The 57,671-nt window shown below is 54.4% G+C and carries 53 protein-coding genes (1 of these 53 running past the window's edge); 32 read left to right on the top strand and 21 right to left on the bottom strand.

Features of this window, described 5'->3' with window-relative positions; genetic code table 11:
- The 3 genes from rbsA to kup all read right to left on the bottom strand — a co-directional run.
- Positions 1-933 carry the 5' portion of a ribose ABC transporter ATP-binding protein RbsA gene (rbsA, locus tag BWI76_RS00275; protein WP_024360528.1) on the bottom strand. The gene continues 573 nt to the left of window position 1, outside the view, so only the first 933 of its 1,506 coding nucleotides appear in the window; its start codon is at positions 931-933; the stop codon falls past the left edge of the window.
- 10 nt (positions 934-943) lie between these two features.
- Positions 944-1,363 (bottom strand): D-ribose pyranase, encoded by a 420-nt coding sequence (rbsD, locus tag BWI76_RS00270; protein WP_004871932.1) that lies wholly within the window; start codon positions 1,361-1,363, stop codon positions 944-946.
- Between the two features lie 182 nt (positions 1,364-1,545).
- The gene (gene kup, locus BWI76_RS00265; protein WP_004871930.1) at positions 1,546-3,414 is read right to left on the bottom strand and encodes a low affinity potassium transporter Kup; all 1,869 of its coding nucleotides are present in this window, start codon (positions 3,412-3,414) and stop codon (positions 1,546-1,548) included.
- A 218-nt stretch (positions 3,415-3,632) separates the two neighbouring features.
- Between kup and ravA the strand changes: the two genes are divergently transcribed.
- Positions 3,633-5,132 (top strand): ATPase RavA, encoded by a 1,500-nt coding sequence (gene ravA, locus BWI76_RS00260; RefSeq protein WP_004871927.1) that lies wholly within the window; start codon positions 3,633-3,635, stop codon positions 5,130-5,132.
- Complete coding sequence (gene viaA / locus BWI76_RS00255; RefSeq protein ID WP_004871924.1) at positions 5,129-6,577, top strand: ATPase RavA stimulator ViaA; 1,449 nt, start codon at positions 5,129-5,131, stop codon at positions 6,575-6,577. Before ravA ends, viaA begins: the two co-directional genes overlap by 4 nt.
- A 7-nt stretch (positions 6,578-6,584) precedes the next feature.
- Here viaA and asnA read toward each other — a convergent pair whose 3' ends face one another.
- On the bottom strand, positions 6,585-7,577 hold the full coding sequence (gene asnA / locus BWI76_RS00250; RefSeq protein ID WP_024360530.1) for an aspartate--ammonia ligase: 993 nt from the start codon (positions 7,575-7,577) through the stop codon (positions 6,585-6,587).
- Positions 7,578-7,729: 152 nt separating this feature from the next.
- On the opposite strand from asnA, the gene asnC reads away from it, so the two are divergent.
- The 13 genes from asnC to BWI76_RS00180 all read left to right on the top strand — a co-directional run bounded on the left by asnC (position 7,730) and on the right by BWI76_RS00180 (position 19,227).
- Complete coding sequence (asnC, locus tag BWI76_RS00245; RefSeq protein WP_004107306.1) at positions 7,730-8,188, top strand: transcriptional regulator AsnC; 459 nt, start codon at positions 7,730-7,732, stop codon at positions 8,186-8,188.
- A 91-nt stretch (positions 8,189-8,279) separates the two neighbouring features.
- Positions 8,280-8,720 carry an FMN-binding protein MioC gene (gene mioC / locus BWI76_RS00240; RefSeq protein WP_024360531.1) on the top strand — a complete coding sequence of 147 codons (441 nt, stop codon included), beginning with the start codon at positions 8,280-8,282 and terminating at the stop codon, positions 8,718-8,720.
- Between the two features lie 381 nt (positions 8,721-9,101).
- Positions 9,102-10,991, top strand: a complete 1,890-nt coding sequence (gene mnmG / locus BWI76_RS00230; protein WP_024360532.1) for a tRNA uridine-5-carboxymethylaminomethyl(34) synthesis enzyme MnmG — start codon at positions 9,102-9,104, stop codon at positions 10,989-10,991.
- 112 nt (positions 10,992-11,103) lie between these two features.
- On the top strand, positions 11,104-11,727 hold the full coding sequence (gene rsmG / locus BWI76_RS00225) for a 16S rRNA (guanine(527)-N(7))-methyltransferase RsmG (protein ID WP_024360533.1): 624 nt from the start codon (positions 11,104-11,106) through the stop codon (positions 11,725-11,727).
- A gap of 616 nt (positions 11,728-12,343) precedes the next feature.
- A complete protein-coding gene (atpI, locus tag BWI76_RS00220) occupies positions 12,344-12,724 on the top strand; it encodes a F0F1 ATP synthase subunit I (RefSeq protein ID WP_004871906.1) in 381 nt (126 codons plus the stop codon).
- Between the two features lie 8 nt (positions 12,725-12,732).
- Complete coding sequence (atpB, locus tag BWI76_RS00215) at positions 12,733-13,548, top strand: F0F1 ATP synthase subunit A (RefSeq protein WP_004127037.1); 816 nt, start codon at positions 12,733-12,735, stop codon at positions 13,546-13,548.
- A 47-nt stretch (positions 13,549-13,595) separates the two neighbouring features.
- Positions 13,596-13,835, top strand: coding sequence for a F0F1 ATP synthase subunit C (gene atpE, locus BWI76_RS00210; RefSeq protein WP_000429386.1), 240 nt, complete (start codon positions 13,596-13,598; stop codon positions 13,833-13,835).
- 56 nt (positions 13,836-13,891) lie between these two features.
- A complete protein-coding gene (gene atpF, locus BWI76_RS00205; RefSeq protein WP_004107293.1) occupies positions 13,892-14,362 on the top strand; it encodes a F0F1 ATP synthase subunit B in 471 nt (156 codons plus the stop codon).
- 14 nt (positions 14,363-14,376) lie between these two features.
- On the top strand, positions 14,377-14,910 hold the full coding sequence (gene atpH, locus BWI76_RS00200) for a F0F1 ATP synthase subunit delta (RefSeq protein ID WP_024360534.1): 534 nt from the start codon (positions 14,377-14,379) through the stop codon (positions 14,908-14,910).
- Between the two features lie 12 nt (positions 14,911-14,922).
- Entirely contained in the window at positions 14,923-16,464 is a 1,542-nt protein-coding gene (gene atpA / locus BWI76_RS00195) for a F0F1 ATP synthase subunit alpha (protein WP_004127029.1), read from the top strand.
- A gap of 50 nt (positions 16,465-16,514) precedes the next feature.
- Positions 16,515-17,378 (top strand): F0F1 ATP synthase subunit gamma, encoded by an 864-nt coding sequence (gene atpG / locus BWI76_RS00190; protein WP_004871892.1) that lies wholly within the window; start codon positions 16,515-16,517, stop codon positions 17,376-17,378.
- A 26-nt stretch (positions 17,379-17,404) separates the two neighbouring features.
- Complete coding sequence (gene atpD / locus BWI76_RS00185; protein WP_004127025.1) at positions 17,405-18,787, top strand: F0F1 ATP synthase subunit beta; 1,383 nt, start codon at positions 17,405-17,407, stop codon at positions 18,785-18,787.
- Between the two features lie 20 nt (positions 18,788-18,807).
- The gene (locus tag BWI76_RS00180) at positions 18,808-19,227 is read left to right on the top strand and encodes a F0F1 ATP synthase subunit epsilon (protein WP_004107274.1); all 420 of its coding nucleotides are present in this window, start codon (positions 18,808-18,810) and stop codon (positions 19,225-19,227) included.
- A 417-nt stretch (positions 19,228-19,644) separates the two neighbouring features.
- On the opposite strand, the gene BWI76_RS00175 is transcribed toward BWI76_RS00180, so the two are convergent.
- Complete coding sequence (locus BWI76_RS00175; protein WP_004871883.1) at positions 19,645-21,816, bottom strand: right-handed parallel beta-helix repeat-containing protein; 2,172 nt, start codon at positions 21,814-21,816, stop codon at positions 19,645-19,647.
- A gap of 345 nt (positions 21,817-22,161) precedes the next feature.
- On the opposite strand from BWI76_RS00175, the gene glmU reads away from it, so the two are divergent.
- The 7 genes from glmU (at position 22,162) to phoU (ending at position 30,482) form a co-directional block, all read left to right on the top strand.
- Positions 22,162-23,532, top strand: coding sequence for a bifunctional UDP-N-acetylglucosamine diphosphorylase/glucosamine-1-phosphate N-acetyltransferase GlmU (glmU, locus tag BWI76_RS00170; RefSeq protein WP_004871875.1), 1,371 nt, complete (start codon positions 22,162-22,164; stop codon positions 23,530-23,532).
- A 182-nt stretch (positions 23,533-23,714) separates the two neighbouring features.
- Positions 23,715-25,544 carry a glutamine--fructose-6-phosphate transaminase (isomerizing) gene (gene glmS / locus BWI76_RS00165; protein ID WP_004871870.1) on the top strand — a complete coding sequence of 610 codons (1,830 nt, stop codon included), beginning with the start codon at positions 23,715-23,717 and terminating at the stop codon, positions 25,542-25,544.
- Positions 25,545-25,860: 316 nt separating this feature from the next.
- Positions 25,861-26,901, top strand: coding sequence for a phosphate ABC transporter substrate-binding protein PstS (gene pstS / locus BWI76_RS00160; RefSeq protein WP_004127017.1), 1,041 nt, complete (start codon positions 25,861-25,863; stop codon positions 26,899-26,901).
- A gap of 135 nt (positions 26,902-27,036) precedes the next feature.
- Positions 27,037-27,996 (top strand): phosphate ABC transporter permease PstC, encoded by a 960-nt coding sequence (gene pstC / locus BWI76_RS00155; protein ID WP_004871867.1) that lies wholly within the window; start codon positions 27,037-27,039, stop codon positions 27,994-27,996.
- Positions 27,996-28,886: a phosphate ABC transporter permease PstA gene (pstA, locus tag BWI76_RS00150; protein WP_004107257.1), complete on the top strand. Its 891-nt coding sequence runs from the start codon at positions 27,996-27,998 to the stop codon at positions 28,884-28,886. Before pstC ends, pstA begins: the two co-directional genes overlap by 1 nt.
- Positions 28,887-28,933: 47 nt before the next feature.
- Positions 28,934-29,707 (top strand): phosphate ABC transporter ATP-binding protein PstB, encoded by a 774-nt coding sequence (pstB, locus tag BWI76_RS00145; protein WP_004107254.1) that lies wholly within the window; start codon positions 28,934-28,936, stop codon positions 29,705-29,707.
- Positions 29,708-29,756: 49 nt separating this feature from the next.
- On the top strand, positions 29,757-30,482 hold the full coding sequence (phoU, locus tag BWI76_RS00140) for a phosphate signaling complex protein PhoU (RefSeq protein ID WP_004107251.1): 726 nt from the start codon (positions 29,757-29,759) through the stop codon (positions 30,480-30,482).
- Between the two features lie 240 nt (positions 30,483-30,722).
- On the opposite strand, the gene BWI76_RS27970 is transcribed toward phoU, so the two are convergent.
- Positions 30,723-30,917, bottom strand: coding sequence for a hypothetical protein (locus tag BWI76_RS27970; protein ID WP_128804966.1), 195 nt, complete (start codon positions 30,915-30,917; stop codon positions 30,723-30,725).
- A gap of 37 nt (positions 30,918-30,954) precedes the next feature.
- On the opposite strand from BWI76_RS27970, the gene BWI76_RS00130 reads away from it, so the two are divergent.
- Genes BWI76_RS00130 through BWI76_RS00120 form a run of 3 tightly spaced genes read left to right on the top strand, consistent with a single transcriptional unit; the run spans position 30,955 to position 34,601 of the window.
- On the top strand, positions 30,955-32,601 hold the full coding sequence (locus tag BWI76_RS00130; RefSeq protein WP_004871858.1) for a carbohydrate porin: 1,647 nt from the start codon (positions 30,955-30,957) through the stop codon (positions 32,599-32,601).
- A 41-nt stretch (positions 32,602-32,642) separates the two neighbouring features.
- Entirely contained in the window at positions 32,643-33,809 is a 1,167-nt protein-coding gene (locus BWI76_RS00125) for an esterase (RefSeq protein ID WP_004871855.1), read from the top strand.
- Between the two features lie 54 nt (positions 33,810-33,863).
- On the top strand, positions 33,864-34,601 hold the full coding sequence (locus tag BWI76_RS00120) for a glucosamine-6-phosphate deaminase (protein WP_004871852.1): 738 nt from the start codon (positions 33,864-33,866) through the stop codon (positions 34,599-34,601).
- A 41-nt stretch (positions 34,602-34,642) separates the two neighbouring features.
- Here the strand turns inward: BWI76_RS00120 and yieH are convergent, their stop codons facing one another.
- Positions 34,643-35,308, bottom strand: a complete 666-nt coding sequence (gene yieH / locus BWI76_RS00115; RefSeq protein WP_004871850.1) for a 6-phosphogluconate phosphatase — start codon at positions 35,306-35,308, stop codon at positions 34,643-34,645.
- Positions 35,309-35,475: 167 nt separating this feature from the next.
- Between yieH and adeP the strand changes: the two genes are divergently transcribed.
- The gene (adeP, locus tag BWI76_RS00110; RefSeq protein ID WP_004127003.1) at positions 35,476-36,813 is read left to right on the top strand and encodes an adenine permease AdeP; all 1,338 of its coding nucleotides are present in this window, start codon (positions 35,476-35,478) and stop codon (positions 36,811-36,813) included.
- A gap of 48 nt (positions 36,814-36,861) precedes the next feature.
- Here the strand turns inward: adeP and BWI76_RS00105 are convergent, their stop codons facing one another.
- The 8 genes from BWI76_RS00105 to BWI76_RS00070 all read right to left on the bottom strand — a co-directional run bounded on the left by BWI76_RS00105 (position 36,862) and on the right by BWI76_RS00070 (position 44,193).
- Positions 36,862-37,428: an NADPH-dependent FMN reductase gene (locus tag BWI76_RS00105; protein WP_004855733.1), complete on the bottom strand. Its 567-nt coding sequence runs from the start codon at positions 37,426-37,428 to the stop codon at positions 36,862-36,864.
- Between the two features lie 37 nt (positions 37,429-37,465).
- Positions 37,466-38,050, bottom strand: a complete 585-nt coding sequence (locus BWI76_RS00100; protein ID WP_406565773.1) for a 4'-phosphopantetheinyl transferase family protein — start codon at positions 38,048-38,050, stop codon at positions 37,466-37,468.
- A 300-nt stretch (positions 38,051-38,350) separates the two neighbouring features.
- Positions 38,351-39,310, bottom strand: coding sequence for an HTH-type transcriptional regulator YidZ (gene yidZ, locus BWI76_RS00095; RefSeq protein ID WP_004871844.1), 960 nt, complete (start codon positions 39,308-39,310; stop codon positions 38,351-38,353).
- Complete coding sequence (locus BWI76_RS00090) at positions 39,279-40,460, bottom strand: MFS transporter (RefSeq protein WP_004871843.1); 1,182 nt, start codon at positions 40,458-40,460, stop codon at positions 39,279-39,281. Before BWI76_RS00090 ends, yidZ begins: the two co-directional genes overlap by 32 nt.
- Before the next feature lie 169 nt (positions 40,461-40,629).
- A complete protein-coding gene (gene nanQ / locus BWI76_RS00085; RefSeq protein ID WP_004871842.1) occupies positions 40,630-41,094 on the bottom strand; it encodes an N-acetylneuraminate anomerase in 465 nt (154 codons plus the stop codon).
- Complete coding sequence (nanK, locus tag BWI76_RS00080) at positions 41,091-41,966, bottom strand: N-acetylmannosamine kinase (RefSeq protein WP_004871841.1); 876 nt, start codon at positions 41,964-41,966, stop codon at positions 41,091-41,093. The genes nanQ and nanK overlap by 4 nt, the downstream gene beginning before the upstream one ends.
- Positions 41,963-42,652: an N-acetylmannosamine-6-phosphate 2-epimerase gene (locus tag BWI76_RS00075; protein ID WP_004871839.1), complete on the bottom strand. Its 690-nt coding sequence runs from the start codon at positions 42,650-42,652 to the stop codon at positions 41,963-41,965. The genes nanK and BWI76_RS00075 overlap by 4 nt, the downstream gene beginning before the upstream one ends.
- Positions 42,653-42,702: 50 nt before the next feature.
- A complete protein-coding gene (locus BWI76_RS00070) occupies positions 42,703-44,193 on the bottom strand; it encodes an MFS transporter (protein WP_004871838.1) in 1,491 nt (496 codons plus the stop codon).
- A gap of 326 nt (positions 44,194-44,519) precedes the next feature.
- On the opposite strand from BWI76_RS00070, the gene BWI76_RS00065 reads away from it, so the two are divergent.
- Positions 44,520-45,401, top strand: coding sequence for a MurR/RpiR family transcriptional regulator (locus tag BWI76_RS00065; RefSeq protein ID WP_004871837.1), 882 nt, complete (start codon positions 44,520-44,522; stop codon positions 45,399-45,401).
- 147 nt (positions 45,402-45,548) lie between these two features.
- Positions 45,549-46,445 (top strand): dihydrodipicolinate synthase family protein, encoded by an 897-nt coding sequence (locus BWI76_RS00060; RefSeq protein WP_004871836.1) that lies wholly within the window; start codon positions 45,549-45,551, stop codon positions 46,443-46,445.
- A gap of 57 nt (positions 46,446-46,502) precedes the next feature.
- On the opposite strand, the gene BWI76_RS00055 is transcribed toward BWI76_RS00060, so the two are convergent.
- The 6 genes from BWI76_RS00055 to rpmH form a co-directional block, all read right to left on the bottom strand.
- A complete protein-coding gene (locus BWI76_RS00055) occupies positions 46,503-46,910 on the bottom strand; it encodes a GNAT family N-acetyltransferase (RefSeq protein ID WP_049087038.1) in 408 nt (135 codons plus the stop codon).
- A 133-nt stretch (positions 46,911-47,043) separates the two neighbouring features.
- Positions 47,044-48,408: a tRNA uridine-5-carboxymethylaminomethyl(34) synthesis GTPase MnmE gene (mnmE, locus tag BWI76_RS00050; RefSeq protein WP_024360546.1), complete on the bottom strand. Its 1,365-nt coding sequence runs from the start codon at positions 48,406-48,408 to the stop codon at positions 47,044-47,046.
- 93 nt (positions 48,409-48,501) lie between these two features.
- Complete coding sequence (yidC, locus tag BWI76_RS00045) at positions 48,502-50,148, bottom strand: membrane protein insertase YidC (protein ID WP_004871833.1); 1,647 nt, start codon at positions 50,146-50,148, stop codon at positions 48,502-48,504.
- Between the two features lie 2 nt (positions 50,149-50,150).
- Complete coding sequence (gene yidD, locus BWI76_RS00040) at positions 50,151-50,408, bottom strand: membrane protein insertion efficiency factor YidD (RefSeq protein WP_004871831.1); 258 nt, start codon at positions 50,406-50,408, stop codon at positions 50,151-50,153.
- Positions 50,372-50,731 (bottom strand): ribonuclease P protein component, encoded by a 360-nt coding sequence (gene rnpA, locus BWI76_RS00035; RefSeq protein WP_004871829.1) that lies wholly within the window; start codon positions 50,729-50,731, stop codon positions 50,372-50,374. Before rnpA ends, yidD begins: the two co-directional genes overlap by 37 nt.
- Positions 50,732-50,746: 15 nt before the next feature.
- Entirely contained in the window at positions 50,747-50,887 is a 141-nt protein-coding gene (gene rpmH, locus BWI76_RS00030) for a 50S ribosomal protein L34 (RefSeq protein WP_004871828.1), read from the bottom strand.
- Positions 50,888-51,510: 623 nt separating this feature from the next.
- Here rpmH and dnaA point away from each other — a divergent pair.
- The 4 genes from dnaA (at position 51,511) to gyrB (ending at position 57,671) form a co-directional block, all read left to right on the top strand.
- A complete protein-coding gene (gene dnaA / locus BWI76_RS00020; protein ID WP_004871826.1) occupies positions 51,511-52,911 on the top strand; it encodes a chromosomal replication initiator protein DnaA in 1,401 nt (466 codons plus the stop codon).
- Between the two features lie 4 nt (positions 52,912-52,915).
- Positions 52,916-54,016 (top strand): DNA polymerase III subunit beta, encoded by a 1,101-nt coding sequence (dnaN, locus tag BWI76_RS00015; RefSeq protein WP_004107206.1) that lies wholly within the window; start codon positions 52,916-52,918, stop codon positions 54,014-54,016.
- 138 nt (positions 54,017-54,154) lie between these two features.
- A complete protein-coding gene (gene recF / locus BWI76_RS00010) occupies positions 54,155-55,228 on the top strand; it encodes a DNA replication/repair protein RecF (protein WP_004871824.1) in 1,074 nt (357 codons plus the stop codon).
- A gap of 28 nt (positions 55,229-55,256) precedes the next feature.
- Positions 55,257-57,671 (top strand): DNA topoisomerase (ATP-hydrolyzing) subunit B, encoded by a 2,415-nt coding sequence (gyrB, locus tag BWI76_RS00005; protein WP_024360548.1) that lies wholly within the window; start codon positions 55,257-55,259, stop codon positions 57,669-57,671.

Below are 57,671 nucleotides of genomic sequence, written 5' to 3'. Positions count from 1 at the left end.
AAGGGTAACCGAGCCGCTGCTGCGCGGCAGCGCACCGTACAGCACCTTCATCAGTTCGGTACGCCCGGCGCCCATCAGCCCGGCGACGCCGAGAATTTCCCCCTGGCGCAGAATAAAGGAGATATTCTCCACGCCTGAGCCGCACAGGTTGTCGACCTTAAGGCGAACCGCGCCCGGCGCTTTGTCCAGACGCGGATACTGATCCTCCAGCTTGCGGCCTACCATCATCTCAATCAGCAGATCTTCATCCAGGCTGGCCACTTCGCGCTCGGCGATAAACTGCCCATCGCGAAAGACCGTGACGTCATCGCAAATCTCGAAGATCTCTTTCATACGGTGAGAGATATAGACAATACCGCGCCCCTGCGATTTCAGTTCGCGGATCACGCGGAACAGGGATTCGGTCTCGGTATCGGTTAGCGCGTCGGTGGGTTCATCCATAATGATGACCTTCGACTCAAAGCTCAGCACTTTAGCGATCTCGACCATCTGCTGATCGCCGATCGATAAATCGCCCACCAGCTTCTGGCTGTTAAAACGTAGATTCAGCTTTGCCAGCAGCTTGTCGGCTTCGGCGTACATCGTCTTCCAGTCAATTTTGCCAAAGCGATTCACAAACTCACGACCGAGGAAAATGTTCTCGGCAATCGTCAGCTGTGGGATCAGGTTGAGCTCCTGGTGGATGATGCCAATTCCGGCTTCCTGAGAAGATTTAGGACCGTTGAAGGTGGTTTCTTTCCCCAGCCACAGCAGCGAACCGGCATCGCGGGCGTAAATACCGGTCAGCACCTTCATCATGGTGGACTTACCGGCGCCGTTCTCGCCGACCAGCGCCATCACGCGGCCCGGATAGACATTTAGCGAGGCGCCGGAGAGCGCCTTGACGCCAGGGAACGCTTTATCGATCCCTTTTAATTGCAATAAGGCTTCCATATCGGCGACCTCAGAACGTCACGCCGGCACAGAGAATAACGTTCGCATACGGGGAACACTCCCCGCTGCGAATCACCGCCTGACTGTCTGCGGTTTCTTTTTTAAACTGCTCATGACTGGTGTAACGAATTTCAATGGTGTTTCCCTGGTGCTGCTGCAGCTGCTCAAGGTGATTGAGCAACGTCGCGTGGAGCTGCGGATTAAGGGTTTTAATCTCTTCCGCGAGGATAGCCACTTCAACCTGCATTTCGCTCGTCACCACCTCCAGAACCTGCATAAAGGAGGGCACCCCGTGGGTTAACGCCATATCAATACGCGTGCTGCTGCGGGGAACCGGTAAACCAGCGTCGCAAACCACCAGCGTATCGGTATGACCCAGACGGGAGATAACCGACGAAATATCAGCATTGAGGACGGTACCTTTTTTCATTTTCTCTTTTGCTCCATTAGCGAAACGTTTCGCTGGTATTAGTATTAGCAATAAGAGAACAGAAAACCATCACCAGATGTGAGAATTGTGATCGTCATCGAAACGTTTCGCAACGCAGGTGAAAGAAAGGAAGAAGCGCTGAGAAAAACAAAAAGCCCTTCATCAAGAAGGGCCTTAGATAATCAGATCTCAACCTGAGTGCCGAGCTCAATAACCCGGTTAGGCGGGATTTCGAACTGGTCCGGCGCTCGCAGGGCGTTGCGCTGCAGCAGCAGATACAGCTTGCCGCGCAGGCGCAGATACCACGGCCGCTTGCCGATGATCAACGACTCATGCGACATAAAGAAGGAGGTCTCCATCATCCGGCAGCTCAGGCCTTCCAGCCCGCAGCGGTGGAAAACCTCTTCGACGTTCGGCGTTTCGCGCCAGCCGTAGCTGGCAACGACGCGCCAGAACGACGGCGAAATCTGCTCAATCTGCACGCGCCGCACGTTATGTACGTACGGCGCATCTTCAGTACGCAGCGTCAGCAAAATCACCCGCTCGTGCAGCACCTTGTTATGCTTCAGGTTGTGTAGCAGAGCAAAAGGAATCACGTTCAGCGCCCGGGACATATAAACAGCGGTACCCGGCACGCGAACCGGCGGCGATTTTTCTAGCGAAGAGATCATCGCTTCCAGAGAGTTACCATGCTCATGCATCCGACGCAGCAGGCGGAAACGCTCGCTCTTCCAGGTCGTCATAATGGTAAACATCACCAGACCGAGGGTCAGAGGCAGCCAGCCGCCGGAGACGATTTTATCGAGGTTCGCGGAGAAGAGCGGAACATCAATGCACATAAAAGCCACCAGCAGCAGCGCCACAACAAACTTATTCCAGTGCCAGTTTTGGCGCGCCACCGTCGTGAACAGAATGGTGGTCAGCACCATCGTTCCCGTCACCGCAATACCGTACGCCGCCGCCAGATTAGAGGAGTGCTCAAAGCTAACAATTACGATGACCACCGAGATATACAGCAGCCAGTTGATAAACGGGATGTAAATCTGCCCGGACTCCATTTCCGAGGTATGAATAATACGCATCGGCGACAGGTATCCCAGACGCACCGCCTGACGAGTCAGGGAGAAGACGCCGGAGATAACCGCCTGGGAAGCGATAACCGTCGCCAGGGCGGCAATAATCAGCATCGGAATCAGCGCCCACTCCGGCGCCAGCAGAAAGAACGGGTTTTTAATTGCTTCCGGGTGTTTGAGCAGCAGCGCCCCCTGGCCAAAGTAGTTCAGCACCAGCGAAGGCAATACCACCGAAAACCAGGCCAGGCGAATCGGTAATTTACCGAAATGCCCCATATCGGCATACAGCGCTTCCACGCCGGTGATTGACAGCACCACCGCCCCCAGCGCCACAAACGAAACGGTTTTATATTCAAGGAAGAAATGAACCGCCCAATACGGGTTCAGCGCCTGCAGCACCTCCGGGTTAGCGAAGATACTGCGCGCCCCCAGCACCGCCAGCAGCAGGAACCAGATCAGCATAATCGGCGCGAACAGCTTGCCCACCATGCTGGTACCGTGCTTTTGAATGGCGAATAATAGTGTCAGAACAATAATGGAGATGGGCACAACCCAGGTATCCAGGTCAGGAGCGATAATTTCCAGCCCTTCTATCGCCGACATCACCGAGATGGCAGGCGTAATCACTACCTCGCCATAAAAGAAGCTGCCGCCGATAAGCCCAAGGATCACCAGTACCGATGTCGCACGTGCGGAGGTATTACGCCCCGCCAGCGACATTAACGTCAGGATCCCACCTTCACCGGCGTTATCTGCCCGCATCACGAAGGTGATGTACTTGAGCGATACGGTAAAAATTAACAGCCAGAAAATGAGCGACAGGAAGCCAAAAACAGCATCACGCTCAACGCCAAAGCCAAACTGGCCTGACAGACATTCACGAAGTGTATACAGTGGGCTGGTGCCGATATCGCCGTATACCACGCCGATTGCCGCCAGCGTTATTGCCGGCAGCGATTGTTTATTATCAGTGCTCATAGACTAGTCTTTTCGTTTATAAAACAAATGTGTGCCTAGTCCCTTGGCCCACAAAAAGGCGCACAGTATGCACGATTATTTGCTGAATCGTACCCCTAACTGACATCATCTTAACCTGACTCAAAGAAAATAAATCGATTCTTCAGGCTATTACCACCCCTAATCAAACATCTATACTCGACCTAACAACGACATTCTAAAAAGCACGCAACTCTATTATGGCTCAATCACATTTACTGGCAGAAAGAATTTCCCGGCTCAGCGCCGCGCTGGAAAAAGGACTCTTCGAACGCAGCCACGCAATACGCCTTTGCCTGCTTGCCGCCCTCAGCGGCGAGAGCGTTTTTCTGCTGGGGCCGCCGGGGATCGCCAAAAGCCTGATTGCCCGTCGCCTCAAGTTCGCCTTCCAGCAGGCCCGCGCGTTTGAATACCTGATGACCCGCTTCTCCACGCCGGAAGAGGTCTTTGGCCCGCTCTCCATCCAGGCGCTGAAAGATGAAGGGCGCTACGAGCGTCTGACCGCCGGCTATCTCCCGGAAGCCGAAATTGTTTTTCTCGATGAGATCTGGAAAGCGGGCCCGGCGATCCTCAATACGCTACTGACAGCGATAAACGAACGCCATTTCCGCAACGGGGCAACCGAAGAGAAAATCCCCATGCGCCTGCTGGTGGCGGCGTCGAACGAACTCCCGGAGGCGGACAATAGCCTGGAAGCCTTATACGACCGTATGCTTATCCGGTTATGGCTGGATAAGGTACAGGATAAAACTAACTTCCGCTCAATGCTGATAAGCCAGCAGGACGAGAACAGTAATCCTGTCCCGGCGAATTTGCAGGTCAGCGACGAGGAGTTCCTGCAATGGCAGCAGGATATCGGCAACGTGAAGCTACCGGACAGCGTGTTTGAACTCATATTCCAGCTGCGCCAGCAGTTGGATACGCTGCCGAACGCGCCCTACGTCTCAGATCGTCGCTGGAAAAAGGCCATTCGTCTGCTGCAGGCCAGCGCCTTTTTCAGCGGCCGCGACACCATTGCGCCAATAGACCTGATCCTGCTGAAGGATTGCCTGTGGCACAACGTTGAGACAATGAACCTGATGTCCGCGCAGTTGGAGACCTTAATGACCAGCCACGCCTGGCAGCAGCAGGCGATGCTCACTCGTCTGGGGTCGATAATCCAGCGGCGCATTCAGCTTCAACAGCAGCAAAGCGATAAAACCGCGCTAAAAGTCACGCGTCTCGGCGGGATGTTTAGCCGGAAACCTCATTATGAACTGCCTGCTGAAGTACAGGATTCGACGCTAACGCTGCTTCTCCAGCAGCCGCTCAAACTGCACGATCTGGAAGTCATTCATATTACGTTCGTTCGTGAAGAGCTCGCTCATTGGCTGGAGAAAGGCGGTGAGATCCGCGGCAAGCTCAACGGAATTGGTTTTGCCCAGCAGCTGAATATGGATGTCGATACCAGCCAGCACCTGGTCGTGCGCGACGTCAGCTTACAGGGATCGCGGCTCTCCCTACCCGGTAGTGAATCACGGGAAAATATGCCCGCCGAAATCCGGCAGCAGTTGGAGGCGCTGGACGACGAATGGCATCAGCAACATAACCGCTTCAGCGAACAGCAAAAATGTCTGTTTATCCCCGGCGAGTGGCTGGGGCGGATTGAAGCCAGCCTGCAGGACGTAGGAACGCAGATCAAACAGGCCCGCCAGTCATGACCCTGGACATGCTGAATGTCATGCTGGCAGTCGGCGAAGAGGGCATGATCGATGAGATGCTGCTGGCGCTGCTGGCGGCACCTCAGCTCGCGGTATTCTTTGAAAAATTTCCACGGCTTAAAAATATTATCGCCGCCGACATTCCTCGCTGGCGGGAAGCGGTGAGATCGCGGCTAAAAGAGACCAACATCCCGCCCGAACTGGATGCGGAAGTTCAGTGCTATCAGCAGTCACAGCGGCTTTCCACCTCGCAGTTTATCGTCCAGCTGCCGCAAATTCTCAGCCAGCTGCATAAGCTGCACTCCCCGTTCGCCAGCCAGGCGCAGCAGCTGGTGGATGACAACAGCACCTTTACACCGGCGCTGCACACGTTATTCCTCCAGCGCTGGCGCCTGAGCCTGGTGGTGCAGGCAACCTCTCTTAATCAGCAGTTGCTGGATGAAGAGCGCGATCAGCTGCTGAGCGAAGTTCAGGAGCGCATGACCCTCAGCGGCCAGCTGGAGCCGGTGCTGGTGGAAAATGACAATGCGGCTGGGCATCTGTGGGACATGAGCGCCGGAGAGCTGAAGCGCGGCGATTATCAGCTGATCGTTCGCTACGGGGATTTTTTAACTCAACAACCTGAGCTCATGCAGCTAGCTGAACAACTGGGACGCTCGCGTGAAGCGAAAGCGGTGTCGAAAAAAGATGCGCCGATGGAGACCTTCCGCAGCCTGGTGCGCGAACCGGCCACCGTGCCGGAGCAGGTCGACGGGCTTCAGCAGAGCGACGATATTCTGCGTCTGCTGCCGCCAGAACTGGCCACTCTCGGCATTACCGAGCTGGAGTTTGAGTTCTACCGCAAGCTGGTTGAAAAGCAGCTGCTGACCTATCGGCTACACGGCGATGCGTGGAAGGAAAAGATCACCGAACGGCCGGTCACGCGCCAGGACGTTGACGAACAGCCGCGCGGGCCGTTTATCGTCTGCGTCGATACTTCCGGCTCAATGGGCGGTTTCAATGAACAGTGCGCCAAGGCTTTTTGTCTGGCGCTGATGCGGGTCGCTCTGGCGGATAACCGCCGCTGCTTCATTATGCTGTTTTCCAGCGAAGTGGTGCACTACGAACTCACCGGCCCGCAGGGGCTGGAGCAGGCAATTCGTTTTTTAAGCCAGCGCTTTCGCGGCGGCACCGATCTGGCCAGCTGCTTCCGGGCAGTGATTGAGCGTATGCAGAATCCGCAGTGGGTCGATGCTGATGCGGTGGTGATTTCCGATTTTATCGCCCAGCGCCTGCCGGATGAGGTGATCAATAAGGTGGGGGAGCTACAGCATAAACATCAACATCGTTTTCATGCGGTGGCGATGTCGGTACACGGCAAGCCCGGCATTATGCGCGTTTTCGATCATATCTGGCGCTTTGATACCGGGTTGCGTAGCCGCCTGCTGCGACGCTGGCGGCGTTAATCACTGATTAAAGAAGCGCGGCAACGCTTTGACGAACCTGGGTTGGCCACACGCCGCACTGCACCTGGCCGATGTGATCCAGCTGCAGAAGCAGCATCGTCAGGCGAGACTGGCCAATGCCGCCGCCAATCGTCTGCGGCATCTCTCCGCGCAGCAGCGCCTGGTGCCATTCCAGCTTCAGGCGATCTTCATCGCCGGTCATCGCCAGCTGACGCTTCAGCGCTTCGGCATCCACGCGGATCCCCATTGAAGAGAGTTCGAAGGCATCTTCCAGAACCGGGTTCCATACCAGAATGTCGCCGTTCAGGCCCGCATAGCCTTCAGCGGCAGGCGTACTCCAGTCATCGTAATCCGGCGCGCGAACATCGTGGCGCTGGCCATCAGAAAGCTTACCGCCGATACCGATCAGAAATACCGCGCCCAGCTCTTTCGCGATCGCTCGTTCGCGGCCCTTGGCATCGAGATCCGGATAGCGGCTTAAAAGCTCCTGGCTGTGAACAAAGTGGATCGTCTCCGGCAAGAACGGCGTGAGGCCAAACTCTTTACTGACGGCATCCTCGGTGGCTTTGATCCCGGCATAGATCGCTTCAACGGTTGCTTTCAGCGTGCCGCAGTGGCGTTCTTCATCCCCCATTACGCGCTCCCAGTCCCACTGGTCAACGTAGACGGAATGGATGGCGGTTAACCGGTCTTCATCGGGGCGAAGGGCCTTCATGTGCGTGTACAGCCCTTCGCCCGCGCTGAAGTCGTGTTGTCCCAGGGTTTGACGCTTCCACTTCGCTAGTGAATGAACCACTTCGAACTGGGCGTCTGGCAGTGTTTTCACTTTAACCTGAACCGCTTTTTCGCAACCAGAGAGGTTATCCTGCGTCCCATCGCCCACGCGGCTTAAGATCGGCGCCTGGACTTCGATCAGGCCGAGCTTCTCTTCAAGCTGGCGGGAAAAGTGTGACTTAACGAAACTAATCTGGCGTTGTTTTGCGATGTATGCGGTTTTCATTTTTTATAACTCCTGCGTCCTGTTGCCATTGATTAAGCAACAAAACAGCGCTGCAATTCAATAATCCAACAACAAAAAGCCTGCATCGATTTTGATTCATTAAAATTTGCGGCTAAAATAGAAATATTCGTCAAACTTCATAAGAAAAACCTATGGAAAATTATCAGATCGACAATCTGGACCGCGGCATCCTTGAGGCCCTCATGGCCAATGCGCGTACCGCCTATGCTGAACTGGCAAAACAGTTTGGCGTCAGCCCGGGGACCATTCACGTTCGCGTAGAGAAAATGAAGCAGGCCGGAATTATTACCGGCGCGCGTATCGACGTCAGCCCCAAGCAGCTGGGTTACGATGTGGGGTGCTTTATCGGCATTATTTTGAAGAGCGCGAAAGACTACCCCTCCGCGCTGGCCAGGCTAAACAGCCTGGATGAGGTTACCGAGGCGTATTACACCACCGGGCACTACAGCATCTTTATAAAAGTGATGTGCCGATCGATTGACGCGCTCCAGCATGTACTTATCAACAAGATCCAAACAATTGATGAAATTCAGTCCACTGAAACGCTGATCGTCCTGCAAAACCCGATTATGCGCACCATCCGCCCATGATCGGGCTTTTTAATCCCACATTTTTCCACAGGTAGATCCCAGCTCGCTCACAGCGTACAATACGCCACTCTGAATAGTGGAGCGGGCGATCATGGCAGAGATAACTCTTATCAGCGGCAGTACGCTGGGTAGCGCAGAATATGTATCAGAACATCTGGCGGAAAAGCTGGAAGAGGCTGGTCACAGCACGACTATCCTGCACGGACCGCTGATCGAAGATCTGCAGCCGCAGGGGATCTGGCTGGTTATCTCTTCTACTCATGGCGCCGGGGATATTCCCGATAACCTGCTGCCCTTCTATGAAGCGCTTCAGGAGAAGCAGGTCGATCTTTCTGCAGTCCATTTTGGCGCAATCGGCATTGGTAGCCGCGAATACGATACCTTCTGCGGAGCGATTGATAAGCTCGAGACTGCGCTCAAAGCCTGCGGGGCAAAACAGATCGGTGAAACGCTAAAAATTAACGTCCTCGAACATGAAATTCCGGAAGATCCGGCCGAGATTTGGCTGGGATCCTGGAAAAACTTGCTCTGAGAATTGTAAAGATCATACTTTCTTCTGTGGATAACTATGCTTAAAAGCTTGGATCAACCGGTAGTTATCCAAAGTATAACCGTTGCCTGAATTTTGTGCTGTGTATAACCCTTCATTTTGATCCCAGCTTATACGGACCAGGATCACCGATCATTCACAGAAAGCGATCCTTCTTAAACGGTTGATCCTAAACCGCGGATCTGACTTATCCACAAGACAAGCCGATCCTAATAAGAGATCACAATAAAACAGATCTCTAAATAAAAGATCTTCTTTTTAATACTCAGGATCCCGGCGCTTTCTCGAAAGGCTAAAGTTGAGTAGAATCCACGGCCCGGGCTTCAATCTATTTTCAAACCGCTTTATGCGAGGCATACCACCATGTTTTATCAGGATCCTTTTGACGTCATCATCATTGGCGGGGGTCATGCAGGCACTGAGGCCGCGATGGCCGCAGCGCGAATGGGTCAACAGACTCTGCTTTTGACACACAATATCGACACGCTGGGGCAGATGAGCTGCAATCCGGCGATTGGCGGCATTGGGAAAGGACACCTGGTAAAAGAAGTGGATGCGCTTGGCGGCCTGATGGCGAAGGCCATTGACCACGCAGGTATCCAGTTTAGGATACTAAACGCCAGCAAAGGCCCTGCCGTACGGGCGACTCGCGCTCAGGCAGACCGAGTGCTGTACCGCCAGGCCGTACGGACCGCGCTGGAAAACCAGCCTAACTTAATGATCTTCCAGCAGGCGGTGGAAGATCTGATTGTTGAGAACGATCGTGTTGTCGGCGCCGTCACCCAGATGGGGCTTAAATTCCGCGCCAAAGCGGTAGTACTGACTGTCGGAACCTTTCTTGACGGTAAGATCCATATTGGTCTCGATAACTACAGCGGCGGCCGTGCAGGCGATCCTCCGTCGATCCCGCTGTCCCGTCGTTTGCGTGAACTGCCGCTGCGCGTCAGCCGCCTGAAAACCGGTACCCCGCCGCGCATCGACGCAAGGACGATTGATTTCAGCGTTCTGGCACAGCAGCACGGCGATAATCCGATGCCGGTCTTCTCGTTTATGGGGGATGCTTCTCAACATCCGCGTCAGGTACCGTGCTATGTCACGCATACCAACGAGAAAACCCATGACGTGATCCGTAACAACCTCGATCGCAGCCCGATGTATGCCGGCGTGATTGAAGGGATCGGCCCGCGCTACTGTCCTTCGATCGAAGACAAGGTCATGCGCTTTGCCGATCGCAACCAGCACCAGATCTTCCTCGAGCCGGAAGGACTGACGTCCAACGAGATTTATCCAAACGGTATCTCCACCAGCCTGCCGTTCGATGTCCAGATGCAAATCGTCCGCTCAATGCAGGGGATGGAAAATGCAAAAATCGTTCGTCCTGGCTACGCTATTGAGTACGATTTCTTTGACCCGCGTGACCTGAAACCGACGCTGGAAAGTAAATTTATCCATGGCCTGTTCTTTGCCGGCCAGATTAACGGCACTACCGGTTATGAAGAAGCTGCCGCTCAGGGCCTGCTTGCCGGCCTCAACGCAGCTCGTTTCTCCGCCGAGAAAGAGGGATGGGCGCCGGGCCGCTCTCAGGCTTACCTTGGCGTCCTGGTAGACGATCTCTGTACTCTCGGTACCAAAGAACCATACCGCATGTTTACCTCTCGTGCGGAATACCGCCTGATGCTGCGTGAAGACAACGCCGATCTGCGCCTGACCGAACAAGGCCGTGAACTGGGTCTGGTGGATGACGAACGCTGGGCGCGTTTCAACCAGAAGCTTGAGAGCATTGAACGTGAACGTCAGCGCCTGAAAGCCAGCTGGGTTAATCCGCTGGCGGAAAGCGCTGCGGAAGTGAATGCTCATCTGACGGCGCCTTTATCCCGTGAAGCTAACGGTGAAGATTTGCTCCGTCGTCCGGAAATGACCTACGAACAGCTGGTGCAGATGACGCCGTTCTCGCCGGGTCTTGAGGACAAGCAAGCGGCGGAACAGGTCGAAATTCAGGTAAAATACGAAGGCTACATCGCGCGCCAGCAGGATGAAATCGAGAAACAACAGCGCAACGAGAACACGTTGCTGCCTGCTACGCTTGATTATCGCCAGGTGAATGGGCTGTCGAACGAGGTCATTGCCAAGTTGAACGACCATAAGCCGTCTTCGATAGGGCAGGCATCGCGTATTTCCGGCATTACGCCTGCGGCAATCTCGATTTTGCTGGTGTGGTTGAAAAAGCAGGGAATGCTGCGCCGTAGCGCCTGATTTTCCACTGAACGATACATTGGCGGATACGCATCTGACGTCCGCCAGGTTAATTTCTCAGCCCGGTAAGCGAATCGCCTCCGGGCTCATTGTTTTTAAACAGGTACCGATCGTGCTCAACAAACTTTCTCGTCTTCTTGATGAAGCAGGTATTTCACTTACCGATCACCAGAAAAACCAGCTTGTCGGCTATGTTGGCATGTTGGATAAGTGGAATAAGGCCTATAACCTGACCTCGGTTCGCGATCCTGACGAGATGCTGGTACGCCACATCCTCGATAGTATTGTTGTTGCGCCATACCTTAACGGAACGCGTTTTATCGATGTCGGTACGGGCCCAGGCCTGCCGGGGATCCCGCTGGCTATCGTGCGTCCTGAATCCCACTTCACCCTGTTAGACAGCCTTGGCAAGCGAGTACGTTTTCTCCGCCAGGTCCAGCATGAGCTAAAACTGGATAACGTCACCCCGGTACAAAGCCGCGTGGAAGCGTTCCCGGCAGAGCCGCCGTTTGATGGCGTTATTAGCCGCGCATTTGCGTCGCTGAATGACATGGTGAGCTGGTGCCATCATTTACCCGCGGAGAACGGTCACTTCTATGCGCTCAAAGGGTTAGCGCAGGAAGATGAAATGGCAAATCTACCGGAAGGGTTCGTCATTAAAGATGTTGTCGAACTGCATGTGCCTCAGCTGGAAGGGGAGCGTCACCTTGTGGTGATTCAGCCAAAAATGATTTAATTTTTATCAAAAAATGTGAAAAAAAGACGGGCCGTGCATGTTACAAAAATAAAAGTCACGGCAGGGTATTATCGGACTGTCTTTAACCATGGAGTTACCAGGGTTTTTCTTTCCGTTAACTTTGCGCGGTTACTTTACTTGCAGAATAGTCAACATTGAAAATATCAGTACGCTAAAAATCTCGCTGCTTGTCGTTCATACCGATGTTAAATATTTATTATGAATGTCAATAAAAGGTTTTTATTGTATATGGGATTGTTTTAGAAAGAATACCTACTTTTTATGTTGAATATCAAAAGGATAAAAAATCGAGTTTTATGTACAGAATTAATTCGATTTCGCGGAAAATGTTTATTATGTGATCTGATGCACGCTTTAATTGCCGATTTTTCGCGGTATTTGCAGTTTTGCATGACGGCTCACAGAACGGTGAAATGCATGAAAAGTTGTCTGTCGGAAAATAATTAAACATTTATTCACTATTTTGCTACTTATTGTTTGAAATCACGGGGCGTCACCGTATAATTTGTCCGCTTTTTGATGCTTGACTCTTCGTCTTAAAGGACGTTTTATACGACACGCGACATACCTCGAAGGGAGCAGGAGTAAAAACGTGATGTCAGTGTCGCTCTTGAGTCGAAACGTTGCTCGTAAGCTTCTGTTTATTCAGTTACTGGCAGTAATAGCAAGTGGACTGCTGTTCAGCCTCAAAGACCCTTTCTGGGGCATCTCCGCGGTGAGTGGAGGTTTGGCGGTTCTTTTGCCAAACGTGATATTTATGATTTTTGCCTGGCGTCATCAGGCGCATACACCAGCTAGAGGCCGAGTGGCCTGGTCCTTCGCCATCGGCGAAGCCTTCAAGGTGTTGCTGACCTTCGCCTTTCTGGCGATGGCGCTGGCGGTTTTGAAAGTGGTATTTTTGCCGCTGATAGTGACGTGGGTTTTGGTGCTGGTGGTACAAGTTCTGGCGCCAGCTGTAATTAACAACAAAGGGTAAAAGGCATCATGGCTTCAGAAAATATGACGCCGCAGGATTACATAGGCCACCATCTGAATAACCTTCAGCTGGACCTGCGTACATTCTCGCTGGTGGATCCGCACAACCCCCCGGCCACCTTCTGGACGCTCAACATTGACTCCATGTTTTTCTCAGTGGTGCTCGGTCTGTTATTCCTGTTTATGTTCCGCAGCGTGGCTAAAAAGGCGACAACCGGCGTACCTGGTAAATTCCAGACCTTTATTGAGATGATCATCGGCTTCGTCCATGGCAGCGTCAAAGATATGTATCATGGCAAGAGCAAGGTCATTGCTCCGCTGGCCCTCACCGTGTTCGTCTGGGTATTCCTGATGAACCTGATGGATCTGCTGCCTATCGACTTTATCCCTTGGATCGGCGAACACGTTCTCGGTCTGCCTGCTCTGCGCGTGGTGCCGTCAGCTGACGTTAACATCACCCTGTCGATGGCGCTTGGCGTATTTATCCTGATTCTTTTCTACAGCATCAAAATGAAAGGCGTGGGCGGGTTCGTTAAAGAACTGACCCTGCAGCCGTTCAATCACTGGGCGTTCATTCCTGTCAACTTAATCCTTGAAGGGGTAAGCCTGCTGTCAAAACCTGTATCACTGGGTCTGCGACTTTTCGGCAACATGTATGCCGGTGAGCTGATTTTCATTCTGATTGCTGGCCTGTTGCCGTGGTGGTCACAGTGGATTCTGAATGTGCCATGGGCCATTTTCCACATCCTGATTATTACGCTGCAAGCCTTCATCTTCATGGTTCTGACGATCGTCTATCTGTCGATGGCATCTGAAGAGCATTGATTTTTACCAACATACTACGTTTTAACTGAAACAAACTGGAGACTGTCATGGAAAACCTGAATATGGATCTGCTGTACATGGCTGCCGCTGTGATGATGGGTCTGGCGGCAATCGGTGCTGCGATCGGTATCGGCATCCTCGGGGGTAAATTCCTGGAAGGCGCAGCGCGTCAACCGGATCTGATTCCTCTGCTGCGTACTCAGTTCTTTATCGTTATGGGTCTGGTGGATGCTATCCCGATGATCGCTGTAGGTCTGGGTCTGTACGTGATGTTCGCCGTCGCGTAGTAAGTTGTTCGAAAGAAACCTAAGCCACAGAGTTATTTTTTAAGAGGTATTGTGCTGTGAACATGAACGCAACAATCCTCGGCCAGGCCATCGCGTTTGTTATCTTCGTATGGTTCTGCATGAAGTATGTATGGCCGCCGTTAATGGCTGCCATCGAAAAGCGCCAGAAAGAAATTTCTGACGGTTTAGCTTCTGCAGAACGCGCTAAGAAAGATTTGGACCTTGCACAGGCCAACGCGACCGACCAGCTGAAAAAAGCGAAAGCGGAAGCCCAGGTAATCATCGAGCAGGCGAACAAGCGTCGCTCTCAGATCCTGGACGAAGCAAAAGCGGAAGCAGAACAGGAACGCACCAAAATCGTCGCACAGGCGCAGGCTGAAATCGATGCCGAACGTAAACGTGCTCGTGAGGAGCTGCGTAAGCAGGTCGCTATCCTGGCTGTTGCTGGCGCCGAGAAGATCATCGAACGTTCCGTGGATGAAGCTGCTAACAGCGACATCGTGGATAAACTTGTCGCTGAACTGTAAGGAGGGAGGGGCTGATGTCTGAATTTGTAACGGTAGCTCGCCCCTACGCCAAAGCAGCTTTTGACTTTGCCGTCGAACACAACAGCGTTGAACGCTGGCAGGATATGCTGGCGTTTGTCGCTGAAGTGACGAAAAACGAACAAATGACAGAGCTACTCTCCGGCGCACTGGCGCCAGAAACGCTCTCTGATGTGTTTATCGCGGTCTGTGGTGAGCAACTGGACGAAAATGGCCAAAACCTGATTCGGGTAATGGCTGAAAATGGTCGTCTGAATGCGCTCCCTGATGTTCTCGAGCAGTTCATTCACCTGCGCGCTGCCAGTGAGGCAACCGCAGAGGTAGAAGTTATTTCTGCCGCTCAAATGAGTGACGAACAGCTTGCGAAAATTACCGCCGCGATGGAAAAACGTCTGTCACGCAAAGTTAAGCTGAATTGCAAAATCGATAAGTCTGTAATGGCAGGCGTAATCATCCGTTCGGGTGATATGGTCATTGATGGTAGCGTACGCGGCCGTCTTGAACGCCTTGCAGACGTCTTGCAGTCTTAAGGGGACTGGAGCATGCAACTGAATTCCACCGAAATCAGCGAACTGATCAAGCAGCGCATTGCTCAGTTCAATGTTGTGAGCGAGGCTCATAACGAAGGTACTATCGTTTCTGTAAGTGACGGTGTTATCCGCATTCACGGCCTGGCCGATTGTATGCAGGGTGAGATGATCGCTCTGCCGGGTAACCGTTACGCTATCGCACTGAACCTGGAGCGCGACTCCGTAGGTGCCGTTGTGATGGGTCCGTACGCTGACCTCGCCGAAGGTATGAAGGTTAAATGTACTGGCCGTATCCTTGAAGTTCCGGTTGGCCGCGGCCTGCTGGGACGTGTGGTTAACACCCTGGGTGCACCGATTGATGGTAAAGGTCCGCTGGAGCACGACGGCTTCTCCGCCGTTGAAGCTATCGCACCGGGCGTCATCGAACGTCAGTCCGTCGATCAGCCGGTGCAGACCGGTTATAAATCCGTTGATGCCATGATCCCAATCGGTCGTGGACAGCGTGAACTGATTATCGGCGACCGTCAGACGGGTAAAACCGCTCTGGCCATCGACGCCATCATCAACCAGCGTGATTCCGGCATCAAGTGCGTCTACGTAGCTATCGGCCAGAAAGCGTCCACCATTTCTAACGTGGTACGTAAACTGGAAGAACACGGCGCGCTGGCTAACACCATCGTTGTGGTTGCTACCGCATCTGAATCTGCCGCACTGCAATACCTGGCGCCGTATGCCGGTTGTGCAATGGGTGAATACTTCCGCGACCGCGGTGAAGATGCGCTGATCATTTATGATGACCTGTCTAAACAGGCCGTTGCTTACCGTCAGATCTCCCTGCTGCTCCGTCGTCCGCCAGGACGTGAAGCATTCCCGGGCGACGTATTCTACCTCCACTCTCGTCTGCTGGAGCGTGCCGCACGTGTTAACGTCGAATACGTTGAAGCTTTCACCAAAGGTGAAGTGAAAGGTAAAACCGGTTCTCTGACCGCGCTGCCGATTATCGAAACCCAGGCGGGTGACGTTTCTGCGTTCGTTCCGACCAACGTAATTTCCATTACCGATGGTCAGATCTTCCTGGAAACCAACCTGTTCAACTCCGGTATTCGTCCTGCGGTTAACCCGGGTATCTCCGTATCCCGTGTTGGTGGTGCAGCTCAGACCAAGATCATGAAGAAACTGTCCGGTGGTATTCGTACCGCTCTGGCACAGTATCGCGAACTGGCGGCGTTCTCGCAGTTTGCCTCTGACCTTGATGATGCAACCCGTAAGCAGCTGGACCACGGTCAGAAAGTGACCGAACTGCTGAAACAGAAACAGTATGCGCCGATGTCCGTTGCGCAGCAGTCTCTGGTTCTGTTCGCGGCAGAACGTGGTTATCTGGCGGATGTCGAGCTGTCGAAAATCGGTAGCTTTGAAGCCGCTCTGCTGGCTTACGTCGACCGTGATCACGCTCCGTTGATGCAAGAGATCAACCAGTCCGGTGGCTATAACGACGAAATCGAAGGCAAGCTGAAAGGCATCCTCGATTCCTTCAAAGCAACCCAATCCTGGTAAAGTCTGGCGGCTTGCTCTAGGGCAGGCCGCAAGGCATTGAGGAGAAGCTCATGGCCGGCGCAAAAGAGATACGTAGTAAGATCGCAAGCGTCCAGAACACGCAAAAGATCACTAAAGCGATGGAAATGGTCGCCGCTTCCAAAATGCGTAAATCGCAGGAGCGCATGGCGGCCAGCCGTCCATATGCAGATACCATGCGCAAAGTGATCGGTCACCTTGCGAACGGTAATCTGGAATATAAGCACCCTTACCTGGAAGAACGCGACGTTAAACGCGTGGGCTACCTGGTGGTGTCTACCGACCGTGGTCTGTGCGGTGGCTTGAACATTAACCTGTTCAAAAAGCTGCTGGCGGAAATGAAAGCATGGTCCGATAAAGGCGTTCAGTGCGAACTCGCAATGATCGGCTCGAAGGGCGTGTCGTTCTTTAATTCCGTTAGCGGTAATGTTGTCGCCCAGGTGACGGGTATGGGGGATAACCCCTCCCTGTCCGAACTGATCGGTCCGGTAAAAGTGATGTTGCAGGCCTACGATGAAGGCCGTCTGGACAAGCTGTATATTGTCAGCAACAAATTTATTAACACCATGTCTCAGGTTCCAACCATTACTCAGCTGCTGCCGTTACCGGCTTCAGAAGAGGGTGAGTTGAAGCGTAAATCCTGGGATTACCTGTATGAACCCGATCCGAAAGCGCTGCTGGATACCCTGCTGCGTCGTTATGTGGAATCTCAGGTTTATCAGGGTGTGGTAGAAAACCTGGCCAGCGAGCAGGCCGCACGTATGGTGGCGATGAAAGCCGCGACCGACAATGGCGGCAGCCTGATTAAAGAGCTGCAGTTGGTATACAACAAAGCTCGTCAGGCCAGCATTACTCAGGAACTCACCGAGATCGTCGGTGGAGCATCCGCGGTATAACCAGGTTAATTCGTAGAGGATTCAAGATGGCTACTGGAAAAATTGTCCAGGTAATCGGCGCCGTGGTCGACGTCGAATTCCCTCAGGATGCCGTACCGCGCGTGTACGAGGCTCTTGAGGTGCAAAATGGTAGTGAGAAGCTGGTGCTGGAAGTTCAGCAGCAGCTCGGCGGCGGTATTGTTCGTACCATCGCCATGGGTTCTTCCGACGGTCTGCGTCGCGGTCTGGAAGTAAAAGACCTCGAGCACCCGATCGAAGTCCCGGTAGGTAAAGCCACGCTGGGTCGTATCATGAACGTACTGGGCCAACCGGTAGACATGAAAGGCGACATCGGCGAAGAAGAGCGTTGGGCTATCCACCGTGCAGCACCTTCCTACGAAGAGTTGTCAAACTCTCAGGAACTGCTGGAAACCGGCATCAAAGTTATCGACCTGATGTGTCCGTTTGCGAAGGGCGGTAAAGTTGGTCTGTTCGGTGGTGCGGGCGTAGGTAAAACCGTAAACATGATGGAGCTGATCCGTAACATCGCGATCGAGCACTCCGGTTACTCCGTGTTTGCGGGCGTAGGTGAACGTACTCGTGAGGGTAACGACTTCTACCACGAAATGACCGACTCCAACGTTATCGATAAAGTATCCCTGGTGTATGGCCAGATGAACGAGCCGCCGGGAAACCGTCTGCGCGTTGCGCTGACCGGCCTGACCATGGCTGAGAAGTTCCGTGACGAAGGTCGTGACGTTCTGCTGTTCGTGGATAACATCTACCGTTACACCCTGGCCGGTACTGAAGTATCCGCACTGCTGGGCCGTATGCCTTCAGCGGTAGGTTACCAGCCGACCCTGGCGGAAGAGATGGGCGTTCTGCAGGAACGTATCACCTCGACCAAAACCGGTTCAATCACTTCCGTACAGGCAGTATACGTACCTGCGGATGACTTGACTGACCCGTCTCCAGCCACCACCTTTGCGCACCTTGACGCCACCGTGGTACTGAGCCGTCAGATCGCCTCTCTGGGTATCTACCCGGCAGTTGACCCGCTGGACTCCACCAGCCGTCAGCTGGATCCGCTGGTTGTTGGTCAGGAGCACTACGACACCGCTCGTGGCGTCCAGTCCATCCTGCAGCGTTATCAGGAACTGAAAGACATCATCGCCATCCTGGGTATGGATGAACTGTCTGAAGAAGATAAACTGGTGGTAGCTCGCGCGCGTAAGATTCAGCGCTTCCTGTCCCAGCCGTTCTTCGTGGCAGAAGTATTTACCGGTTCTCCGGGCAAATATGTCTCCCTGAAAGACACCATCCGTGGCTTTAAAGGCATCATGGAAGGCGAATACGATCACCTGCCGGAGCAGGCGTTCTACATGGTCGGTTCTATCGACGAAGCCGTGGAAAAAGCCAAAAAACTTTAACGCCTTAATCGGAGGGTGATATGGCAATGACTTACCACCTGGACGTCGTCAGCGCAGAGAAACAAATGTTCTCTGGTCTGGTCGAGAAAATCCAGGTAACGGGTAGTGAAGGTGAACTGGGTATTTACCCGGGGCACGCGCCGCTGCTCACCGCCATTAAGCCTGGTATGATTCGCATCGTTAAGCAGCACGGTCACGAAGAATTTATCTACCTGTCAGGCGGCATTCTTGAAGTGCAGCCGGGTAGCACGACCGTTCTGGCTGATACGGCAATTCGTGGCCAGGATCTCGACGAAGCGCGAGCCCTGGAAGCGAAACGTAAGGCTGAAGAGCACATTAAGAGCTCTCATGGTGACGTGGACTACGCTCAGGCGTCTGCGGAACTGGCCAAAGCGATCGCTAAACTGCGCGTTATCGAGTTGACCAAAAAAGCGATGTAACACCGGCTTGAACGTTAAAAAGCCAGTCTGGTTTCCAGGCTGGCTTTTTTTATGGCTTCGTTTCAGAAAAAGCAAAATTAAAAAGCGGGTTTAAAAATTTTGTGATGTATATCTCATTTTTGTTGATCGTTTAAAAGATGAAGCGTAGACTTATTTTTGTGATGTTAGTCACAAAAAAGAGTTCATCAAAAACGTAATCGCTATCCAGGAAGAGATCATGAAACTGCTTAATAAAATCGTCGCTTTCTTCAGTGCTATGAACGTAACCTTCGGTACGTTCAACCACTAAGAAGTCCGCTCTCCAGACTGCTTATGCGCTGTACCGCTAACTAAAACGACAACACATGCGGTGTGAAGCAGGAAAGGAAGTAAAAAGGTCGCCCGAGGGCGACCTTTATGTTTTTAGCGTGTCCCTGGTTAATTGCGGCTAAGGAAGTTACCGGTGTTAAAGCTGCCGTCGGCCTCACGCGTCAGCGGATCCGGCAGCGTCAGAGTCTGATAGTCGGCGCTGTGAATGCTCTTTCCCTGGGCGTTGATGCTTCGGCCACCGTGGATAAAGTAGTTGCTATCATCAATGTTCCCGATAACGGCATCGTCATATTTCCCCGGCTGGCTGCGCAGAGAAAGGTTATCGCTGAAGGTACCCTGCGTTTCCGGTGCGCCATACGGGCTTGGGCGGAATAGATAGTTAAAGCGCTGGTTATCCACCGCGACGTTATTGACCACTACCAGCTTGCCAGGATTGAAGTTGTCGGTAAAACCGTCCAGATGATTGCCGATGGCGATGCTGTTGCGTACCTCGTGGGCGACCGGCTGCCCTTCCCCACCGAGCTTAAAGCCGTTGCTGGTATTATTGCGGGCAATGGAGTTCTCGATCACCACAACGCCGTTAGCGCCGTCCTCAATCTTATTGAACAGGTCGAAGCCGTCGTCGATATTATCGTGTGAGTAACAGCCCTCCAGCCGGTTACCCTCCCCTACGCGCATTTTCACCGCAAAGCCATCGGCGTTAATTTTACCCGGATCTTCGTTATTAAAGGATTCAGAATTCACCACCCGGTTATGGCTGGCCCACAGCGGGCGTCCGACATCCGCCGGAGAGGAAATTTGAATGCCGGTATCATCGTTCCGATACGCGGTGACGTTCTCGATCAGGTTATGGCTACCCTGTACGCGCAGGCTCTTGTCCGTAATGTCTACTCCATTGATATGCCAGTAGCTGGCATCCAGCAGGAGCCCGTGAATCACGGCTTTTCCGTCGGCTTTCAGGGTTTTGACTTTGTCTTTCAGGCCGCTGGCGCTAACCGGGATGGTTGTTTGCGGATAATCACCTGCGGCTAATACAATTTGCCCGCCAGGGGGAACGAGGTCGACAGCGGTGGCTAAATCCAGCGGCGAGTCCGTCGTCCCTTTAGCCTGCGACAGCCCATCCGGCGCGGCGTACAGCGTATTGCCTGTCACATTGGCGCTCTGTTCAACCGTCAGCGTTTGGGTCAGCGTGTTTGCGCCGGTGGCTGGAGTGAAGCTAATTTCGAATGTGCTTTTATCTTTCAGAACGGCAGGCTGGGTATACATCTCTCCGGCCTTCACGGCTTTATCCTGCCCGATCACCACTTCATCCTGACGCACGGTGATGCGTCCGTCACTATTCGTGCGCGCCTGCAGGAGATACTCTTTGCTCTGGCTTTTTGTCCCCGAGGCAATTTGCATGACCGGCGGCCAGCTTTTGGCAACATACGGGGCGGAGGGAACCGTATTTGCCGCGGAGGTCGTCAGGGAAGCATTGCTGACGGTGATTTTGGCGTTACGTGAGGCGAAGAAACCGACGTAGTAATGTTCTTTATCCTGCTGAGCAATCAGATCGGCGTGAGGAACCCGCTGGCTTACCCATTCATTACTGCCCGTTGCCGCCCATGAGGTAATAAATCCGTCGTTAGTACGTTCCAGCTTAAGCTGAAACGTCGGGGTTTGCTGGATATCGATTTTCTCTTTGTAACTTTGACGCTTGATTGCAGCGCCCGCATTGCCCCACGGTTGGGTTATCCCTTCCCGGCTAATAGCCTGCAGCTTGATATGCGAGCCATCTTTTTTATCCTGGGTCATAATGGCGTTCATCACCATATTGGATGCCGCCGGGAACTCTTCGTAGCCGACCTTGAGAGGCTGTTGGCGCGGGTTGCCAATGACGTCGCGGACCAGCAGTCCCGCGCCTTCCTGCGCCGCCGGACGCGCGCCATTTTCCGGTCCAAACTGATTGACGGTCACCGTAGCCTGCAGGATAAAATTCTTATTGGTTGGCAGCTCGGTGTAAAAGAAGGTCAGTCCGTCGTGGGAGTTGGCAATTTTACCTCCCCGGCTCTCGATGGTAATGGGCTGGCTGAGATCGGCGGAATCCTGCGGCGTCAGCTTTTTCCCGGCAATGGTGACATCATTGACGCCAATTTTTTCCGGCAACACGTTCGAGGAAAAGTTACTGTCGGTGGATTGCCCAAAGGCGATTGCCCGCCACTGATGGCCTTCGTTGGCCTGCAGCGGTAGCGCGATCATCGTACTGCAAAGGGTTAATGCCAAAGGTATTTTGTTTTTCATTTTTTTCTCCTGGGTAATTATTAACCGGCATTATCAGGAAAATGAAATGGTGTTTCTATTTATTGCGTCACAATTAATGCATATTAAAACCGCGTTTTACTTTATGGATTTTCTTTATTTTTCCATCAAAAAAACAGCAAAAGCAGAGGGATAGCCGGTATCCCTCCCCGTTAAAATGCTTTTTTTGCGCTAAACGGGTTTGCGCTGGCTAAAAATACCCACCTAAAATGGTGTATAGCGTTACGCTTGTGCGTTTTATCTTCGTCTCGTTTCATGATGAAAAATATGTAGATATTTCAACGTGAAAGGCTTTTACTTTTCGTTCTAACAGCAGTCAGGATGCGTATGTCAAACAGTCCGATGAGCGTGGTTATTCTTGCCGCAGGCAAAGGTACCCGCATGTATTCCGATCTTCCTAAGGTGTTGCATTCGCTGGCCGGAAAGCCGATGGTGCAGCATGTTATTGATGCGGCTAAAGAATTAGGGGCATCCGCCGTACATCTGGTGTACGGGCACGGCGGCGACCTGCTTCGCCAGACGCTGCGCGAAGACAATCTTAACTGGGTCCTACAGGCCGAACAGCTTGGTACCGGCCACGCCATGCAGCAGGCGGCGCCGTTCTTCAGCGACGATGAAGATATCCTGATGCTGTACGGCGACGTGCCGCTTATTTCCGTCGAAACATTACAGCGCCTGCGGGACGCGAAACCGCAGGGCGGTATCGGCCTGTTGACGGTGAAGCTGGACGATCCGACCGGCTATGGCCGCATTACGCGCGATAACGGCGCGGTGACGGGTATTGTTGAGCATAAAGACGCCAGCGAAGAGCAGCGCCGGATTCAGGAAATTAATACCGGGATTCTGGTCGCCAACGGGGCGGATCTTAAACGCTGGCTGGCTAAGCTCACCAACAACAACGTTCAGGGCGAATACTACATCACCGACATTATCGCCATGGCCTATCAAGAAGGTCGTGAAATTACCGCTGTACATCCGCGACGGTTAAGCGAAGTGGAAGGCGTGAATAACCGCCTGCAGCTCTCCCGCCTTGAACGCGTCTGGCAGTCTGAACAGGCTGAAAAGCTGCTGCTCGCGGGCGTTATGCTGCGCGATCCGGCGCGTTTTGATCTGCGCGGCGTGCTGAAACACGGGCGCGATGTCGAAATTGATACTAACGTTATCCTCGAAGGTGACGTGGTGCTGGGGGATCGGGTCAAGATCGGCGCTGGCTGCGTCATCAAGAACAGCACCATTGGTGATGATTGCGAGATTAGCCCCTATACCGTGGTGGAGGATGCGCATCTGGAAGCCGCCTGTACCATTGGACCGTTCGCGCGGCTGCGCCCAGGCGCTGAGCTTCTGGAAGGCGCGCACGTTGGCAACTTTGTCGAAATTAAAAAGGCGCGCTTGGGTAAAGGCACAAAAGCCGGGCATCTCTCCTATCTCGGAGACGCCGAGATTGGCGATAACGTCAATATCGGCGCGGGCACCATCACCTGTAACTATGATGGCGCAAATAAGCACAAAACGGTGATTGGCGATGACGTGTTTGTTGGCTCTGACAGCCAGCTGGTCGCGCCGGTGACCGTCGGCAATGGCGTCACCATTGCCGCAGGAACAACGGTAACGCGTGACATTGCCGATAATGAATTAGTGTTAAGCCGCGTGCCGCAGGTCCATAAACAGGGCTGGCAGCGCCCGGTGAAGAAAAAGTAACGCTATTTCTCTTTCGCCCTTTCGGGGAGAAAGAGCGGGGTGAGGGGATAACATAATCCTCCCCCCCACGGCAGTACCCATAAAAATAACCCCACTCTCTACAAGGCTCGGGGCGCCCGAAATTCGGGTAAACAGGTTGACCGACAACGTATGGCATACAGCCAAAATCGGAATGAAAAACTATGTGTGGAATTGTTGGCGCAGTCGCGCAGCGTGATATTGCTGAAATCCTTCTCGAAGGTTTACGTCGTCTGGAATACCGCGGTTACGACTCTGCCGGTCTGGCAGTCGTCGATAACGAAGGCCATATGAACCGCGTTCGTCGCCTTGGGAAAGTACAGATGCTGGCCCAGGCACTGGAAGAACATCCGTTGCACGGCGGTACCGGGATTGCCCATACCCGCTGGGCGACGCACGGCGAACCGTCTGAAGGTAACGCGCATCCGCATGTTTCTGACCATATTGTGGTGGTGCATAACGGGATCATCGAAAACCATGAGCCGCTGCGCGAGCTGTTGCAGTCGCGAGGCTACGTTTTTGTCTCCGAGACTGACACGGAAGTGATTGCGCATCTCGTTCACTGGGAGCTGGAACAAGGCGGCACCCTGCGTGAAGCCGTTCTGCGAACCATCCCGCAGCTGCGTGGCGCTTACGGCACCGTGATCATGGATACCCGCGATCCGGGTACGCTGCTGGCCGCTCGTTCAGGCAGCCCGCTGGTCATTGGCCTGGGGATGGGGGAAAACTTCATTGCCTCCGATCAGCTGGCGCTGCTGCCGGTTACCCGCCGCTTTATCTTCCTCGAAGAGGGCGATATTGCTGAGGTTACCCGCCGTTCGGTGACTATCTTTGATAAATCCGGCGCCGAAGTGCAGCGCCCGGACATCGAATCCAATCTGCAGTACGATGCGGGCGATAAAGGTATCTATCGCCACTACATGCAAAAAGAGATCTACGAGCAGCCGAACGCTATCAAAAATACCCTTTCCGGGCGCATTAGCCATGGTGAGGTTGATTTAAGCGAGCTGGGCCCGCAGGCTAACGAGCTGCTGTCGCAGGTTGAGCATATTCAGATCATCGCCTGCGGCACCTCCTATAACTCAGGTATGGTTTCCCGCTACTGGTTTGAGTCGCTGGCAGGGGTACCGTGCGATGTCGAAATTGCCTCCGAGTTCCGCTACCGCAAATCGGCCGTGCGTCGCAACAGCCTGATGATCACCCTCTCTCAGTCAGGCGAAACGGCAGATACGCTGGCCGGTCTGCGCCTGTCGAAAGAGCTGGGCTATCTGGGCTCGCTGGCGATTTGTAATGTGCCTGGTTCCTCTCTGGTGCGTGAATCCGATCTGGCGATGATGACCAACGCCGGAACGGAAATCGGCGTCGCCTCGACCAAAGCCTTCACTACGCAGCTGACCGTTCTGCTGATGCTGGTGGCGAAACTGGCGCGCCTCAAAGGCCAGGACGCCGCTATCGAACACGAGATCGTGCATGGCCTGCAGGCGCTGCCGAGCCGCATTGAGCAGGTGCTTTCGCAGGATAAGCGTATCGAAGCGCTGGCTGAGAATTTCTCTGACAAACACCACGCGCTGTTCCTTGGACGCGGCGATCAGTATCCCATCGCCCTCGAAGGGGCGCTGAAGCTGAAAGAGATCTCCTATATTCACGCAGAAGCCTATGCTGCCGGTGAGCTGAAGCATGGTCCGCTGGCGCTGATTGACGCTGAGATGCCGGTAGTGGTGGTGGCGCCGAACAACGAACTGCTGGAAAAACTGAAATCCAACATTGAAGAAGTTCGCGCCCGCGGCGGCCAGCTGTACGTCTTTGCTGACGGCGATGCGGGTTTCACCAGCAGCGACAATATGCACATCATCGAGATGCCGCACGTTGAAGAGGTTATCGCGCCAATCTTCTACACCGTACCGCTGCAGCTGCTGGCGTATCACGTCGCGCTGATCAAAGGGACTGACGTTGACCAGCCGCGTAACCTGGCGAAATCGGTTACCGTGGAATAACGGTTTTTACATCGTGACAGGGCTGCCGTCCGGCAGCCCTTTTTATTTGCGGCGAACGGCGAGATCCCACCCGCTTTATGACAGTCTGTCATTTTTGAGACGCTTTTTTGCCGTCATAAAAATAAAATTTTTCGGCAATCTTTTCCTCATTATCTTTATTAACAATATGATTTGTATTGTTTTTATTTAGCGTGAAATCCCGCCTTTTCGCCTGTCATAAAACTGTAATAATTAGTACATTTTACTGTCACCTGTTTGTCCTATTTTGCTCACCATAGCTTCGAAACAATGGTTTACGAATCCAGCAGGAGACATTATGAACGTTATGCGTACCACCGTCGCAACAGTTGTCGCCGCGACCTTATCGATGAGCGCTTTCTCTGTTTTTGCAGCAGCAAGCCTGACTGGCGCAGGCGCAACTTTCCCCGCGCCGGTGTATGCCAAGTGGGCAGATACCTATAACAAAGAAACGGGTAATAAAGTCAATTACCAGGGTATCGGCTCCTCTGGCGGCGTAAAACAAATTACGGCCAACACCGTAGACTTTGGCGCTTCTGATGCCCCTCTGGCTGACGATAAACTGGCTCAGGAAGGTCTGTTCCAGTTCCCGACCGTTATCGGCGGCGTGGTGCTGGCGATTAACCTGCCTGGCGTGAAATCCGGCGAGCTGGTGCTTGATGGTAAAACGCTGGGTGATATCTACCTTGGCAAAATCAAAAAATGGGATGATGCAGCGATTGCTAAGCTCAACCCGGGCATGAAGCTGCCTTCTCAGAATATCGCAGTGGTTCGTCGTGCCGATGGTTCCGGTACTTCTTTCGTTTTCACCAGCTATCTGGCGAAGGTGAACGAAGAGTGGAAATCTAAAATCGGCGCGGGTTCAACCGTAAACTGGCCGACCGGACTGGGCGGTAAGGGCAACGACGGCATCGCCGCGTTTGTTCAGCGTCTGCCGGGTTCTATCGGCTACGTCGAATATGCCTACGCAAAACAGAATAACCTCGCTTACACCAAACTGCTGTCCGCCGATGGCAAGCCGGTGAGCCCGACTGAAGATAACTTCGCTAACGCGGCGAAAGAAATCGACTGGAGCAAATCCTTTGCACAGGATCTGACTAACCAGAAAGGCGACAACGCATGGCCGATTACCTCGACCACCTTCATTCTGGTTCACAAGGCTTCCAACAAGCCAGAGCAGACCGCTGAAGTGCTGAAGTTCTTCGACTGGGCGTATAAAAACGGCGGTAAAGAGGCTAACGCGCTGGATTATGCAACCCTGCCGGAAAGCGTGGTTGAGCAGGTTCGCGCGGCATGGAAGACCAACGTCAAGGATAGCAGCGGTAAAGCGCTGTACTAATACCCGTCATACTTCGAGCTACAGGCGCGTTGGCAGCGCTTGCCTGCAGCTCGAATTATTTAGGGTATGGCATTACCTTTGTCAGAAAGATCAGTAAACTACGATTTTTTCTGGCCCGAAACTGAAGAGTAACTTATGGCTGCAACCAAGCCGGCATTTAACCCTCCGGGGAAAAAGGGTGACATAATTTTCAGCGTGCTGGTAAAACTGGCGGCGCTGATTGTGCTATTGATGCTTGGCGGCATCATCGTCTCCCTTATCATCTCGTCCTGGCCAAGCATTGAGAAATTCGGCTTTGCCTTTCTGTGGACCAAAGAGTGGGATGCGCCGAACCAGATTTTCGGTGCCCTGGTGCCTATTTACGGAACGCTGGTCACCTCATTTATCGCGCTGCTGATCGCCGTGCCGGTGAGCTTCGGTATCGCGCTGTTTTTGACCGAACTGTCACCCGCCTGGCTCAAGCGCCCGCTGGGTATCGCTATTGAGCTGCTGGCCGCGATTCCCAGTATCGTATACGGCATGTGGGGTCTGTTTATTTTCGCCCCGCTGTTTGCGACCTACTTCCAGGAGCCTGTTGGCAACGTTCTCTCGACCATTCCGTTCGTTGGCGCGCTCTTTGCGGGCCCGGCATTTGGTATCGGTATTCTGGCGGCAGGCGTGATTCTGGCCATCATGATCATCCCTTATATCGCGGCCGTTATGCGTGACGTCTTTGAACAGACGCCGGTGATGATGAAAGAGTCGGCATACGGTATCGGCTGTACAACGTGGGAAGTTATCTGGCGTATCGTTCTGCCCTTTACCAAAAACGGCGTTATCGGCGGAGTGATGCTCGGACTGGGGCGCGCGCTGGGGGAAACCATGGCGGTGACCTTTATTATCGGCAACACCTACCAGCTTGATAGCGTTTCATTATATATGCCAGGCAACAGCATCACCTCCGCGCTGGCCAATGAGTTTGCCGAGGCGGAAACCGGGCTGCACGTTGCCGCATTGATGGAGCTGGGCCTGATTCTCTTCGTTATTACCTTTATTGTTCTTGCCGCATCGAAGTTTATGATTATGCGTCTGGCTAAGAACGAGGGGGCACGCTAATGGCGACGATTGAACTACAAACCACCGCGGAGCTGGCGGAGTCTCGCCGCAAAATGCAGGCAAAACGCCGCATGAAAAACCGCCTCGCCCTGACGCTATCGATGGCGACCATGGCGTTTGGCCTGTTCTGGCTTATCTGGATCCTGATGTCCACCGTTACCCGCGGCATCGACGGCATGAGCCTGGCGCTGTTTACCGAAATGACCCCGCCGCCAAATACGGCGGGCGGCGGTCTGGCAAACGCCCTGGCGGGTAGCGGATTGTTGATTCTGTGGTCGACGGTTATCGGTACCCCTCTGGGCATTCTGGCGGGGATTTATCTGGCGGAATATGGCCGTAAATCCTGGCTGGCGGAAGTGATTCGGTTTATTAACGATATCCTCCTTTCCGCGCCGTCGATTGTCGTCGGTCTGTTTGTGTACACCATCGTCGTTGCGCAAATGCAGCACTTTTCCGGCTGGGCGGGCGTGATTGCGCTGGCGTTGCTGCAGGTGCCTATCGTTATTCGTACCACTGAAAACATGCTGAAGCTGGTTCCGGACAGCCTGCGCGAGGCGGCTTATGCGCTGGGTACGCCGAAGTGGCGCATGATTTCTGCGATCACCCTGAAGGCATCGGTATCGGGCATTATGACCGGTATCCTGCTGGCCATCGCCCGTATCGCCGGGGAAACGGCGCCGCTGCTGTTTACCGCGCTCTCCAACCAGTTCTGGAGCACTGATATGATGCAGCCGATCGCTAACCTGCCGGTAACGATTTTCAAATTTGCCATGAGTCCGTTTGCGGAGTGGCAGCAACTGGCATGGGCCGGGGTCTTGATTATCACCCTGTGCGTATTGCTGCTGAACATTCTGGCGCGCGTTATTTTCGCGAAGAATAAACACGGTTAATTTTTGCGGCGCGGCGAAACGCGGCGCCGAATGAGGAAGAGAACGAGATGAGTATGGTGAATACGACCCCGGGTAAACTTTCAGTACGTAATCTGAACTTCTACTACGGAAAATTCCATGCCCTGAAAAACATCAACCTGGATATCACCAAAAACCAGGTTACGGCGTTTATCGGTCCGTCAGGCTGCGGTAAATCCACGCTGCTGCGTACGTTCAACAAAATGTTTGAGCTGTACCCGGAGCAGCGCGCGGAAGGCGAAATTCTGCTGGATGGCGATAATATTCTCACCAACACCCAGGATATCGCCCTGCTGCGCGCCAAAGTGGGGATGGTGTTCCAGAAGCCGACGCCGTTCCCGATGTCGATTTATGACAACATCGCCTTTGGTGTACGCCTGTTTGAGAAACTCTCCCGCGCGGATATGGACGAGCGAGTGCAGTGGGCTTTGACCAAAGCCGCATTGTGGAATGAAACCAAAGATAAACTGCATCAGAGCGGATATTCTCTCTCCGGTGGTCAACAGCAGCGTCTGTGCATCGCGCGTGGTATCGCTATTCGTCCGGAAGTCTTACTGCTGGATGAGCCCTGCTCGGCGCTGGACCCGATCTCTACCGGGCGTATTGAAGAGCTGATTACCGAACTGAAACAGGATTACACCGTCGTTATCGTGACCCACAACATGCAGCAGGCCGCGCGTTGTTCCGACCATACGGCATTTATGTATCTTGGTGAGCTGATTGAATTCAGCAACACGGACGATCTGTTTACCAAGCCCGCTAAGAAGCAAACTGAAGATTACATTACTGGCCGCTACGGTTGATTGCCCTTCTGCTTTCAGGCTCTAACCTATTGGGCAATCAGGAGATACTATGGATAACCTAAATCTTAACAAACATATTTCCGGCCAGTTCAACGCCGAACTGGAGTACATCCGCACCCAGGTCATGACCATGGGTGGGCTGGTGGAACAGCAGCTTTCTGATGCCATCACCGCGATGCATAACCAGGACAGCGAGCTGGCGAAGCGCGTTATCGACGGCGATAAGCAGGTCAATATGATGGAAGTCGCGATCGATGAAGCCTGCGTACGCATCATCGCCAAGCGTCAGCCAACCGCCAGCGACCTGCGCCTGGTGATGGCGATTATCAAAACCATCGCCGAGCTGGAACGTATCGGCGACGTCGCGGATAAAATCTGCCGCACCGCGCTGGAAAAATTCTCCCAGCAGCATCAGCCGCTGCTGGTAAGCCTGGAATCGCTGGGGCGCCATACCGTGCAGATGCTGCACGATGTACTGGATGCCTTTGCGCGTATGGACCTTGATGAAGCCGTGCGTATTTATCGCGAAGATAAGAAAGTTGACCAGGAATATGAAGGCATCGTACGTCAGTTGATGACCTATATGATGGAAGATTCGCGCACTATTCCAAGCGTGTTGACCGCGCTGTTCTGCGCCCGCTCGATTGAGCGTATCGGCGATCGTTGCCAGAATATCTGCGAATATATTTTCTACTTCGTCAAAGGTCAGGATTTCCGTCATGTTGGCGGTGACGAGCTGGATAAACTGCTGGCGGGAAAAGATCCCAAAGAGTAATAAATCACAGAGACTAATTCTGATAAAATGACATATCAGAATTAGTTATGATATATGTTTAAGTTATTTTTTTATTAACAATAACGGTGCGATTGTCGTCACAAATAACAATTTCACTAATTGTGGTTTTATTTTTATAGCGTAACAATACGGTTTATCAATCGGGTGACTTGTCGTTACAAGGCCCGAATGGAAACGGCGGATTGTTACTGCGTAAGCAGGCAAAACCTGACATCACCTTTAATCTGGTGATGTCAGGTTTTTTTTTGCCAAATGATCCACCCGCAGTAGATGAATGGGGTTGTTACCGCCGTGCGGGCAAAACCTGAAGAAAATCGCCTCTGTTTTATGCAGGGAGTTTTCTTCAGGTTTTTTTATGCGATGAAAGAATGTCTGAGGATAAACCATGCCTTCGCGCTGGTCGTTATTTTTCACGATATTCAGCTGCGCTCATTTTATATAAAGGGACCTTATGTTTAAAAGAAATCTGATTACATCTGCCATTATTATTATGGCACCGATCGCTTATTCCTCCCATGCTATGGCGGCATCGTTGACGGTTGAACAGCGCCTTGAGCTTCTGGAAAAGGCGCTTAAGGATACGCAGTCCGAACTTAAAAAATATAAAGATGAAGAGAAAGCCAGAAATCAAATCTGGGTCGCCAATACGCAGCCGGGCGGAAATAAAACGAGCGCGGCTCGGCAGGCCGTAAGCCCGCCAGCGCCGGCCCGCGCCGCCCAAAAACCGGCGGCGGTGCTGGTGAAAAATGAACAACCCGCGGCTAACGGCGAGTCTATCTATAGCTCCATGACGATGAAGGATTTCAGTCAGTTCGTGAAGGATGAAATTGGCTTCAGCTATAACGGCTATTACCGTTCCGGTTGGGGAACCGCTTCTCATGGATCGCCAAAATCGTGGGCGATTGGTTCGCTTGGCCGCTTTGGTAACGAATACTCTGGCTGGTTTGATTTACAGCTTAAGCAGCGGGTCTATCAGGAAGGCAATAAGCGTGTTGATGCGATCGTGATGTTAGACGGTAACGTCGGGCAGCAGTATTCCAGCGGCTGGTTCGGGGATAACGCTGGCGGCGAGAACTATATGCAGTTCTCTGATATGTACGTCAATACCAAAGGTTTCCTGCCGTTTGCGCCGGAAGCGGATTTCTGGGTCGGCAAGCACGGTGCGCCGAAAATTGAAATCCAGATGCTGGACTGGAAAACGCAGAGAACCGATGCCGCAGCAGGCGTTGGCCTTGAAAACTGGAAGGTGGGCGCGGGTAAGTTTGATATTGCGCTGGTACGTGAGGACGTTGATGATTACAACCGTACGTTGACCAAAAGCCAGCAACTTAACACCAATACCATTGATATCCGCTATAAAGAAATCCCTCTCTGGGATAAAGCCTCATTAATGGTGACCGGCCGCTATGTCGCGGCAAATCAGAGCTCATCAGAAAAATATAATGAAGGTAATAATGGGTATTATGAATGGAAAGATACCTGGATGGCGGGAACGTCGTTAACGCAGAAATTCGATAACGGCGGGTTTAACGAGTTTTCATTCCTGCTGGCGAACAACTCTATCGCCAGTAGCTTCTCGCGCTATGCGGGATCCAGTCCGTATACCACCTTTAACGGCAGATACTATGGCGATCATACCAACGGCACCGCCGTTCGTTTGACCTCCCAGGGGGAAACCTATCTGAGTGATAACATCATTATGGCTAACGCCATCGTTTACTCCTTTGGTAATGATATCTACAGCTACGAGACTGGCGCGCACTCCGATTTCGAATCTATTCGCGCCGTCGTTCGTCCGGCCTGGATCTGGGATAAATATAACCAGACCGGCGTCGAACTGGGCTATTTCAAACAGCAGAACAAAGATATTACCGGCAAGAAATATAACGAATCCGGTTACAAAACCACCCTCTTCCATACCTTTAAAGTGAATACCAGTATGCTGACCTCACGCCCGGAAATTCGTTTCTATGCGACTTATATTAAAGCGAAGGATATCGACCTGGATAAGGCCGCTAACAGCAACACCAGCAGCATTTTTGAAGATGGTAAGAACGATCAGTTTGCCGTTGGCGCCCAGGCTGAAATCTGGTGGTAAGGCTGGCAATGGCCAGGACAAAATTCTAAAGAGGAATAACGATGAAACGACATGCTATTTACTTCGCTCTGGCGCTGGCGGGCGCAGCGTTTACCGCTCATGCTGCGCCGTTTCCGGCCACGCCGAGCGCGGCGATCCCGGTCAGCCAGTATATTACACAGGTTAACGGCGATAAGAGTATTACCTTCCGCCTGTTTGCCCCGGACGCAAAACGGGTATCCGTGGTGACGGGGGCAACGCCGGACACCTTCGTCTCCCACGATATGGCCAAAGATGAACAGGGGATCTGGACATGGAAAAGTGAAGCTCTGGCGCCCAACCTCTACGAATACTATTTTGATGTCGACGGATTCCGTTCAGTCGATACCGGTAGCCGCTATCAGAAACCCCAGCGTCAGGTGAATACCAGCCTGATTCTGGTACCCGGCAGCATTCTTGACGATCGCGCGGTGGCTCATGGGGAACTACGCACCTTGACCTACCACTCAAAGGCGCTGAATTCTGAACGCCGTGCCTACGTGTGGACGCCGCCGGGCTATACCGGTACCGGCGAGCCGTTGCCGGTGCTCTATTTCTATCACGGTTTTGGCGACAGCGGCCTGTCGGCCATCGATCAGGGGCGTATCCCGCAAATCATGGATAACCTGTTGGCGGAAGGCAAAATCAAGCCCATGCTGGTGGTGGTGCCGGATACCGAAACCGATATTCCTGAAGCGGTTGCGGAAAACTTCCCGCCGCAGGAACGGCGTAAAACCTTCTATCCACTGAATGCGAAAGCGGCGGATAAAGAGCTGATGAACGATATTATTCCGCTGATTGATGCCCGCTTTAATGTGCGGAAAGACGCGGATGGCCGGGCGCTTGCCGGGCTGTCGCAGGGCGGTTATCAGGCGCTGGTCTCGGGAATGAACCATCTGGAGAGCTTCGGCTGGCTGGCGACCTTCAGCGGCGTAACGACAACCACGGTGCCGGATGCCGGCGTCGAGGCGCAGCTAAAAAACCCGCAGGCGATCAATAAGCAGCTGCGTAATTTCACCGTCGTCGTGGGTGAGAAAGACGCGGTCACCGGTAAAGATATCGCCGGACTGAAAGCGGAGCTGGAGAAGCAGAACATCAAATTTGACTACCACGAGTTTCCGGGCCTGAACCACGAAATGGACGTCTGGCGCCCAGCCTACGCCGAGTTCGTGCAGAAGCTGTTCAAATAAAATCAAGGAGCCAGATCCCTGGCTCCCTGTCTTCATTATATTCAGGGAGATAACATGAAGTTAATCGTGACGGAAGATTATGCCGAGATGAGCCTGGTCGCCAGCCATCATGTTTTAGGCTACATCACCGCGCCGCGGAGGATGAATCTGGCGGTAACGGCAGGCAGTACGCCGAAGAAAATGTATGAACATCTGACGGCAGCGATTAAAGGCAAGTCCTTCTATTCTCAGGCCCATTATTACAATTTTGATGAGATCCCGTTCCGCGGACAGGATCGCGAAGGGGTGACCATTTCCAATCTGCGCAGCCTGTTTTTCACTCCCGCTCAGATCCCGGAAGAGAATATCCACAAGCTTAGCCATGCAAACTTTATCCATCACGACCAGCGGTTACAGGAGGAGGGGGGCCTGGATCTGGTGGTGATGGGTCTCGGCGCTGACGGCCATTTTTGCGGTAACTTACCGAATACCACGCGGTTCCACGATGCGACGGTGAAAGTCCCTATCGTCGGGGATTTGGTGGATCTCGTCGCGCATGGCGAAATGGACGGCGACTTCTCCGCGGTGCCGGATAGCTACGTCACGATGGGGCCGAAAAGCGTTATGGCGGCGAAAAATTTGCTGCTGATCGTCAGCGGAGCGGCAAAAGCGCAGGCGCTAAAGCAGGTGATTGAAGGCGAAGTCAGCGAGCGGGTTCCGGCTTCGGTGCTGAAACTGCATCCTTCCCTGGTGATTGTGGCTGATAAAGCAGCGGCTGCGGAATTGACTAAAGCGCAGTCCTTCTCAGCGTAGCGCAGGCGGGTCGCTCCGGGGTTGCGCTACGCTGCGGCTTTTTATCGGGTAATATGCCAGCCGCGCGCTTTCCACAGTTCCGGCAGCGCTTCCAGACGGGTAAACGTCGTCACTTTCGGATGGTCGATGGGCTTGTTGTGCGGATCGGCGCAGAAGTAGAACACCTCCATGCCTGCCGCGATCCCCGACTGCGCGCCTGCGCTGGAGTCGTCGACCAGAATGCAGTTCTCTACGTTAACATTCATCGCTTTTGCAGCATGCAGCATCAGTGCCGGATCGGGCTTCCAGCGCTGGATATCGTAGCCGCTATACAGACGCTCGGGGAAATGGCGCAGCATGCCTGTTTTACCGAGAGAGTGCTGCATTTTGCTGACCGGGCCGTTGGAGACCACGCACATCGGCACGTTGACCGCGTCCAGCAGCGCCTGTGCGCCAGAAATGACTTCCAGTTCAGTATCAAACAGGCGCGCGACTTCATCGCGGTAAACCGGCTCAAGGGTCGCCTTATCCAGATTAACGCCGTACTCCGCGTTAATGGTATCGATAATCTCGAACAGCTTTACGCCTTTGAAGCGCTTAAAAATCTCTTCTAAATCCAGCGTAATGCCGAATTCCCTGAACATGTGAACGTAGGCGCGGGAGCAGATCACCTCGCTGTCGACCAGCGTGCCGTCACAGTCGAAAAATACTGCTTCTGGTTGGGTCATGTCGTTTCCATTTTAATAAGTTAACGTTTTCGTCATGCTGATTGGTGAGACGCAATCGTTGCCGTATAAGCAAAATCAATGAAAAAAAGTATCTCACAACCGCCCCTATTGTCGCATTTTGGTATAGGATAGCGACGAATTTTCCCTCCTTTGTTCGGAAACCGATAATGAGTCAACAACAAACCAGCCAGTCATCTGGCCAGGGTCTGCTGGAGCGCGTGTTCAAATTGCGTGAACACGGCACCACGGCCCGCACCGAAGCGATTGCAGGTTTCACCACTTTTCTGACAATGGTGTACATCGTTTTTGTTAACCCACAGATTCTCGGCGTGGCGGGTATGGATACCAGCGCCGTTTTCGTCACAACCTGTCTGATCGCCGCATTCGGCAGCATTATGATGGGGCTATTCGCTAACCTCCCGGTGGCGCTGGCGCCGGCAATGGGCCTGAACGCCTTTTTTGCGTTTGTTGTGGTACAGGCAATGGGCCTGCCATGGCAGGTGGGGATGGGCGCTATTTTCTGGGGCGCGGTTGGCCTGCTGCTGCTGACGATTTTCCGCGTACGCTACTGGATGATTGCCAATATTCCGGTTAGCCTGCGCATCGGCATCACCAGCGGTATCGGCCTGTTTATCGGTATGATGGGCCTGAAAAACGCCGGCGTGATCGTCGCCAATCCGGAAACCCTGGTGAGCATCGGCAACCTGACGTCCCACAGCGTGCTGTTGGGTATCCTTGGCTTCTTCATTATCGCGATTCTGGCTTCCCGCAATATTCACGCCGCGGTGCTGGTTTCTATCGTGGTTACCACGCTGCTGGGCTGGATGCTGGGTGACGTTCACTACACGGGCATCGTTTCCATGCCGCCGAGCGTGACTACGGTGATTGGTCATGTTGACCTGGCGGGCTCGCTGAATCTCGGCCTGGCGGGCGTGATCTTCTCGTTTATGCTGGTGAACCTGTTCGACTCCTCCGGCACGCTGATCGGCGTGACCGATAAAGCCGGTCTGGCCGATGCGCAGGGCAAGTTCCCGCGTATGAAGCAGGCGCTGTTTGTCGATAGCGTATCGTCCGTTGCCGGCTCCTTTATCGGCACCTCTTCCGTAACCGCCTATATTGAATCGTCCTCGGGCGTTTCCGTGGGCGGCCGTACCGGCTTAACCGCCGTGGTCGTTGGGCTCTTGTTCCTGCTGGTGATTTTCCTGTCGCCGCTGGCGGGTATGGTTCCGGCCTACGCCGCAGCCGGTGCGCTGATTTACGTTGGCGTTCTGATGACCTCCAGCCTGGCGCGCGTGAAGTGGGATGATTTAACCGAATCAGTGCCTGCGTTTATTACCGCCGTGATGATGCCGTTCAGCTTCTCCATTACGGAAGGTATTGCCTTAGGCTTTATCTCTTACTGCGTGATGAAGATTGGTACCGGCCGCCTGCGCGACCTCAGTCCGTGCGTGATTGTGGTTTCGCTGCTGTTCGTGCTGAAGATTGTGTTTATCGACGCGCATTAATACCTGCGCCGTCACGCTCGCCCGTTCTGGCGAGCGTGACGGCGTCTGTCAGGCCTTAACCCGCTGAATATACTCGGCAAAAGCGCTAAGCTGCCCGCTCAGATGATCGAGCGTGCTCTGATCGACGACTTTCCCCTCCTGCGGATCCACTTTGTTCTGAATCACGCCGCCCATAAATTCGGGCTTATTCATCACCATTGCGTCGAGGAATACCAGAATCTGGCGCAGATGGTACTGACAGCGCGCGCCGCCAATAGCCCCCATCGAACTGGTTTGAATCAGTACCGGCTTACCGGCCAGCGGCTGTTCCGGCAGACGAGATAGCCAGTCGATGGCGTTTTTCAGGCCGCCGGGAACCGAATAGTTATATTCCGGCGTCACGATGACCACACCGTCGGCCTCGCGAATTTGCTGCGCGATATCCTGAACGCTTTGTGGGAATCCCTCTTCCTGCTGGACATCGGCATCATAGAGTGGAATATCGCCAATGGACGGTAACGCGGAAACCGCCATACCTGCGGGCGCGATGCCGGGGAGGGTACGCGCGACCATGGCATTAAAAGAGCCTTTGCGCAGACTTCCGAGTAACGTAACAACTTTCAACGTATCAGACATGATTGCTCCTTTGCATCATGATGGCCGGGAAAACCGGTCAGTTGAGGGAGAAGGCTTTTTCTACCGGTAAACTGGTGAAGCGCATCAGCCGGGCGGACGGTTCTTTAGCACGGGCCTGAGCGTCAGGCAGGCTGCGCCAGCCCTCTTTACCATTATATTCCCAGACTTTCAGTTGACCGATATTCGGGCTGGCGGCGATAGACCAGACCAGCACCGTTTCGGCGTCGCACACGGCTTCGATTGCCTGCGTCCCGCTTGTGCGTAACCGCCCGGAGCCCGGAAGAAGCTGTAGGTTAACGGCGGTTTCGCCGGTCAGTTTCATGACGCTTTTGCGCAGCGCGTCAAGCTGAGCGCGAGCTTCGTCAGGATCGTGCTGATTGCTAATCCATACACGCTCATTACTGTTAAAAACGTAGCGGTCGGCGTCGTGCGGGGAGTGTAAACCGCGGGAGGCGTGCGGTAATTCCATATCCAGGCCGCAATCGCCTTCGGTGGTTAACGCGACGCCGACGATATTTCCAGCATAGGAGATGGAGAAATGCGGGAGATTTTCGTCGCGAAAAGCGGGTTTTCCATTTTCTTCATCAATAATTTCGGGAAGTTCGCTGATGCCGTACAGCATAAAGAGGAGTTCTGCGAGGAGTGACCGGGATGCGCGATAGCGGCTTTGTCGGTACTCAGGCAGGCGCCTGGCGGATTGATGGCAGGCCGCTGACAGGCGTGTTGATAACGGTTCTCGGGTGTTAAGTATCCCTCTTGCAAAATGCGTTGCCATTCGTCGCTCCGTGATTAATGGTCAATGATAGAAATTGCGAATTATATTATCGCTCAGAATTGTCAGGTTTTAATGCGGAAATCACCCGTTGAAAAGAGAAATTGCATGAATTTTACAATTTATTGCGCAAGGCGGGCTAACCCAGCGCTATAGCGGTTCAGTGTAGAGCTGTCTCAGCGTTTCTCGCAGCCAGACGATCTTCGGGTTGTAGCTGTTGCGCTTATGCCACAGGAGGGTAAAGGGGACGCGTATTTTCTCCAGCTGCGACGGTTCCAGCGGCAGCGGCAGTGAGACCAGCGGCAGATGATGCTGCTGATTGTAGCGCTGGCAATAGCGCGGGGCGGTGGCCAACATCGTATGATGAGGCTGGGCCGCCATAAACAGCGACTGTTCAAAGCCCGGAACGGTCAACGCCACGGTGCGTTTATGCCCCAGGTCATGCAGAACATCATCCAGCGCCCAGGTATCGCTTTGTTCCCAACAGATATTGATATGCGGATAGCGTAAAAAAGCGTCCAGACTCCACTCATCGTTCAGCGCGGGATGATCGGCGCGCAGCCATACCTGAGGTAGATCGGTAAACAGGATTTCAAAATCGATATACCAGGGCAGCAGGCTGAGCTGTTCACGGGAGCGAGGATGGGTTTCCCGGCCGCAAAAACCGATGTCGACTTCGCCGCGAATAATGGCATCCAGCGAATCGTAATCCCAGTTGCGCAGGCGGATCAGCGCCTGCGGATAGCGTTGGTAGATCCGCTGTGAAAGCGAGTTCAGCAGGATCATCAGCAGGGGCGACTCCGCCGCCAGCTCAAACTTTAGCCCGCTTGGCATGGTGTGATGGGGCTTGTCGAGGATCTGATTACCCATCTGCATCCAGTCCGCCAGATCCTGCTCCATACTGCTCATCAGCGGCGTGGGCGACAGCCCCAGAGGCGTTTTGACAAATAGCGGATCGTCAAACCAGGCGCGCAGTTTAGCCAGCGACTTGCTCACCGCCGACGGCGAAACGTTCATCCGCTTCGCCGTGCGGGTAACGCTGAGCTCCTGGGTTAAGAGCTGCAGGCACAGCAGTAAGTTAAGATCGAGACTCGACAGGGGTTTTTTCATAGCGTTGCGCGGCCCGCGCCGGAGAGGCGACCATAATCAGAACAATACTCACTATGCTACAGGCAATAAGTATCCCGATCAGCATATTCATCGCGCTGAGCCCGATGATAGCCGCCAGCCAAATCCACAGTGAAGAGCCGCAAACCTGAGCAATCCCCAAAACTGAACTCGCCACGCCAGCGCGCAGGGTAAATGGCCCCAGGGCCTGGCTCATCGCCACGCCAAAGCCGGCGGAGAACCCGGCGCAAATCAGCCCCAGCCCTAGCATCGTTATCGTCTGGCTGGTGGCAAAGCTCAGCAGCGCGCCCGCGATAAAGAAGAGCACCTGCGAGGTCAGCATCAGGGTGCGGGGCTTAAAGAGCGTCAGAGCAAACGGCGTCGAGAACGACACCACCATGCTCACTAGCGCCATGAGCGCCATCGCCATGGAATAAGTCCCGCGATCGAAGCCCATCACTTCCATCATCAGCACCGGGGAGACGTTAACGTAGGTCAGAATCGCCGTCACGCTGAGGGTGGTCACGATCGTTCGGCTGAGGAAAAAGCGGTTAAGCAGCGATTCGGGGGCGACATTTTGCTGCGCCGCCTGCCGAACGGATGTTGGACGCGTTTCCCGCAAGATAAATATCGACAGCAGCCCCACCAGAACGCCCATGCCGGTCATGGTATAGAACAGGCTCTGCCAGGGGTATTTCAGCATAATCAGGTGGCCGAGTACCGGTGCCAGCACCGGAATAATGCAGGTGATGCCGTTAAGAAGGGAAAGCACCTTCGCCCGGCGGCGATCGTCGAGGGTATCGCGCAGCACCGCAAAGGCGACGACGTAGCAGCTGCCCGCGCCAATCCCCTGAATAAAACGCCCCGTCAGGAAGTGGGCGCTGACCTGCGCCTGCGAGCAGATAAGGGAGGCGAGTATGAAAACAACGGCGCCGAAAATCGCCACCGGCTTACGGCCTGACTTGTCGGCGATACGGCCAGCAAACAGCATGGCTGCGGCCATCCCGGCCAGATAAACCGAGAAGGCGATGTGCAGCTGCGCTTCACTGGCCCCCAGATCCTGCGCAATGCGCGGCAGGCCGACCAGATACATATCAATACCGGATGGATAAAGCAGAACCAGCGCAAAACTGCAGATAAGAAAGCGTGCCATAGAACCCTCGCATAAGATTGCCGTACAGCATAGAGGGGTTCGTGCGGTAGTACGAGTTGCCATTTGGACAACAATGATTTCCTGGGAGGAAAAGCGACGAAGCAAGCGTCGCTTTGGCGTTGGGAGGCCATCCCGCCAGGACGCATATCTGGCGGGCGAAGTAAGTGACTCAGACAAGCAGCGCGCGGTTAACTTTAATTACCGCTTTTTTTATCTCCATGCTCGCTGCGCCCTGCACGCCCGGCTTATGCGGTTCGCCAGGGAAAAAAATGGCGAACATGCCAGGCTTCAGGGTCACCTGCTGCTGGTCGGCGATAGCTGCGCACAGCTGGTAGTCCTCTTCTTTATGCCAGGTGTCGCACTCACGGGCGCTATCGGCCACGCCGCAGTGGATTGTCTCCTCGCCTTGCAGCAGGATCTGAATATCAATAAATTTTTCGTGCAGCTCCGCTTTTTTACTTTCCGCCGACTGCGTGGCGAAGCGCATGACGTTCATATAAATATCATCGCCCTGCAACTCATAACGCCCCGGTTCACGCTGCTGCGGCTGAGCCTTAACGGCCAGCCTCACGGCCTCAAGCAGAACGGGTGACAGTCCCGCGCATTCCGGGTGATGGATATCGCCGATAATCATAATGCTTTGTCCTCCGCTAACAACGCCGCGCCAATCAGGCCGGCATCATGCTGATAGTGTGCGGCTACAATCTTCGTGTGATAGACCGCAGGTTCCTGCGCCAGATAGGTCTCAACCAGTGCGAGATAGCCGGGCGCCAGCCCGATGCTGCCGCCCAGTACGGCACACTGGCAGTTAACGCTGGCCTTCATGTCGGCAATCAGCCGGGCGATGGTTTGCGCCGAACGGTGGACTAACGACGTTGCCTGCGGATGGCCGCTCTGCGCAAGAGCAAAAATGGATTTGGCCGTCATCCCCTGCAGATCGTCCGTCGCCAGCGCGGCGATCCCTCTGCCGGAGGCAATAGCCTCTACGCAGCCGGTGCGACCGCAGCCGCAGCGCGGACCGTGCGGATCGGCCAGCGTGTGGCCGATATGCCCGGCCAGCCCTTCGTTCCCGGACAGGAGCCGACCGTTGCAGATGATACCGCCGCCCACGCCCGTTGAGATGGTGATGAATACCATCTCGTCGGCATCGACAGACAGGGCGTGATATTCGGCCCAGGCCGCCGCCTGCGCATCGTTCACGACCAGGCACGGTCGCCCCGTCAGCTGCGCCAGCGTCTCTCGCAGGGGAAACTGCGCCAGTCCGCCAAGGTTATCCGGATTTAACGCCGTCAGTACGCCGTGACGAATGATTCCCGTCGAGGCGGCCGCTACCCGCCGGGCCCGCCCCGCGAAAGGCGCGACCAGCGCGCTCAACGCCTCCGTCAGCGCCGCCGGCGTTTTGCTGGCGGGCGTCGGCAGCGCTCGTTTCTCCAGCACGTGATGCTGCGTGTCAATCAGCGCGGCGGCCAGCTTGGTGCCGCCGATGTCTATCGCCAGCGTTGTCATAGCGCAACCTCAGCCAGCGCATCGCGGTACCACTGGCAAATGTGTTCAATACGCGTAATCGCGGAACCGACGGTCACCGCCCATGCGCCTTGCTTTATGGCCTGCGCCGCCAGGGCCGGAGAGTTGAACCGCCCTTCGGCAATGACCCGGTATCCTTTGGCGCTAAGGGCCTGCACTAGCGGGAAATCCGGCTCATTGGGTACTGCTTCCGTGGTATACCCGGACAGCGTAGTGCCGATAATTTCTGCGCCCAGAGCGTGGCAGCGAGTACCGTCTTCAAGGTTCGAGCAGTCTGCCATCGCGACGCAGCCCTGCTGATGAATGCGCTCGATAGTTGCCTTCACGCTGGCCGGACGCGGGCGATCCGTGCCGTCAAAGGCGATAATATCCGCACCTGCCTGCGCCAACGCGTCCACATCCTCAAGGAACGGCGTGATGCGCACCGGCGAGTCCGGCAGGTCGCGCTTGATGATGCCGATAATGGGTACTGAAATAAGTTCGCGCGTGGCCTTCAGGTTATTAATGCCTTCAATACGTACCGCGACCGCACCCGTCTTGACCGCCGCCAGCGCCATCGCCGCGACGATTTCAGGCTTATCTAACGGGCTGCCCGGCACCGGCTGGCACGAGACAATGAGTCCGCCCAATTCTTTAACCTTCACATCCAAAGTATCAAATAAAGACATAGCGCTATCCCTTACTTCCGTTTGCGCCCGACAGCGCCGGGCGCATGAATTTAATGTTTACTGCAAAGCGGTGCGTTCGCTTTGTCGTGACGAACCTTTGCCCCACTGAATGGTTTGCCATCAATGGCGTCATGGGTTCGCAGCGCTTCCGGGCGAATCCAGCGCTGTACGCGGGACGGCATATCGAGGCCAATCAGCAGGATCACCACAAACGTCAGTCCGAAGGAGAGCGACCCCAGCGCCGTACCCAGATGCATATGCTGTGCGACCAGCGCGCCGAGGACCGGCGCCGCCGCCCCGCCCAGAGCGCCGACGTTGTAGGTGAAGCCCAGACCGGCAGCGCGCTGATCGGTGTCGAAGTAACCACCGATCAATTTCGGTAGTATTCCCGCGATCCCCTGGCCCAGCATCTGCTGGAAGAAGAGCAGGAGACCCAGGCCCCACAGGCTGGCGCCGCCGATGGCGAAAACAGGGATAATCAGGACCTGCGAGGCCAGCAGGCTGTAAACGTAGGCTTTACGCGTGCCCAGCCAGTCGCCGAGGAACCCGCCGACAATGCAGCCGACGGCCGCGCCGAATCCGCTGAAGAAAAGCACCTTCGCCACCGCCGCCGGATCGTATGCCAGCTCGGTTTTCAGGTAGGTCGGCAGCAGCGCCTGGATAGGCCAGGAATAGAGGAAGGCGAACAGAACGACAACCATCAGCATTACGCCGGTCGGCCAGCGTTTTCCGCTGCTCTGTACCATAAAGCTGATGAAAATAACGGTGCAAACGAGCGCCAGCGCAATCACTACCAGCGGGTTGTGCTGATTACCTGCGAAGCAGAACCACAGCGCCGCCGTTGCGATCAGCGTCGTTGCTATATTCATGGCGCGGTATTTACCGCGATAGAGGATATCCACCATCGTCCGTACTGGCGCTTTCTTCGTCTGCCGCTCTTTCCAGTCTTCCGTTTCCGGAATATTTTTACGCAGCCACAGCGCGAAAATAATCGGCAGAATGCCAAGGAAGAATAAGGCGCGCCAGCCCCAGAGGGGCACCACCAGGCTGTAAACCTGCGCCGCCACAACGGCGCCGACGGAAAAGCCGGATATCAGGAAGCCGCTGGCTTTGTTACGCAAATGTTTTGGCCAGCTTTCAATAACATAGGTTGCGCTGGAGCCGTACTCGCCGGCCATCCCCATTCCGATCACCATTCGGGCAATAAACATCGAGGTGTATCCCGGCGCAAAGCCGCAGGCCAGCGTACCGACGGAGAAAAGAATAATACTGCTGACCATCGCCAGGCGGCGGCCATAACGGTCGCCCATCGCCCCCAGCAGCAGGCCGCCGAACCAACGGGAGATAAACGCCGCGGAAATAATACTCGCCGCCTGGACCGTGGTGAGCTGAAATTCGCTTTGTACTTCGGTGAGCACCAGAGCGATTAAAACGAAATCAAAACCATCCAGTAAATAGCCCAGCCAGGCTGCAGAGAAAGCCCGCCATTGGGACTTATTGAGGTGCTTATACCATGGTTTGGTACTTATTATTTCACTCATATGCTCTCCTGTGATGAGCAGCGTTTTTATGCTGTCGGGCCTAAAACAGCAGGGAGGCGCACAGCCAAATGAAGTTAAACTCCATTTAATATATTTTTTAGAAGTTAAACGCCACAAGAGCATTTCATGAAATGTGTGAACAAGATCATGGACAAAGAAGAGGAGAAACGAAAAAAGGCGATCTGACTCACGCCATGAGACGTACAATGTTTGCGCCGCTCAGGATATAGCCGCGGCGTCACGGCGTTTTTAAAAATCCATATTGCCTGGTGATGCGCTGTACTCCATCATTAGCGCCTGATAATCGCGTAAACAGTAGGGAAGAGATGACGACTCCGACTTCGCCGGTCAAAGCCGGGAAAATACTTGATACCCTGGGAGCGATGCAAAGCAGTATGACCCGCGTCGGGAAAAGCATTGCGCAGTTTGTGATGACTTCCCCCCACAAGGTGACGCAGCTTTCCATCGCCGACCTCTCAGAGGAAGTGAACGCGGGCGAAGCGTCGGTGATCCGTTTCTGTCGACAGCTGGGCTATAAAGGCTTTCAGAATTTCAAAATGGAGCTGGCTATTGAGCTGGCCATGACCGATACCGATGACAACAGCACGCTTCTGGAGGCTGAAATTCAGAAAGCCGACGATGCGCACACCATTGGTCTCAAGCTCCAGGGCGCTATCTCGACTGTTCTCTCGGAAACGCTCAACCTTCTGGATATGGAGCAGGTTGAACGGGTCGTGGAGGCGCTGCATAGCTGCAATAGCACCTTTATTTTCGGCGTCGGCGCCTCCGGGCTGACCGCCGAAGAGATGAAGCACAAGCTGATGCGAATCGGGATGCGCGTCGATGCCTTAACGAATAATCACTTTATGTATATGCAGGCCGCGCTGCTCAAGGCTGGCGATGTCGCTATCGGTATCAGCCACTCCGGGCATTCGCCGGAAACCACCCACGCCCTTAGTCTGGCAAAGCAGGCCGGAGCCGTCACCGTCGCCTTAACGCATAACCTCGGGTCACCATTGAGTAAAGTCGCGGATATTACGCTGATTAACGGCAACCGCCAGGGACGCCTGCAGGGCGACTCCATTGGCACCAAAACGGCACAGCTTTTCGTACTGGATCTCATTTATACGCTGCTGGTGCAGAAAGACCCGGAAGCCGCCCGAGCCAATAAACTGCGCACGATGGATGCCCTGTCCACGCTCAAATAGAGCGAGTTTTGTGCGATTCATCACAATCTGCTACTCCCGTTTTCCTCCCTGCCGGTATCCAGTTGCAACCGGCATGGTTACCTTTTAGAGTGGAGTAATGCTTCAAAATAAATTTATTTAAGAAGAAAAACACCACCAGAGGTTTACATGACAAAGCTAACCGGCCTTATTGCCGCTCCCCACACGCCTTTTGATGCTAATGGCGAAGTCAACTATCCCGTTATCGATCGAATCGCCGAGCACCTGATTCGCCAGGGCGTTAAAGGCGCTTACGTCTGTGGGACAACCGGAGAAGGGATCCACTGTTCTGTTGAAGAGCGTAAAAAAATCGCCGAGCGCTGGGTCGCGGCAAGCCAGGGACAACTAAGCATTACGCTACACACCGGGGCGCTCAGCATCGCCGATGCGCTGGAGCTGAGCCGTCATGCTGAAACCCTGGATATTTTTGCCACCTCGGTCATCGGCCCGTGCTTCTTTAAACCGTCTACCGTCGACGATCTGGTGGAATATTGCCGCATTATCGCCGCCGCGGCGCCGTCAAAAGGCTTCTATTACTACCATTCCGGCATGTCGGGTCTAAGCCTCGATATGGAGCAGTTTCTGATCGCCGCGGCGGATAAAATTCCGAACCTGTCCGGTATGAAGTTTAACTCCGCGGATATGTATGAGTTCCAGCGCTGCCTGCGCGTCAACAATCGCCAGTTCGATATTCCGTTCGGCGTGGATGAGTTTTTACCCGCAGGCCTGGCCTGCGGCGCCGTCGGCGCGGTGGGCAGTACCTATAACTACGCGGCGCCGCTCTATCATCGTCTGATCGAGAGCTTCAACCGGGGGGATCATCAGGACGTTGCCGCCTGTATGGATAAAGTCATCGCGATTATTCGCATCCTGGTTCAGTACGGCGGCGTGGCGGCCGGGAAGCTGGCTATGCAGCTGCACGACATTGACGTCGGCGATCCGCGCCGCCCGCTGCGCCCGATGACCAGCGAGCAAAAGCGCGTCGCGCTGGAAGCTTTTCGCGCTGCCGACTTTATTAAATCCTGATAGCATCACCGGCATCCGGGAGACGCCGCAGCCCCGGATGCTTCTTTACCAGCGAAGTTAATTCCAGACCTTCGCCATACCCTCACTTTCCGGCCTGACGCTGGAAAACCCAAATTTTGCGTACAGCTCGGGAACATCCGCCACCAGCGAGACGTATGCCCCTTTAAACGCGTTGCCATCAAGCCAGGCGACGATTTTCTGCACGATCTGGCGACCGAGACCTTTTCCCTGATGGGCCGGGTCCACGGCGACGTCGACGATTTCAAAGTTCAGCGCGCCGTCGCCGACGATGCGCCCCATACCAACGGGCACGCCCTCATAGAGAATATGCACGCCGTAGCAGCTACGCGGCAGGCCAGCACGGGCGCCTTCCAGCGGTCGCGGCGACATACCTGATATGACGCGCAGGCGGCAAAAGTCTTCTGCAGAAGGAACGGTATCAATAAAGGTGTAATCGATGGTCATGGTTGCATCCGGTACGTTAAGAGCGGCGATGCCGATAAGGGTAATAGATAAACCAATCTACCGTGAAGATGATAAATAAAAACCCGCTTTAACAGGATGTTAAGGCGGGTTAGTCAATGCTCACAAACGGAGCTTACTTACCGATACAGAAACTGGAGAAAATGCGCCCCAGCAGGTCATCAGAGGTAAACTCGCCGGTGATTTCGCTCAGGTTCTGCTGGGCCAGGCGCAGCTCTTCCGCCAGCAGCTCGCCAGCCCAGGCGCCCAGCAGCTGCGCTTTCCCCTGCTGCAGATGCTCTGCGGCGTCCGACAGCGCCTGCAGATGGCGGCGGCGCGCCAGAAAACCGCCTTCCATATTGGTTTCAAAGCCCATGCTCTGCTTGAGATGATTGCGCAGCACGTCTACGCCCTCGCCGGTACGTGCCGAAAGGCGAACAAGTGAGTGGTCATTTACTTCGCTCAGCCCCAGCGTTTCGCCAGTGATATCCGCTTTGTTACGCACGACGGTAATCGGCAGGTTTTTCGGTAGACGGGCAATAAAGTCCGGCCAGATATCCGCCGGATCGGTCGCGTCGGTGGTGGTGCCATCGACCATAAACAGCACGCGGTCGGCCTGTTCAATCTCCTGCCAGGCGCGCTCGATACCGATGCGCTCAACCTCGTCGTTCGCATCGCGCAGGCCGGCGGTATCGATGATGTGCAGCGGCATACCGTCGATATGGATATGCTCGCGCAGCACGTCGCGGGTGGTACCGGCAATATCGGTGACGATAGCCGCTTCCCGGCCCGCCAGCGCGTTCAGCAGGCTTGATTTGCCGGCGTTCGGCCGCCCGGCAATAACGACCTTCATCCCTTCGCGCAGCAGGCTGCCCTGGCGCGCTTCGGCGCGCACGGCGTCAAGATCGGCGATCACGTTGTTGAGCTGGGCTTCGATTTTGCCATCGGAGAGGAAGTCGATCTCTTCGTCCGGGAAATCAATGGCCGCTTCAACGTAGATGCGCAGGTGCGTCAGCGCTTCCACAAGATGGTTTACGCGAGTAGAGAATGCGCCCTGCAGCGAATTCAGCGCAGAACGCGCCGCCTGCTCGGAGCTGGCGTCGATCAGGTCGGCTATCGCTTCAGCCTGGGCTAAATCGAGCTTGTCGTTCAAAAACGCGCGCTCGGAGAACTCGCCTGGCCTGGCGATACGCACGCCCGGCAGCGTCAGAATGCGTTTCAGTAGCAGGTCGAGGATAACGGGGCCGCCGTGGCCCTGAAGTTCCAGCACGTCTTCGCCGGTAAAGGAGTTCGGGCCGGGGAACCACAGCGCAATCCCCTGATCCAGCGCGCTGCCGTCGCTGTCTTTAAACGGCAGGTAGTCGGCGTAGCGCGGCTTCGGCAGCTTGCCCAGCACCGCCTGCGCAACGTCGCGCGCCTTCAGGCCAGAGATGCGCAGAATGCCCACACCACCGCGTCCCGGTGGGGTTGCCTGGGCGACGATAGTGTCGTTATGGCTCATGGTGACTCTCTATGTAGATGTAAAAAAGGCGGTCTATTGACCGCCTTCTCTGGCATTAACGTTACCGTAAATACTCAAAATAATTCAAGAGTATCAGGATTTTTTCTTCTCGCGGCTATGCAGGCCACGCTTCTCCAGACCACGGTAAATCAGCTGCTGCTGAATAATGGTGACCAGGTTGCTGACGATATAGTAAACCACCAGACCGGACGGGAACCACAGGAAGAACACCGTGAAGATGACCGGCATAAAGGTCATGATCTTCTGCTGCATCGGGTCGGTCACGGTGGTCGGAGACATCTTCTGGATGAAGAACATCGTCGCGCCCATGATGATCGGCAGGATGTAGTACGGGTCTTGCGCAGACAGGTCGTGGATCCACAGGATAAACGGCGCATGACGCAGTTCAACCGAGGCGCTCAGCATATAGTACAGCGCAAGGAAGATTGGCATCTGGATAATCAGCGGGAAGCAGCCACCCAGCGGGTTAACCTTCTCAGCTTTATACAGGGCCATCATCTCCTGGCTTTGACGCTGCTTGTCGTCGCCCAGACGCTCGCGCATCGCCTGAATCTTAGGCTGCAGCATACGCATCTTCGCCATGGAGGTGTACTGCGCTTTGGTCAGCGGGTACATGATGCCACGAACGATAAAGGTGATAACGATGATGGAGAAGCCCCAGTTGCCCAGGAAGCTATGGATCCATTTCAGCAGTTTGAACAGCGGCTGAGAGATAAACCACAGCCAGCCGTAGTCGACGGTCAGGTCAAGATGCGGCGCAACGGCGGCCATTTTGTCCTGAATAGCCGGGCCGACCCACAGGGTGCTTTCCAGCTTATCGGTTTGACCCGGCTGCACCAGAACCGGCTGCGATTTGTAGCCGATCGCCACAATACCGTTGCCGAGATTCGCGGTGTAGAAGTTGTTAGTACCGTTGTTCTGCGGAACCCATGCGGTTGTGAAGTACTGCTGCAGCATGGCAACCCAACCGTTTTTGGTGCTGACGTTCAGGTTTTCGTTATCGACGATAGTATCGAATTTGTATTTTTCGTACTTCGTTTCAGACGTTGAGTACGCCGCGCCGCGGAATGTGTGCATCGTTGTCAGGCCGCCGGTCTGCGTGTCGCGATGCGTCGGCAGGTTGGCGGTTTGCTTCAGCTGGCCAAACGTAGACACTTCCAGCGGTTTTTCGCTGGCGTTCTGCACGCTATAGCCGACGTTTACCGCATATTCACCGCGCTTCAGGGTGAAGGTTTTGGTGAATACGTTGCCTGCTTTATCGGTGTACGTCAGAGGAATGACGATTTCGTTCTGGCCATCAGCCAGCACAAACGCATCTTTATCGACGTTATACAACGGACGCGGTCCGTTAGCCGGGTTGTCCGGGCCATCACGACCGGTCAGGCCGCTCTGCGCCTGATAGGTAAACTGCGGCGTGGTTTCCAGTAACTGGAACGGCTCAGTCGACTTCAGCTCTTTCGGATAATCCAGAAGCAGCGCTTGCTCAACATCACCACCGCTGGTGTTGATGGTCAGGTCAAGCACATCGGTTTTTACCGTAATCAGTTTCCCCTGGCCACTGGCCGGTACGCCCTGGTCGGCGGCGCTACCCGTTGCTGTGGTCGTTGTCTGCGTGGTCTGCTGCTGGGGTTGAGGATTGTTATCCTGCTCCCAGGCTTGCCAGATCATGAAAGACACGAACAACAAAGCGATGATAAGAAGATTGCGTTGCGAATCCATCGTTAGTGTTCTCTGGTATCAAATGGTCCAGGCGGGACGGGATCGTCACCACCAGGGTGTAAAGGGTGGCATTTTAATACGCGTTTCACCGTCAACCAACTGCCTTTTATCAATCCAAACCTGCGCAATGCCTCAATTCCGTATTGAGAACAGGTCGGCGTGAAACGGCAATGCGGCCCGAGTAGCGGACTAATCAGGCGCTGATAGACCCGAATCAGGCCTATCAGGACCCGCGAGCCAGGCGACAGTGGCGGCGCCATAATTTTTCCAACGCTTCCGAGAGAGCACGGTTATCGAGGTCGGCAACCCCTTTCTTCGCCACCACCACGAAATCCATTGGCGGGAGTTCATGTTGACGTAAACGGAAGCTTTCACGCGTCAGACGTTTAATCCGATTGCGCTCATGCGCTCGCTTGACGTTCTTCTTGGCGACGGTAAGACCGATGCGGGGATGCCCCAGCGAATTTTGGCGGCCGAGGATGGTGATTTGCGGCGTGCCAGCCCGTAATGGCTGCTGGAAGACGAAAGTGAAATGACTGGGAGTTAACAAGCGTAACTCCCTGGGAAATGCGAGCTTAACCACTCAGGGTTAGCTTTATTACTTGGAAACGGTCAGACGAGCGCGGCTTTTAGCACGACGACGTGCCAGAACCTGACGACCATTTTTAGTAGCCATACGAGCACGGAAGCCGTGAGAACGGTTGCGCTTCAGTACAGACGGTTGAAAAGTGCGTTTCATGGCGATTTCTACCTAAACTTGAATAATTTCACTGACTTTCGCGTAAATCCGAACGAATTTCGAACGGCCTACGCCTCAGCGTGGGTGATTAAAGAGGCCGGATTGTAATAATTGTACACTCCGGAGTCAATTCTCTTTCCTTATTTCTCGCACCTTGCCGCACAAAAAACAGGCGATGGCACGTTACGGAAAACGGGCATTACGCGCCGGGTGGTGGATTATACGACCTGGTGGATAAAGCGCAAGGATCGCAAAGGATCTTTGTTAGATCGATTAAGCCCAAAACCAGGATAGTTCATTAATTTTTCCAATATGCGGCTGAAATCGTGCTCCACTCCCGCCAGGATCGATTACACTTACCCAGCTTCGATCCTTCCTGTGGATAAATCGGGAAGAATCTGTTGAGAAACACAAGATCTCTTTCTCAGTTTAGGCTATGATCCCCGGTCCCGATCGGGATCCAGAGATCCGCATCGGGTAATAACCGCAGATAGCGGTTCGCACGTCACCCCTTTAGTGCAGGGGCTTTTCGGCTATGCAGGGTCTTGTCGACGTGTGCCAACAATCACGATTGTTTCAGTTTCTCTTTTTATATATCGATTTTTGTTCGAGTGGAGTCCGCCGTGTCACTTTCGCTTTGGCAGCAGTGTCTTGCCCGATTGCAGGATGAGTTACCAGCCACAGAATTCAGCATGTGGATACGCCCTTTGCAGGCGGAGTTGAGCGATAACACGCTGGCACTGTATGCGCCAAACCGTTTTGTGCTCGATTGGGTAAGGGATAAATACCTCAATAATATCAATGGACTCCTCAATGATTTTTGCGGTGCGGATGCCCCACAGCTGCGGTTTGAGGTAGGTGCTAAGCCAGCCGTTCAGATGCAGAGAGGTACGGTAAGCGTTGCGGCCGCAGCGCCCGCGCAGCAGATCCAGACGGCGCGCGTTGCGCCGACGATCGTGCGTCCGGGCTGGGATAACGTTCCGGCGCCGGCAGAACCGACCTACCGCTCTAACGTCAATGTAAAACACACGTTTGATAACTTCGTCGAAGGTAAATCCAACCAGCTGGCTCGCGCGGCGGCGCGTCAGGTTGCGGATAACCCCGGCGGCGCGTACAACCCGCTGTTCCTTTATGGCGGCACCGGCCTGGGTAAAACCCACCTTTTACATGCGGTTGGTAACGGAATTGTGGCGCGTAAACCCAATGCGAAAGTGGTTTACATGCACTCCGAGCGCTTTGTACAGGACATGGTAAAAGCCCTGCAAAACAACGCTATTGAAGAATTTAAGCGCTATTACCGCTCCGTTGACGCCCTGCTGATCGATGACATTCAGTTTTTCGCTAATAAAGAGCGCTCGCAGGAAGAGTTTTTTCACACCTTTAACGCCCTGCTGGAAGGCAATCAGCAGATCATCCTGACGTCGGATCGCTATCCGAAGGAGATCAACGGGGTTGAGGATCGTCTCAAATCACGCTTCGGCTGGGGGCTGACGGTCGCGATCGAGCCGCCAGAGCTGGAAACCCGCGTGGCGATCCTGATGAAAAAAGCCGATGAAAACGACATTCGCCTGCCGGGCGAAGTGGCGTTCTTTATTGCCAAGCGCCTGCGCTCTAACGTACGTGAGCTTGAAGGGGCGCTGAACCGCGTTATCGCCAACGCCAACTTTACCGGCCGGGCGATCACCATCGATTTCGTGCGCGAAGCGCTGCGCGATCTGCTGGCTTTACAGGAAAAACTGGTCACCATCGACAATATTCAAAAGACGGTGGCGGAGTATTACAAAATTAAGGTAGCGGACCTGCTGTCTAAACGCCGCTCCCGTTCGGTGGCGCGCCCCCGCCAGATGGCGATGGCGCTGGCAAAAGAGCTGACCAACCACAGTCTGCCGGAAATCGGCGACGCGTTTGGCGGCCGCGACCATACCACCGTCCTGCACGCTTGCCGCAAGATTGAGCAACTGCGTGAAGAAAGCCACGATATCAAAGAAGATTTTTCCAATTTAATCAGAACATTATCCTCGTGACGCTATGAAATTTACCGTAGAACGTGAACATTTATTAAAACCGCTGCAACAGGTGAGCGGTCCTTTAGGTGGTCGTCCGACGCTACCGATTCTTGGCAACCTGCTCCTACAGGTTACCGATGGCGCGCTGTCGCTGACCGGTACCGATCTGGAAATGGAAATGGTCGCGCGCGTTGCGCTGATTCAGCCGCACGAAGCGGGAGCAACAACCGTTCCGGCGCGTAAATTTTTTGATATCTGCCGCGGCCTGCCTGAAGGCGCGGAGATCGCGGTCCAGCTGGAAGGCGAGCGCATGCTGGTGCGTTCCGGACGCAGCCGCTTTTCGCTCTCGACGCTGCCTGCGGCGGATTTCCCGAACCTCGATGACTGGCAGAGCGAAGTTGAATTTACCCTGCCGCAGGCGACCATGAAGCGCCTGATCGAAGCGACGCAGTTTTCGATGGCGCACCAGGACGTTCGCTATTACTTAAACGGTATGCTGTTTGAAACCGAAGGTAGCGAACTGCGCACCGTGGCGACAGACGGCCACCGCCTGGCTGTCTGCTCGATGCCGCTGGAAGAGTCCCTGCCCAATCATTCGGTGATCGTGCCGCGTAAAGGCGTGATTGAGCTGATGCGTATGCTCGACGGCGGCGATACGCCGCTGCGCGTGCAGATCGGCAGCAATAATATTCGCGCTCACGTTGGCGACTTTATCTTCACTTCAAAGCTGGTGGATGGTCGTTTTCCTGACTATCGCCGCGTACTGCCGAAGAATCCGGATAAGCATCTGGACGCCGGCTGCGATATTCTCAAGCAGGCCTTTGCCCGCGCGGCGATTCTTTCTAACGAAAAATTCCGCGGCGTGCGCCTGTACGTCAGTGAAAATCAGCTGAAAATCACCGCCAATAACCCGGAACAGGAAGAAGCGGAAGAAATTCTTGATGTCACCTATGCCGGGACCGAGATGGAAATCGGCTTTAACGTCAGCTATGTGCTGGACGTCCTGAACGCGCTGAAGTGTGAGAACGTGCGCATTCTGCTGACCGATTCCGTTTCGAGCGTGCAGATTGAGGATGCGGCCTCCCAATCCGCAGCATACGTCGTCATGCCTATGAGGCTGTAGAAAATATCGGGCTATCTTACTTGTTATTCTGGCTCCGGGCAGTGCTCGCAATCCTCACGTACTTTAGTACGCTCCGGTTGCTGCGCGCTGGCCGTGACCAGACTAACTGCGCCGATAACGCCCTGCTTATGAGCTGATATGTCGCTATCCCGACTTCTAATCAAAGACTTCCGCAATATTGAAAATGCGGATCTCGCCCTCTCTCCCGGCTTTAATTTCCTGGTTGGCGCCAACGGCAGCGGCAAAACCAGCGTACTTGAAGCTATCTATACGCTCGGCCATGGTCGGGCGTTTCGTAGTTTGCAGATTGGCCGCGTGATTCGTCACGAACAGGAGTCCTTTGTCCTGCACGGTCGCCTGCAGGGTGAAGAGCGTGAAGTATCTATCGGCCTGACGAAAGATAAGCAGGGCGACAGCAAGGTGCGTATCGACGGTACCGACGGGCATAAAGTGGCTGAGCTGGCGCACCTGATGCCGATGCAGCTGATTACGCCGGAGGGGTTTACTTTACTCAACGGCGGCCCCAAATACAGAAGAGCGTTCCTTGACTGGGGATGCTTTCACAACGAAGCCGGATTCTTTACCGCCTGGAGCAACCTGAAGCGCCTGGTGAAGCAGCGCAACGCCGCGCTGCGTCAGGTCAGCCGCTATGCCCAGCTGCGGCCATGGGATCTGGAGCTGATCCCGCTGGCAGAGCTTATTAGCCGCTGGCGGGCCGAATATAGCGCCGCTATCGTCGAAGACATGGCGGATACCTGTCGGCAGTTTTTGCCGGAGTTCGCTCTCACCTTTTCTTTCCAGCGCGGCTGGGAGAAAGAAACGGATTATGCCGAGGTGCTGGAGCGAAATTTCGAACGCGATCGCATGCTAACCTATACCGCCCACGGCCCGCATAAAGCGGATTTCCGCATTCGTGCCGACGGCGCGCCGGTAGAGGATACATTGTCACGCGGGCAGCTTAAGCTGCTGATGTGCGCCCTACGACTGGCGCAAGGCGAGTTTCTGACCCGCGAAAGCGGGCGGCGGTGCCTGTACCTGATAGATGATTTTGCCTCGGAACTTGACGACGCGCGGCGCGGGCTGCTTGCCAGCCGCTTAAAAGCCACGCAGTCGCAGGTTTTCGTCAGCGCCATTAGCGCTGAACACGTTATGGACATGTCGGACGAAAATTCGAAGATGTTTACCGTGGAAAAGGGTAAAATAGCGGATTAACCTAAGATAAAATGAGCGAGAAACGTTGATGTCGAATTCTTATGACTCCTCCAGTATCAAAGTCCTGAAAGGGCTGGATGCGGTGCGTAAGCGCCCGGGTATGTATATCGGCGACACGGATGACGGCACCGGTCTGCACCACATGGTATTCGAGGTTGTGGATAACGCTATCGACGAAGCGCTCGCAGGTTACTGTAAAGACATCGTTGTTACTATCCACAGCGATAACTCCGTCTCCGTCCAGGATGATGGTCGCGGTATTCCGACCGGTATTCACCCGGAAGAGGGCGTGTCGGCGGCGGAAGTGATCATGACCGTTCTGCACGCGGGCGGCAAATTCGATGATAACTCGTATAAAGTTTCCGGTGGTCTGCACGGCGTAGGCGTTTCCGTGGTTAACGCCCTGTCGCAGAAGCTGGAGCTGGTCATTCAGCGCGATAACAAAATTCATCGTCAGATGTATGCGCACGGCGTGCCGCAGGCGCCGCTGGCGGTGACCGGCGAAACCGAAAAAACCGGCACCATGGTGCGTTTCTGGCCGAGCTACGAAACCTTCACCAACGTGGTCGAATTCGAATACGAGATTCTGGCAAAACGCCTGCGCGAGCTGTCGTTCCTGAACTCCGGGGTGTCGATTCGCCTGCGCGACAAGCGCGACGGTAAAGAGGATCATTTCCACTACGAAGGCGGTATTAAAGCGTTCGTAGAATATCTGAATAAAAACAAAACGCCGATCCACCCGAATATCTTCTATTTCTCCACCGAAAAAGACGGCATCGGCGTTGAAGTTGCGCTGCAGTGGAACGATGGTTTTCAGGAAAACATCTACTGCTTTACCAACAACATTCCGCAGCGCGACGGCGGTACCCACCTTGCAGGCTTCCGTGCGGCGATGACCCGTACCCTGAACGCCTACATGGATAAAGAAGGCTACAGCAAGAAAGCGAAAGTCAGCGCCACCGGCGACGATGCCCGTGAAGGCCTGATCGCTGTGGTCTCCGTGAAGGTGCCGGATCCGAAATTCTCCTCGCAGACCAAAGACAAGCTGGTCTCCTCTGAGGTGAAATCGGCGGTCGAACAGCAGATGAACGAACTGCTGAACGAATACCTGCTGGAAAACCCGTCTGACGCCAAAATCGTGGTCGGTAAAATCATCGACGCGGCGCGCGCGCGCGAAGCCGCACGTCGCGCGCGTGAGATGACCCGCCGTAAAGGCGCGCTGGACCTGGCGGGCCTGCCGGGCAAGCTGGCGGATTGTCAGGAACGCGACCCCGCGCACTCTGAACTGTACTTAGTGGAAGGGGACTCGGCGGGCGGTTCTGCGAAGCAGGGGCGTAACCGTAAGAACCAGGCGATTCTGCCGCTGAAGGGTAAAATCCTCAACGTTGAGAAAGCGCGCTTTGACAAAATGCTCGCGTCTCAGGAAGTAGCGACGCTGATTACCGCGCTGGGCTGCGGCATTGGCCGCGATGAGTACAACCCGGACAAACTGCGCTACCACAGCATCATTATCATGACCGATGCGGACGTCGACGGCTCGCACATTCGTACGCTACTGTTAACCTTCTTCTATCGCCAGATGCCGGAAATCGTCGAGCGCGGCCACGTCTACATCGCCCAGCCGCCGCTGTATAAAGTGAAGAAAGGCAAGCAGGAACAGTATATTAAAGACGATGAAGCGATGGATCAGTACCAAATCTCCATCGCGCTGGATGGCGCAACCCTGCACACCAACGCCAACGCGCCGGCCTTAGCCGGCGAGCCGCTGGAGAAACTGGTTGCCGAGTATAACGCCACGCAGAAAATGATCGGTCGTATGGAGCGTCGCTTCCCGAAAGCGCTGCTGAAAGAGCTTGTCTATCAACCGACGTTGGCGGAAGCCGACCTGAGCAACGAGCAGGCGGTGACTCGCTGGATCAATACCCTGGTGAGCGAGCTGAATGAGAAAGAGCAGCACGGTAGCCAGTGGAAATTTGATATCCGCGAGAACGCAGAGCTGCAGCAGTTTGAGCCGATTGTTCGCGTGCGTACCCACGGCGTGGACACCGACTACCCGCTGGATCACGAGTTCATTACCGGGCCGGAATACCGCCGTATCTGCGCGCTGGGCGAAACGCTGCGCGGCCTGATTGAAGACGATGCCTTTATCGAGCGCGGCGAGCGCCGCCAGCCGGTTGCCAGCTTCGAGCAGGCGCTGGACTGGCTGGTAAAAGAGTCCCGTCGCGGCCTCTCTATCCAGCGCTATAAAGGTCTGGGCGAGATGAACCCGGATCAGCTGTGGGAAACCACCATGGACCCGGATAGCCGCCGCATGCTGCGCGTGACCGTGAAGGATGCGATTGCCGCCGACCAGCTGTTCACTACCCTGATGGGTGACGCCGTTGAACCGCGCCGCGCCTTTATCGAAGAGAACGCCCTTAAAGCGGCGAACATCGACATTTAA

The sequence above is a fragment of the Klebsiella sp. M5al genome (assembly GCF_002090195.1).
Classification (GTDB): Bacteria; Pseudomonadota; Gammaproteobacteria; order Enterobacterales; family Enterobacteriaceae; genus Klebsiella; species Klebsiella grimontii.
This window is presented reverse-complemented; position numbering and strand designations above follow the sequence as displayed.

Excerpts from the sequence above, each read along its gene's own strand:
- asnA (WP_024360530.1), bottom strand. The coding sequence starts at position 7,577 with ATGAAAACCGCATACATCGCAAAACAACGCCAGATTAGTTTCGTTAAG.
- BWI76_RS00175 (WP_004871883.1), bottom strand. The coding sequence starts at position 21,816 with ATGAAAAACAAAATACCTTTGGCATTAACCCTTTGCAGTACGATGATC.
- BWI76_RS00180 (WP_004107274.1), top strand. The coding sequence starts at position 18,808 with ATGGCAATGACTTACCACCTGGACGTCGTCAGCGCAGAGAAACAAATG.
- yieH (WP_004871850.1), bottom strand. The coding sequence starts at position 35,308 with ATGACCCAACCAGAAGCAGTATTTTTCGACTGTGACGGCACGCTGGTC.
- nanQ (WP_004871842.1), bottom strand. The coding sequence starts at position 41,094 with ATGATTATCGGCGATATCCATCACCCGGAATGCGCGGGACTGTCACCC.
- atpB (WP_004127037.1), top strand. The coding sequence starts at position 12,733 with ATGGCTTCAGAAAATATGACGCCGCAGGATTACATAGGCCACCATCTG.
- BWI76_RS00100 (WP_406565773.1), bottom strand. The coding sequence starts at position 38,050 with ATGCTGTACGGCATCAGCGAACTTCCCGAAATTATTGATGAAGAAAAT.
- atpH (WP_024360534.1), top strand. The coding sequence starts at position 14,377 with ATGTCTGAATTTGTAACGGTAGCTCGCCCCTACGCCAAAGCAGCTTTT.
- asnC (WP_004107306.1), top strand. The coding sequence starts at position 7,730 with ATGGAAAATTATCAGATCGACAATCTGGACCGCGGCATCCTTGAGGCC.
- yidC (WP_004871833.1), bottom strand. The coding sequence starts at position 50,148 with ATGGATTCGCAACGCAATCTTCTTATCATCGCTTTGTTGTTCGTGTCT.
- BWI76_RS00065 (WP_004871837.1), top strand. The coding sequence starts at position 44,520 with ATGACGACTCCGACTTCGCCGGTCAAAGCCGGGAAAATACTTGATACC.
- nanK (WP_004871841.1), bottom strand. The coding sequence starts at position 41,966 with ATGACAACGCTGGCGATAGACATCGGCGGCACCAAGCTGGCCGCCGCG.
- yidZ (WP_004871844.1), bottom strand. The coding sequence starts at position 39,310 with ATGAAAAAACCCCTGTCGAGTCTCGATCTTAACTTACTGCTGTGCCTG.
- BWI76_RS00130 (WP_004871858.1), top strand. The coding sequence starts at position 30,955 with ATGTTTAAAAGAAATCTGATTACATCTGCCATTATTATTATGGCACCG.
- pstS (WP_004127017.1), top strand. The coding sequence starts at position 25,861 with ATGAACGTTATGCGTACCACCGTCGCAACAGTTGTCGCCGCGACCTTA.
- glmU (WP_004871875.1), top strand. The coding sequence starts at position 22,162 with ATGTCAAACAGTCCGATGAGCGTGGTTATTCTTGCCGCAGGCAAAGGT.
- pstB (WP_004107254.1), top strand. The coding sequence starts at position 28,934 with ATGAGTATGGTGAATACGACCCCGGGTAAACTTTCAGTACGTAATCTG.
- atpG (WP_004871892.1), top strand. The coding sequence starts at position 16,515 with ATGGCCGGCGCAAAAGAGATACGTAGTAAGATCGCAAGCGTCCAGAAC.
- BWI76_RS00120 (WP_004871852.1), top strand. The coding sequence starts at position 33,864 with ATGAAGTTAATCGTGACGGAAGATTATGCCGAGATGAGCCTGGTCGCC.
- rbsD (WP_004871932.1), bottom strand. The coding sequence starts at position 1,363 with ATGAAAAAAGGTACCGTCCTCAATGCTGATATTTCGTCGGTTATCTCC.
- yidD (WP_004871831.1), bottom strand. The coding sequence starts at position 50,408 with ATGGCGCCGCCACTGTCGCCTGGCTCGCGGGTCCTGATAGGCCTGATT.
- BWI76_RS00125 (WP_004871855.1), top strand. The coding sequence starts at position 32,643 with ATGAAACGACATGCTATTTACTTCGCTCTGGCGCTGGCGGGCGCAGCG.
- mioC (WP_024360531.1), top strand. The coding sequence starts at position 8,280 with ATGGCAGAGATAACTCTTATCAGCGGCAGTACGCTGGGTAGCGCAGAA.
- pstC (WP_004871867.1), top strand. The coding sequence starts at position 27,037 with ATGGCTGCAACCAAGCCGGCATTTAACCCTCCGGGGAAAAAGGGTGAC.
- viaA (WP_004871924.1), top strand. The coding sequence starts at position 5,129 with ATGACCCTGGACATGCTGAATGTCATGCTGGCAGTCGGCGAAGAGGGC.
- rpmH (WP_004871828.1), bottom strand. The coding sequence starts at position 50,887 with ATGAAACGCACTTTTCAACCGTCTGTACTGAAGCGCAACCGTTCTCAC.
- kup (WP_004871930.1), bottom strand. The coding sequence starts at position 3,414 with ATGAGCACTGATAATAAACAATCGCTGCCGGCAATAACGCTGGCGGCA.
- ravA (WP_004871927.1), top strand. The coding sequence starts at position 3,633 with ATGGCTCAATCACATTTACTGGCAGAAAGAATTTCCCGGCTCAGCGCC.
- dnaN (WP_004107206.1), top strand. The coding sequence starts at position 52,916 with ATGAAATTTACCGTAGAACGTGAACATTTATTAAAACCGCTGCAACAG.
- BWI76_RS00055 (WP_049087038.1), bottom strand. The coding sequence starts at position 46,910 with ATGACCATCGATTACACCTTTATTGATACCGTTCCTTCTGCAGAAGAC.
- phoU (WP_004107251.1), top strand. The coding sequence starts at position 29,757 with ATGGATAACCTAAATCTTAACAAACATATTTCCGGCCAGTTCAACGCC.
- recF (WP_004871824.1), top strand. The coding sequence starts at position 54,155 with ATGTCGCTATCCCGACTTCTAATCAAAGACTTCCGCAATATTGAAAAT.
- atpE (WP_000429386.1), top strand. The coding sequence starts at position 13,596 with ATGGAAAACCTGAATATGGATCTGCTGTACATGGCTGCCGCTGTGATG.
- atpD (WP_004127025.1), top strand. The coding sequence starts at position 17,405 with ATGGCTACTGGAAAAATTGTCCAGGTAATCGGCGCCGTGGTCGACGTC.
- BWI76_RS00090 (WP_004871843.1), bottom strand. The coding sequence starts at position 40,460 with ATGGCACGCTTTCTTATCTGCAGTTTTGCGCTGGTTCTGCTTTATCCA.
- mnmE (WP_024360546.1), bottom strand. The coding sequence starts at position 48,408 with ATGAGCCATAACGACACTATCGTCGCCCAGGCAACCCCACCGGGACGC.
- mnmG (WP_024360532.1), top strand. The coding sequence starts at position 9,102 with ATGTTTTATCAGGATCCTTTTGACGTCATCATCATTGGCGGGGGTCAT.
- BWI76_RS00075 (WP_004871839.1), bottom strand. The coding sequence starts at position 42,652 with ATGTCTTTATTTGATACTTTGGATGTGAAGGTTAAAGAATTGGGCGGA.
- BWI76_RS00070 (WP_004871838.1), bottom strand. The coding sequence starts at position 44,193 with ATGAGTGAAATAATAAGTACCAAACCATGGTATAAGCACCTCAATAAG.
- adeP (WP_004127003.1), top strand. The coding sequence starts at position 35,476 with ATGAGTCAACAACAAACCAGCCAGTCATCTGGCCAGGGTCTGCTGGAG.
- pstA (WP_004107257.1), top strand. The coding sequence starts at position 27,996 with ATGGCGACGATTGAACTACAAACCACCGCGGAGCTGGCGGAGTCTCGC.
- BWI76_RS00060 (WP_004871836.1), top strand. The coding sequence starts at position 45,549 with ATGACAAAGCTAACCGGCCTTATTGCCGCTCCCCACACGCCTTTTGAT.
- glmS (WP_004871870.1), top strand. The coding sequence starts at position 23,715 with ATGTGTGGAATTGTTGGCGCAGTCGCGCAGCGTGATATTGCTGAAATC.
- BWI76_RS00105 (WP_004855733.1), bottom strand. The coding sequence starts at position 37,428 with ATGTCTGATACGTTGAAAGTTGTTACGTTACTCGGAAGTCTGCGCAAA.
- gyrB (WP_024360548.1), top strand. The coding sequence starts at position 55,257 with ATGTCGAATTCTTATGACTCCTCCAGTATCAAAGTCCTGAAAGGGCTG.
- atpI (WP_004871906.1), top strand. The coding sequence starts at position 12,344 with ATGTCAGTGTCGCTCTTGAGTCGAAACGTTGCTCGTAAGCTTCTGTTT.
- atpA (WP_004127029.1), top strand. The coding sequence starts at position 14,923 with ATGCAACTGAATTCCACCGAAATCAGCGAACTGATCAAGCAGCGCATT.